Origin of the sequence: Streptomyces cinerochromogenes (assembly GCF_014648635.1) — a bacterium.
GTDB classification, from domain to species: domain Bacteria; phylum Actinomycetota; class Actinomycetes; order Streptomycetales; family Streptomycetaceae; genus Streptomyces; species Streptomyces cinerochromogenes.
On the sequence record NZ_BMRM01000022.1, the window covers coordinates 112,254 to 162,967 of the forward strand.

Annotated in this window: 44 protein-coding genes and 2 pseudogenes; 21 read left to right on the forward strand and 25 right to left on the reverse strand. The window is 73.4% G+C overall.

From position 1 onward, the window contains the following. Positions 1–51: 51 nt before the first annotated feature. The 5 genes from IEZ20_RS33595 to IEZ20_RS33615 are packed head-to-tail and all read right to left on the reverse strand — an operon-like array spanning position 52 to position 5,046. The gene (locus IEZ20_RS33595) at positions 52–450 is read right to left on the reverse strand and encodes a gas vesicle protein GvpO (RefSeq protein WP_189305746.1); all 399 of its coding nucleotides are present in this window, start codon (positions 448–450) and stop codon (positions 52–54) included. Between the two features lie 44 nt (positions 451–494). Further along, positions 495–1,430: a non-homologous end-joining DNA ligase gene (gene ligD, locus IEZ20_RS33600; protein ID WP_189305748.1), complete on the reverse strand. Its 936-nt coding sequence runs from the start codon at positions 1,428–1,430 to the stop codon at positions 495–497. Continuing rightward, positions 1,427–3,274: a transketolase gene (locus IEZ20_RS33605; protein ID WP_189305750.1), complete on the reverse strand. Its 1,848-nt coding sequence runs from the start codon at positions 3,272–3,274 to the stop codon at positions 1,427–1,429. The genes ligD and IEZ20_RS33605 overlap by 4 nt, the downstream gene beginning before the upstream one ends. Before the next feature lie 54 nt (positions 3,275–3,328). Continuing rightward, the gene (locus IEZ20_RS33610; protein ID WP_189305752.1) at positions 3,329–3,706 is read right to left on the reverse strand and encodes a hypothetical protein; all 378 of its coding nucleotides are present in this window, start codon (positions 3,704–3,706) and stop codon (positions 3,329–3,331) included. Beyond that, on the reverse strand, positions 3,703–5,046 hold the full coding sequence (locus tag IEZ20_RS33615; RefSeq protein ID WP_189305753.1) for an NAD(P)/FAD-dependent oxidoreductase: 1,344 nt from the start codon (positions 5,044–5,046) through the stop codon (positions 3,703–3,705). Before IEZ20_RS33615 ends, IEZ20_RS33610 begins: the two co-directional genes overlap by 4 nt. Positions 5,047–5,259: 213 nt before the next feature. Here IEZ20_RS33615 and IEZ20_RS33620 point away from each other — a divergent pair, with 213 nt between their 5' ends. Further along, positions 5,260–6,216 carry an LLM class F420-dependent oxidoreductase gene (locus tag IEZ20_RS33620; protein WP_189305755.1) on the forward strand — a complete coding sequence of 319 codons (957 nt, stop codon included), beginning with the start codon at positions 5,260–5,262 and terminating at the stop codon, positions 6,214–6,216. A gap of 86 nt (positions 6,217–6,302) precedes the next feature. Here the strand turns inward: IEZ20_RS33620 and IEZ20_RS33625 are convergent, their stop codons facing one another. Continuing rightward, positions 6,303–6,719: a phage holin family protein gene (locus tag IEZ20_RS33625; protein WP_189305757.1), complete on the reverse strand. Its 417-nt coding sequence runs from the start codon at positions 6,717–6,719 to the stop codon at positions 6,303–6,305. An 81-nt stretch (positions 6,720–6,800) separates the two neighbouring features. Here IEZ20_RS33625 and IEZ20_RS33630 point away from each other — a divergent pair, with 81 nt between their 5' ends. After that, a complete protein-coding gene (locus IEZ20_RS33630) occupies positions 6,801–7,148 on the forward strand; it encodes a VOC family protein (RefSeq protein ID WP_189305759.1) in 348 nt (115 codons plus the stop codon). Here IEZ20_RS33630 and IEZ20_RS33635 read toward each other — a convergent pair. The 9 genes from IEZ20_RS33635 to IEZ20_RS33675 all read right to left on the reverse strand — a co-directional run bounded on the left by IEZ20_RS33635 (position 7,136) and on the right by IEZ20_RS33675 (position 19,239). After that, on the reverse strand, positions 7,136–7,699 hold the full coding sequence (locus IEZ20_RS33635; RefSeq protein WP_189305761.1) for a GNAT family N-acetyltransferase: 564 nt from the start codon (positions 7,697–7,699) through the stop codon (positions 7,136–7,138). The two genes, IEZ20_RS33630 and IEZ20_RS33635, sit on opposite strands and share 13 nt — an antisense overlap. A gap of 17 nt (positions 7,700–7,716) precedes the next feature. Next, positions 7,717–8,640: a S66 peptidase family protein gene (locus IEZ20_RS33640; protein ID WP_189305763.1), complete on the reverse strand. Its 924-nt coding sequence runs from the start codon at positions 8,638–8,640 to the stop codon at positions 7,717–7,719. Further along, entirely contained in the window at positions 8,637–10,607 is a 1,971-nt protein-coding gene (locus IEZ20_RS33645; protein WP_189305765.1) for a S9 family peptidase, read from the reverse strand. Before IEZ20_RS33645 ends, IEZ20_RS33640 begins: the two co-directional genes overlap by 4 nt. 3 nt (positions 10,608–10,610) lie before the next feature. Further along, positions 10,611–11,927 carry a M20/M25/M40 family metallo-hydrolase gene (locus IEZ20_RS33650; protein ID WP_189305767.1) on the reverse strand — a complete coding sequence of 439 codons (1,317 nt, stop codon included), beginning with the start codon at positions 11,925–11,927 and terminating at the stop codon, positions 10,611–10,613. Next, positions 11,920–12,753: a M55 family metallopeptidase gene (locus IEZ20_RS33655; protein WP_189305769.1), complete on the reverse strand. Its 834-nt coding sequence runs from the start codon at positions 12,751–12,753 to the stop codon at positions 11,920–11,922. The genes IEZ20_RS33650 and IEZ20_RS33655 overlap by 8 nt, the downstream gene beginning before the upstream one ends. 71 nt (positions 12,754–12,824) lie before the next feature. Then, positions 12,825–13,544, reverse strand: coding sequence for a class I SAM-dependent methyltransferase (locus IEZ20_RS33660; protein WP_189305771.1), 720 nt, complete (start codon positions 13,542–13,544; stop codon positions 12,825–12,827). Positions 13,545–13,621: 77 nt separating this feature from the next. After that, the gene (locus tag IEZ20_RS33665) at positions 13,622–16,120 is read right to left on the reverse strand and encodes an ATP-binding SpoIIE family protein phosphatase (protein ID WP_189305773.1); all 2,499 of its coding nucleotides are present in this window, start codon (positions 16,118–16,120) and stop codon (positions 13,622–13,624) included. 142 nt (positions 16,121–16,262) lie between these two features. Beyond that, positions 16,263–18,647 (reverse strand): MFS transporter, encoded by a 2,385-nt coding sequence (locus IEZ20_RS33670; protein WP_189305775.1) that lies wholly within the window; start codon positions 18,645–18,647, stop codon positions 16,263–16,265. Between the two features lie 148 nt (positions 18,648–18,795). Next, positions 18,796–19,239, reverse strand: coding sequence for an SRPBCC family protein (locus tag IEZ20_RS33675; RefSeq protein ID WP_189305777.1), 444 nt, complete (start codon positions 19,237–19,239; stop codon positions 18,796–18,798). Positions 19,240–19,450: 211 nt separating this feature from the next. On the opposite strand from IEZ20_RS33675, the gene IEZ20_RS33680 reads away from it, so the two are divergent. From IEZ20_RS33680 to IEZ20_RS33695, 4 genes and pseudogenes are all read left to right on the forward strand, one after another. Continuing rightward, entirely contained in the window at positions 19,451–20,494 is a 1,044-nt protein-coding gene (locus tag IEZ20_RS33680) for an Rv2578c family radical SAM protein (RefSeq protein WP_189305779.1), read from the forward strand. 148 nt (positions 20,495–20,642) lie between these two features. Continuing rightward, complete coding sequence (locus tag IEZ20_RS33685) at positions 20,643–22,217, forward strand: alpha/beta hydrolase (RefSeq protein WP_189305781.1); 1,575 nt, start codon at positions 20,643–20,645, stop codon at positions 22,215–22,217. 113 nt (positions 22,218–22,330) lie between these two features. Then, positions 22,331–22,465 (forward strand): annotated as a pseudogene (locus tag IEZ20_RS33690) (RidA family protein); the annotation flags it as partial. A gap of 32 nt (positions 22,466–22,497) precedes the next feature. Next, on the forward strand, positions 22,498–23,019 hold the full coding sequence (locus IEZ20_RS33695; RefSeq protein WP_373304021.1) for a GNAT family N-acetyltransferase: 522 nt from the start codon (positions 22,498–22,500) through the stop codon (positions 23,017–23,019). Between the two features lie 7 nt (positions 23,020–23,026). Here IEZ20_RS33695 and IEZ20_RS33700 read toward each other — a convergent pair whose 3' ends face one another. Continuing rightward, on the reverse strand, positions 23,027–23,608 hold the full coding sequence (locus tag IEZ20_RS33700; protein WP_189305782.1) for an adenylosuccinate lyase: 582 nt from the start codon (positions 23,606–23,608) through the stop codon (positions 23,027–23,029). A 389-nt stretch (positions 23,609–23,997) separates the two neighbouring features. On the opposite strand from IEZ20_RS33700, the gene IEZ20_RS33705 reads away from it, so the two are divergent. The 9 genes from IEZ20_RS33705 to pssA all read left to right on the forward strand — a co-directional run bounded on the left by IEZ20_RS33705 (position 23,998) and on the right by pssA (position 34,935). Further along, positions 23,998–25,812, forward strand: coding sequence for a 3-hydroxyacyl-CoA dehydrogenase family protein (locus tag IEZ20_RS33705; RefSeq protein ID WP_189305784.1), 1,815 nt, complete (start codon positions 23,998–24,000; stop codon positions 25,810–25,812). Between the two features lie 160 nt (positions 25,813–25,972). Then, positions 25,973–26,785 carry a TetR family transcriptional regulator gene (locus tag IEZ20_RS33710; RefSeq protein WP_189305786.1) on the forward strand — a complete coding sequence of 271 codons (813 nt, stop codon included), beginning with the start codon at positions 25,973–25,975 and terminating at the stop codon, positions 26,783–26,785. Between the two features lie 413 nt (positions 26,786–27,198). Next, entirely contained in the window at positions 27,199–28,536 is a 1,338-nt protein-coding gene (gene ccrA / locus IEZ20_RS33715) for a crotonyl-CoA carboxylase/reductase (protein WP_189305831.1), read from the forward strand. Positions 28,537–28,553: 17 nt separating this feature from the next. Further along, positions 28,554–30,581 carry an ethylmalonyl-CoA mutase gene (locus IEZ20_RS33720; RefSeq protein ID WP_189305789.1) on the forward strand — a complete coding sequence of 676 codons (2,028 nt, stop codon included), beginning with the start codon at positions 28,554–28,556 and terminating at the stop codon, positions 30,579–30,581. Then, positions 30,578–31,543, forward strand: coding sequence for an HpcH/HpaI aldolase/citrate lyase family protein (locus IEZ20_RS33725; protein WP_189305791.1), 966 nt, complete (start codon positions 30,578–30,580; stop codon positions 31,541–31,543). The genes IEZ20_RS33720 and IEZ20_RS33725 overlap by 4 nt, the downstream gene beginning before the upstream one ends. Before the next feature lie 5 nt (positions 31,544–31,548). Then, the gene (locus IEZ20_RS33730) at positions 31,549–32,061 is read left to right on the forward strand and encodes a MaoC family dehydratase (RefSeq protein ID WP_189305793.1); all 513 of its coding nucleotides are present in this window, start codon (positions 31,549–31,551) and stop codon (positions 32,059–32,061) included. Further along, the gene (locus IEZ20_RS33735; RefSeq protein WP_189305795.1) at positions 32,061–33,266 is read left to right on the forward strand and encodes an acyl-CoA dehydrogenase family protein; all 1,206 of its coding nucleotides are present in this window, start codon (positions 32,061–32,063) and stop codon (positions 33,264–33,266) included. Before IEZ20_RS33730 ends, IEZ20_RS33735 begins: the two co-directional genes overlap by 1 nt. Positions 33,267–33,437: 171 nt before the next feature. Continuing rightward, positions 33,438–34,094: a phosphatidylserine decarboxylase gene (locus IEZ20_RS33740; protein WP_189305797.1), complete on the forward strand. Its 657-nt coding sequence runs from the start codon at positions 33,438–33,440 to the stop codon at positions 34,092–34,094. Between the two features lie 22 nt (positions 34,095–34,116). Then, on the forward strand, positions 34,117–34,935 hold the full coding sequence (gene pssA, locus IEZ20_RS33745; RefSeq protein ID WP_059254185.1) for a CDP-diacylglycerol--serine O-phosphatidyltransferase: 819 nt from the start codon (positions 34,117–34,119) through the stop codon (positions 34,933–34,935). Positions 34,936–35,011: 76 nt separating this feature from the next. Here the strand turns inward: pssA and IEZ20_RS33750 are convergent, their stop codons facing one another. After that, positions 35,012–36,148 (reverse strand): glycerate kinase, encoded by a 1,137-nt coding sequence (locus IEZ20_RS33750; RefSeq protein WP_189305799.1) that lies wholly within the window; start codon positions 36,146–36,148, stop codon positions 35,012–35,014. A 165-nt stretch (positions 36,149–36,313) separates the two neighbouring features. On the opposite strand from IEZ20_RS33750, the gene IEZ20_RS33755 reads away from it, so the two are divergent. The 3 genes from IEZ20_RS33755 (at position 36,314) to IEZ20_RS33765 (ending at position 38,743) form a co-directional block, all read left to right on the forward strand. Beyond that, on the forward strand, positions 36,314–37,387 hold the full coding sequence (locus tag IEZ20_RS33755) for an ADP-ribosylglycohydrolase family protein (protein WP_189305801.1): 1,074 nt from the start codon (positions 36,314–36,316) through the stop codon (positions 37,385–37,387). A 28-nt stretch (positions 37,388–37,415) separates the two neighbouring features. Then, positions 37,416–37,910, forward strand: coding sequence for an NUDIX domain-containing protein (locus IEZ20_RS33760; RefSeq protein ID WP_189305803.1), 495 nt, complete (start codon positions 37,416–37,418; stop codon positions 37,908–37,910). Between the two features lie 89 nt (positions 37,911–37,999). Then, positions 38,000–38,743, forward strand: a complete 744-nt coding sequence (locus IEZ20_RS33765; protein WP_189305805.1) for an SIR2 family NAD-dependent protein deacylase — start codon at positions 38,000–38,002, stop codon at positions 38,741–38,743. Positions 38,744–38,791: 48 nt separating this feature from the next. On the opposite strand, the gene IEZ20_RS33770 is transcribed toward IEZ20_RS33765, so the two are convergent. From IEZ20_RS33770 to IEZ20_RS33780, 3 genes are all read right to left on the reverse strand, one after another. Then, a complete protein-coding gene (locus IEZ20_RS33770) occupies positions 38,792–39,274 on the reverse strand; it encodes a methylated-DNA--[protein]-cysteine S-methyltransferase (protein ID WP_189305807.1) in 483 nt (160 codons plus the stop codon). 20 nt (positions 39,275–39,294) lie between these two features. Next, on the reverse strand, positions 39,295–40,761 hold the full coding sequence (locus IEZ20_RS33775; RefSeq protein WP_189305833.1) for an AlkA N-terminal domain-containing protein: 1,467 nt from the start codon (positions 40,759–40,761) through the stop codon (positions 39,295–39,297). Positions 40,762–40,850: 89 nt separating this feature from the next. Further along, the gene (locus tag IEZ20_RS33780; RefSeq protein ID WP_189305809.1) at positions 40,851–41,747 is read right to left on the reverse strand and encodes a methylenetetrahydrofolate reductase; all 897 of its coding nucleotides are present in this window, start codon (positions 41,745–41,747) and stop codon (positions 40,851–40,853) included. A gap of 166 nt (positions 41,748–41,913) precedes the next feature. Here IEZ20_RS33780 and IEZ20_RS33785 point away from each other — a divergent pair, with 166 nt between their 5' ends. Both IEZ20_RS33785 and IEZ20_RS40130 read left to right on the forward strand, forming a co-directional pair. Continuing rightward, positions 41,914–42,633, forward strand: coding sequence for a B3/B4 domain-containing protein (locus IEZ20_RS33785; protein ID WP_229896408.1), 720 nt, complete (start codon positions 41,914–41,916; stop codon positions 42,631–42,633). Between the two features lie 12 nt (positions 42,634–42,645). Further along, complete coding sequence (locus IEZ20_RS40130; RefSeq protein WP_229896409.1) at positions 42,646–44,760, forward strand: aminotransferase class I/II-fold pyridoxal phosphate-dependent enzyme; 2,115 nt, start codon at positions 42,646–42,648, stop codon at positions 44,758–44,760. Positions 44,761–44,776: 16 nt separating this feature from the next. On the opposite strand, the gene IEZ20_RS33800 is transcribed toward IEZ20_RS40130, so the two are convergent. The 5 genes from IEZ20_RS33800 to IEZ20_RS33820 all read right to left on the reverse strand — a co-directional run bounded on the left by IEZ20_RS33800 (position 44,777) and on the right by IEZ20_RS33820 (position 50,366). Further along, positions 44,777–45,229, reverse strand: coding sequence for a DUF7144 family membrane protein (locus tag IEZ20_RS33800; RefSeq protein ID WP_189305811.1), 453 nt, complete (start codon positions 45,227–45,229; stop codon positions 44,777–44,779). Positions 45,230–45,389: 160 nt separating this feature from the next. Continuing rightward, positions 45,390–45,899: an O-acetyl-ADP-ribose deacetylase gene (locus IEZ20_RS33805; RefSeq protein ID WP_189305813.1), complete on the reverse strand. Its 510-nt coding sequence runs from the start codon at positions 45,897–45,899 to the stop codon at positions 45,390–45,392. Beyond that, positions 45,896–47,314 (reverse strand): phytoene desaturase family protein, encoded by a 1,419-nt coding sequence (locus tag IEZ20_RS33810; protein WP_189305815.1) that lies wholly within the window; start codon positions 47,312–47,314, stop codon positions 45,896–45,898. Before IEZ20_RS33810 ends, IEZ20_RS33805 begins: the two co-directional genes overlap by 4 nt. An 89-nt stretch (positions 47,315–47,403) precedes the next feature. Beyond that, positions 47,404–48,249 carry an inositol monophosphatase family protein gene (locus IEZ20_RS33815; protein ID WP_189305817.1) on the reverse strand — a complete coding sequence of 282 codons (846 nt, stop codon included), beginning with the start codon at positions 48,247–48,249 and terminating at the stop codon, positions 47,404–47,406. Between the two features lie 296 nt (positions 48,250–48,545). Next, positions 48,546–50,366 carry a gamma-glutamyltransferase family protein gene (locus IEZ20_RS33820; RefSeq protein WP_189305819.1) on the reverse strand — a complete coding sequence of 607 codons (1,821 nt, stop codon included), beginning with the start codon at positions 50,364–50,366 and terminating at the stop codon, positions 48,546–48,548. Positions 50,367–50,502: 136 nt separating this feature from the next. Here IEZ20_RS33820 and IEZ20_RS40135 point away from each other — a divergent pair. Then, positions 50,503–50,714, forward strand: a pseudogene (locus IEZ20_RS40135) (hypothetical protein); the annotation flags it as partial.

Below are 50,714 nucleotides of genomic sequence, written 5' to 3' on the forward strand. Positions count from 1 at the left end.
TCCTGCGTAGTGGGTGCACGGTCCGCGCGGGCGGGAAGCACGCGCCGTGGCTCAGCGGCCGCGCGCGTCGGCCCTGCCGCGTTCGTAGCGGCGGACACGCCGGTAACCGGTCAGCTGGCCCTCCGGGTCCAGCTCGACCTGGTAGCTCGCCATCAGGCTCATCGTGTCCGGGACCCGGGCGAGTTCCAGGACCTCGACCTCCAGGGACCAGCCCTCCTCGGTCTCCTCGAAGGAGGACACCGACTCGGGAGCCAGTCCGGTCAGCTCGGCGAGTTGGCTGCGCGCCTGGCGCAGCACCTCGACGGGGGTCGGTCGCCGGCTGTTCGTCCCGGGGCGGCTACCGCCCTGCGTCTCGTGCGTGTGGTCGGAGTTCTGGGAGTGATCAGAGTGCTGAGAGTCCTGTGCTTTCCGTGAACTCTGTGAATCCGAAGTGCTGTTTGTGTTCGACATGGCCACCTCTCCCTGCGTGTGGCCGTTCCTCCCTTGGCCAAACCTCAGGAGCGCATGTCATCGAGACGGCGTCGGGCCGGGTCCAGGGAACGGCCACGGTCGGGCAGGTCGCCCCACGGCTCCGTCCGGGCCTGGTCCACGGCGTCGGCGATGCTCCACCGGCGGGCGTCCAGTGCCGGATCGTCCACCTGCTTCCAGGCTAGGGGCACGGCGACCGGGGCGCCCGGGCGGGCACGGACGCTGTAGGGGGCGACGGCGGTCTGGGCGTAGCCGTTGCGCTGCACGTCCAGGTAGAGGCGGTCCGCGCGGTCCTGCTTGCGGGCCTCGGTGGTGAGCCGGTCGGGGTGCCGGGAGGCGGCCAGCTCGGCGACGTCCTGGGCGAACCGCCGCACCTCGTCGAAGTCGTGGCGGCCGTCGAGCGGGACGACGAGGTGCAGGCCGCGCGAGCCGGTGGCCATGGGCGCCGCGGGCAGCCCCAGCTCGTCCAGCAGCTCCCGCACCCGGTGGGCCGCGTCCCGGACGGCGGCGAAGTCGTCGCCGGCCGGATCGAGGTCGAAGACCAGCCGGTCGGGATGGTCGGCGCCGCCGGCCCGGTCGGTGCGGGACAGCCAGCGGTGCAGGGTGAGGCAGGCCTGGTCGGCGAGGTACAGGAGGGTGGCGGTGTCGTCGCAGACGACGTGCGTGACGGTGCCGCCCTCCTTGGCCAGCTCGGCGCGGGTGATCCACTCCGGGTAGTGCTCCGGGGTGTTCTTCTGCAGGAAGCGCCGGCCGTCCAGGCCGTCCGGATACCGCTCCAGCATCAGCGGGCGGCCCCGCAGGTGCGGCAGCATGTACGGCGCGACGGACCGGTAGTAGTCGGCGAGGTCGCCCTTGGTGTACTCCTTCGCGCCCCCGCCGCCGGGGAAGAGCACCTTCCCCGGCCGCTGGATCGGCACCGTGCGGCGGCCGGCCCGCAGGGCCCGCGCGTCGCCGCGGCTCATCGCACGACCGCCTCCTCGACCAGCAGCCTGGCCGCCGCCGTGATGCCCACGGCGTCGATGCCGGCCGCGTGCAGCTGCTCGTCGGGCGCGGCGGAGCCCGGCATGGTGCGCACCGCGAGCCGGACCAGGCGGGGCGTCGGACGGCCGTCGCCGAACGCCTCCGCGACGGCGTCCCCGAGGCCGCCCTCCGGGTGGTGGTCCTCGACGGTGAGCAGGCAGCCGGTGTCCTCGGCGGCCCGGTGCAGGGTCCCGGCGTCGACGGGCTTGACCGAGTACAGGTCGATCACCCGCACCCGGATGCCGTCGGCGGCGAGCCGGTCGGCGGCGGCCAGCGCCTCGGGCACGGTCGCCCCGGCCGCGACGACCGTCAGCCGGTCCTCCTCGCTGGAGCGCAGCGTCTTGCTGCCGCCGACGGGGAACTCCTCGTCGGGGCCGTAGATCACCGGGGTCTTGCCGCGGGAGGTGCGCAGGTAGCGGATGCCGTCCAGGCCGGCCATGGCCGCGACCAGCCGGGCGGTCTGGTTGGCGTCGCAGGGGTAGAGCACGGTCGAGCCGTACACGGACCGGAACATCGCGAGGTCCTCCAGGCCCATCTGGGAGGGCCCGTCCTGCCCGATCGCGACACCGGCGTGCGAGCCGACCAGGTTGAGGCCGGAGCCGCTGACGGAGGCCATCCGCACGAAGTCGTGGGCGCGGGTGAGGAACGCGGCGAACGTCGAGGCGTACGGCACCCAGCCGCGCGCGGCCATGCCGACCGCCGTGGCGACGAGCTGCTGCTCGGCGATGTAGCACTCGAAGAACCGGTCGGGGTGCGCCTTGGCGAACTCCTCGGTGCGGGTGGAGTCGCCGACCTCGCCGTCCAGCGCGACGACGTCACCGCGGGCGGTGCCGAGCGCCGCGAGGGCCTTGCCGAAGGCGTCCCGCGTCGCGACCTCGTCGCCCAGGTCGTAGTGGGGCAGTCGGACGACCTCGGTGGTGAGGGAGCGCAGCGCGGCGGCGGCCTGCGGCTCGGAGACCCGCACGCGCAGGTCGCGCGGGCCGCCGAGTTCGGCGATGGCCTCCTCGGCCTCGGGCAGCGGCTTGCCGTGCAGGCCCTCGCGGTCCTCGACGGCGGCCACGCCCCTGCCCTTCAGGGTGCGGGCGAGGATCACGGTGGGCTGCCCGGTGGTGGACAGCGCCTCCCCGTAGGCCCGGTCGATGGCGTCGACGTCATGGCCGTCGATCTCGATGGTGTGCCAGTCGAAGGCCTGGAAGCGGCGGGCGTAGGCGTCCAGGTCGTGGCCGTGCCGGGTGGGGCCGCGCTGGCCGAGCCGGTTGACGTCCACGATGGCGATCAGGTTGTCGAGGTTCTCGTAGCCGGCGTGTTCGGCGGCCTCCCACACCGAGCCCTCCGCCAGCTCGCTGTCGCCGCACAGCACCCACACCCGGTAGCCGGTGCGGTCCAGCCGCTTCCCGGCGAGCGCGATGCCGACCCCGACGGGCAGGCCCTGGCCGAGCGAGCCGGTGGCCGTCTCCACCCACGGCAGGCGGCGGGGCGTCGGATGGCCCTCCAGCCGGCTGCCGATCTTGCGGAAGGTGACCAGTTCGCCGTCCTCGATCGCGCCGGCCGCCTTGTACGCGGCGTACAGCAGCGGCGAGGCGTGTCCCTTGGACAGCACGAACCGGTCGTTCGCGGGGTGTTCGGGGCGCTCGAAGTCGTAGCGGAGGTGGTGGGCGAGCAGGACGGCCATCAGGTCGGCGGCGGACATGGAGGACGTGGGGTGTCCGGATCCCGCGGCGGCGGACGCCCGCACGCTGTCCACACGCAGCTGCTGGCCCAGTTCGGCGAGTTCGTCGGTCTTCATGGATCTCCTCGGTCTCCTTGCGCTGTGTCGCGGCTCCGTGCGCTGTGTCGCGCCTCAGTCGCGGTCCGCGGGGTCGGGGGTGTCGGTGCGCTTGACGGGTCCGGGCGCCGGATGGTCCGCGCCGCCCGCGGCGGGCTCTCCGCCGGGCCGGTTCCGCGCGGGCTCTCCGCCCGGCTGGTTCTTCGCCGGCTCTCCGTCCGGTTGGTTCTTCGCCGGTTCACCGTCCGGTTGGTTCTTCGCCGGTTCACCGTCCGGTTGGTTCTTCGCCGGTTCACCGCCCGGCTGGTTCTTCGCCGGTTCACCGCCCGGCTGGTTCTTCGCCGGTTCACCGCCCGGCTGGTTCTTCGCCGGTTCACCGCCCGGCTGGTTCCTTCCGGGTTCGGCGGCCGTCCGCCGTCCCGGTTCCGGCCTGTGTGTCGACTCCTGGGTCATGGTTCGTCTCCTGCCTGGGCGGACGGCTGCGAACCGTCCGGTACCCGCGCCAGTTCCGGTGAGGCCGTGTCCAACGGCACCGACCAGGCCCGTACGAGGCCCAACTGGACGCCCTGGCGCGGGAGAAGGGCGTCCAGCAGCCAGTCGGCGGCGACCCGGACGCGGTTGCCGGGCAACGCGGCCAGGTGGTAGCCGCGGGTGACGGCACCGGCCGCCGGGCCCGACAGCGGAACGCCGAACGGGTTGGCCGCCGCCCGGACCCCGCCCAGATCGACGGCGAAGCCCAGGTCCCGGTGGCGGTACGGGCGCCGTCGCCGGCCGAGGCCGAGCGAGCCGGCCACGTTCTCCCCGGCCACCCGGCCCTGCCGCCAGGCGTGCTGGGCCGTCATGGGGGTGAACTCCCCGGGGCGCTCCAGGTCGGGCACGGCGGCCGCGTCCCCGCAGGCGAACACGTCTGTGCGGCCGGGCAGTTGCAGATACGGGTCGACGATCAGCCGCCCGCGTTCCAGCGGCTGCCCGACGGTCTCCACCAGCGGGTCCGGCCGTACGCCCACGCACCACACCAGGGTCCGGGAGGCGACGGACTCCCCGTCGGTGAGCAGCACCCCGTCCCGGGTGGCCTCCTTCACCGAGGTGCCCGTCCGCACCTCGACACCCCGCGCGCGCAGCACCCGGTCGGCGGTACGGGAGAGCCGCTCGTCCAGCTCGGGCAGCACGCGCGGTGCCACGTCCAGCAGCATCCAGCGGGGGCGCACGCCGCCGGGCAGCGGGTGCCGGCGGACCAGCCGGTCGGTGAGCATCTGCATCTGGGCGGCCACCTCGGTGCCGGTGTAGCCGGCGCCGACCACCACGAAGGTGCACCGGGCGGCACTTCTGCCCGGGTCGTCCTCGGCGGCCGCGAGTTCCACCTGGCGGGTCACGTGGTCGCGCAGGTACAGCGCCTCGGGCAGCCCGCGGAACCCGTGCGCGTGCTCGGCGACCCCCGGGACCGGCAGCAGCTTGTTGACGCTGCCGACGGCCAGCACCAGCCGGTCGTAGCCGAGGCTGCCGGCACCGCCCTCGGGGTCGGAGTAGTGGACGGTGCGCCCGTCCAGGTCGACCCCGTCCGCCCCGCCGAGCACCAGGCGCACTCCGCGCAGGGTGTCCGGCAGCGACACGGTGACCCGGCGGGCCTCCAGGACGCCGGCGGCGACCTGCGGCAGCAGCGGCAGGTACAGGAAGTAGTCGGTCGGGTTCAGCAGGGTGATGTCGGCCCGGTCCCGGGTGATCCGGGCCAGGGTGCGGGCGCACCGGTACCCGGCGAAACCGGCGCCGATGATCACCACGCGAGGTCGGCTCACAGTGCGCCTCCGGCGGTGTCGCTCGTCCGAGGTCTTCCGCGTAACCGTGGCCGGGGCACCCAAACGCCGGGCGGGTCACCCGTACGCCGGTCCGGGCACCGGACGCCCTGGCCGCCGGGCCCCGCCGTGCGGAGTTTCGCCCGGTCGCCGCCGGTTACCCGGGCCGGGACCGGATCGCACCCCCATGAGCTTCGCCCGCGCGGAGGTTTCCCCATGCCCGAGTACGGCTATTTCCTGGCGAGCGAGGAACACGGCCCCGCAGCCCTGATCGAGCAGGCCCGGATGGCCGAGCAGGCCGGCTTCCAGGCGCTGTGGATCTCCGACCACTTCCATCCGTGGAACGACGCGCAGGGGCAGAGCGCGTTCGTGTGGTCGGTGATCGGGGCGCTGTCGGAGGCGGTGTCGCTGCCCGTCGAGACGGCGGTGACCTGCCCGACCATCCGGACGCACCCGGCGGTCGTGGCCCAGGCCGCGGCGACCGGCGCGGTGATGACCGAGGGCCGCTTCCGGCTGGGCGTGGGCACCGGCGAGGCACTGAACGAGCACATCCTCGGCGACCGCTGGCCCCCGCTGCACGTCCGCCTGGAGATGCTGGAGGAGGCGGTCCAGGTGATGCGCCGGCTGTTCACCGGCGAGGAGGTCAACCACCACGGCACCCACTACACCGTGGAGAACGCCCGCCTCTACACCGTCCCCGACGAACCCGTCCCCATCGACATCTCCGGCTTCGGCCCCAAGGCGACGGCGCTCGCCGCCCGCGTGGGCGACGGCTACATCACGATGATGCCGGAGGAGGAGATGGTCACCCGGTTCCGCAAGGGCGGCGGCGGGGCCAAGCCGGTCAGCGGCGGTGTGAAGGTCTGCTACGGCGCCGACCGCGACGAGTGCGTCCGTACGGTGCACCGGCTCTGGTACAACGAGCTGCTGCCCGGCGAGATGGGGCAGGTGCTGCCCTCGCCCCGGCACTTCGAGCAGCTGCACGAGCTGGTCACCGAGGACATGGTCCGGGAGAAGACGGTGTGCGGGGACGACGTGGACGCGCATGTGGCGGCGCTGCGGGCGTTCGCCGACGCCGGGTTCGACCGGGTGTACGTGAACCAGATCGGGCCGGACCAGCGGGGTTTCTTCGACTTCTACCGGACGAAAGTGCTGCCGCAGCTCCAGGGATGAGTGAAGAGGGGCTGTGACGGAGAGGGCGGGGCCGCGGCCCCGCCCTCTCCGTCACAGCCCCTCTCTTTTTCTTTCGCGGTTCGGCGTCAGGCCCGGTGATGCGGCGTGTCCGGCGGGGTGTCCGGCATCGGGGGGTACGGCATGCCGAGGCCCGTCGGCGGGGTGGCCGGCGCGCTGCCGCCCAGCACGTGGTGCGGGGCGTGCCGGCGGTTCCCGGAGTGGGCCAGGCCGCGCAGGAAGTAGGCCACGGCCCCGAGGAGCGCGGCGGTGATCAGTGCGGCGGCCCAGCCGGGCAGGCCGGCCGCCAGGGCCAGGCCCACGGCGAGGGCCAGCGCGCCGCCCGCGTACAGCGCGACGGTGCCCGACGCGGCGTAGAGCACGGCCGTGCGGCGTCGCTTGCGGGACTGCTCGCGCAGTTCGTCGCGTACCGTCTCGCGTGCCACCTGAGCCAGCTCTTCGACGAGGTGCTTGTCCAGATGTTCCAGGTGATCAGAACGGTCCATACCATGCGGGTACCCGCCGGACACAGCCGGTAACGCCCGGGGGGCCTGCGCGCGGGCGGGGCGCCAACTAGGCTCGGACGCATGGAGATTCTGGGCGCCTCGCTGCGCATCTGCGTCGACGACCTCGAAGCCGCGATCCCCTTCTACGAGCGGCTGACCGGCGGCAGAGCCTCCCGCTTCGGGCGCGGCGACGTGGAGGTCGCCGCGGTCGGCTCCTTCCTGCTGATGAGCGGCCCGGAGTCGGAGCTGGAGATCCTGCGCAGGGTGGCGGCGACGATCGCCGTGAAGGACGTCGACGAGGCCGGTCGGCTGCTCGACGAGCTGGGCGCCAGGATCGTCGCGGGGCCGGTGCCGACGCCGGCGGGCCGCAATCTGCTGGCCGTCCACCCGGACGGGTCGGTCTTCGAGTACGTGGATCAGCGGGGCTGAGCCGCCCCGCCGCGCATCTCGGTGGTCAGGGCCCAGCGTTCGTGGTCGCGCCAGGCTCCGTCGACGTAGAGCATGTCCGGGGAGAAGCCCTCCAGGCGGAAGCCGGCACCCCGGGCGAGGGCGATGGAGGCGGCGTTGCCGGGCTGGACGTTGATCTCCAGCCGGTGCAGGCCGAGCGGCCCGAACGCGTACCCGATCACCAGCTCCAGGCCTTCGCGCATCAGGCCCCGCCCGGCCGCGTGCGCGAAGGCGCCGTAGCCGAGGGCGCCGCACTGGAAGCCGCCCCGCACGATGTTGTTGATGTTGATGAAGCCGGCGAGGGCGCCGCCGTCCTTCTCGCACACCAGGAAGCCGGCCCGGTCCGGGTCCGTGATGAGCCGGCCGGCGTAGTCGGCGTACGCCTCGTCGCTGTCCGGCGGGAACAGCCACGGCCGGTGCAGGTCCCTGCTCTCCCGGGCCCGCTCGGTGAACTCGGGTCCGTCCTGCGGGGTGAAGGGGCGCAGGGCGACGCGCGGGCCTTCGGCGAGGTACCGGGACTCAGGGTGCGGCATCCGGCCAGCCTACGGCGTCAGCGCAGGGCGGGCTCGTCGAGGGTCAGCGTGGCCGCGTCCGCGTCGAGTTCGGCCGCGAGCCCGAAGGGGATCGTGAGCGCGCCGTCGCAGTGGCCGAAACCGAAGTCCTCCACCACCGGGACGCCGAGCGGGGCCAGCCGGTCGGCGAGCAGGGACCGCACCTCGGCGTGGTCCGCGCAGCCCTGCCAGGAGCCGAGCAGCACCCCGCGCACGCCGTCCAGCCAGCCGGAGCGCAGGAGTTGGGTGAGGTACCGGTCCAGCCGGTACGTCTCCTCGCCCACGTCCTCCAGGCAGAGCAGTCCGCCCCGCGCGGAGGGCCGGGCGTGCGGGGTGCCGAGTTCCGCGGCGAGCAGGCAGAGGCAGCCGCCGAGAGTGGTGCCGCGGGCCCGGCCGGACACCAGGGGTGTGCCGCCGGAAGTGATCGTACGGACCGTCTCGGGGGCGAAGAGCGTGGCCCGCAGGTGGTCCTGGGCGCGGGCGTTCTTGACGAAGTCGATGCCGGCCGCCATCGGCCCGTGCAGCGTGGCCAGGCCCAGGCGGGTGGCGATGGCCTCGTGCAGCACGGTGAGGTCGCTGAACCCGACGAAGACCTTGGGCCCGGCGGCCCGCAGGGCGTCCCAGTCGAGCAGGTCGACGATGCGCTGGGCGCCGTAGCCGCCGCGGGCGCACAGCACGGCGTCCACGGCGGGGTCGCACCAGGCGTTCTGGAAGTCGGCGGCGCGGTCGGCGTCCGTGCCGGCGAGGTAGCCGAACCCGGGGTGGCGGTCCAGGACATGGGGGCCGGCCACCGGGTCGAGGTCCCAGCCGCGCAGCACGTCGAGTCCGGCCTGGAGCCGTTCCTCGGGCACCGGCCCGCTGGTGGCGACGACGGCGACCCGTGCGCCGGGGGCCAGCCGGCGCGGACGGACGAGTGGGTTCACGGGGTCAGCTCCACCTTCGGTACCGGGGGTTCCGGCTCCAGCCGGAAGACCTGGGCGTACAGGGACAGTTCGGCCTCCAGGGCGCGGGTCATCGTATCGGCCCGGCGGAAACCGTGCCCCTCGCCCTCGAAGGCGAGGTAGGCGTGCGGCACGCCGCGGCCGGCGATCCGGGCGAGGAAGCGGTGGCACTGGGCGGGCGGGCAGATGACGTCGTCCAGGCCCTGGAGCAGCAGGAAGGGCGCGGTGAGCCGGTGGGCGTGGGCGGTCGGGGAGCGTTCGGCGTACCGGTCGGGCACCTCGGCGAGCGGGCCGACCAGCGACTCCAGGTAGCGGGACTCGAAGTCGTGGGTCTCGTCGGGGCCCCAGGTGGTGAGGTCGAGCACCGGGTAGACGACGGTGCCGCAGGCGTAGACGTCGGTCGTGGTCAGGGAGGCGGCGGCGGTCCAGCCGCCGGCGCTGCCGCCGCGGATCGCCAGCCGGGCGGGGTCGGCGGTGCCCTCGTCGGCGAGGGCGCGGGCGACGGCCGCGCAGTCCTCGACGTCGACCACGCCCCACTGCTCGCGCAGCCGCTCCCGGTAGGCACGGCCGTATCCGGTGGAGCCGCCGTAGTTCACCTCGGCGACCCCGATGCCCCGCGAGGTGAAGTAGGCGATGGCCAGGTCCAGCACGAGCGGCGCCCGGCTGGTGGGGCCGCCGTGCGCCCAGACGACGTACGGCGGCAGCTCGCCGTCGGGCGCGGTGCGGGCGGGGTGGCGCGGCGGGTAGAGGTGGGCGTGCACCTCGCGGCCGTCCGGGCCGCGGAAGGTGCGGGTCAGCGGCTCCGGGTAGTAGGCCGGGTCGACGGGGTCCCGGTGCCGGGCGCCGACCACGCGGGTGCGGCCGGTGGCGGTGTCCAGTTCGACCACCTCGTGAGCGGTGCGCGGGCCGGCGCCGACCGCGACGACGCGTGCGCCGTGGGTGGCGAGGGTGGCGGTGAACTCCGTCCACGGGCCGGCGGCGTCGACGATCTCACCGGACTCCGGGTCGAGTATCCCGAGCACGGCCGGTCCGCGTCCGTGGACGACTGCGAGGAGTCCGTCGTCCAGCGGCGCGAACCAGCGCAGCCCGAGCTGCCACAGCGGCCCGCCGAACTCCTCCTCGCGCGGGCAGAGGGGGGTGCCGTCGCGGTAGAGGTTCCACCAGCCGCTGCGGTCGCCGGCGTACAGCAGACTGCCGTCCGCCGACCACTCGACCTGGGCGACGGCCTCCTCCGGTCCGCCGGCGACCGTCCGCGCGTCCTTCAGCAGGCCGTCCTCCGTCACCTCCGCGACGAGCAGCTCCGTCCCGTCCCACGGCATCCGCGGGTGGTCCCAGGCCAGCCAGGCGGCGCGCCGGCCGTCCGGGGAGAGCCGGGCGCCGGTGACGAACCGGTGGCCGGGCGGGAGCAGTTCCCGTACCGCGCCGCGGTCGCCGGCGGCCGAGCCGTCCAGCGGTACGGCGGCCAGGACCCGCCGGACCTCGCCCGGGCCGTCCCCGGTGAACTCCTCCAGCACGCACCACACCTCGCCGCGGGCGAGGTCCAGCCGGGGCTCCGCCCAGCGCAGGCCGCCGCCCACAGGGGAGAGAGGGGTGAGCGGGACGGGTTCGCCGCCGGGTTCGTACCGGTACAGCCGCTGGTCGGCGAAGTGCACGAAGACGACCAGCGGCCTGCCGTCGTGGATCTCCCCGGTCCAGGGCCGTCCGCCGTACTCGATGACCCGGCTGCGCACGTTCCACGGCGCGGGCAGCACCGTCTCCTCGCCCGCCTCCTGGTTCCGCCGCCGCACCAGCGCCCGCCGGCCGCCCTCGGACGGCCGGGGCTCGGTCCACCAGACCTCGTCCCCGACGAAGCCCACCCACTCCGGGCGCCCGTCGTGCGCAGCGGCGAGCGCCGCGTCGATCGGGGAGGGCCACGATCCGTACGGTGACGTCAGCACCTCGCCCGCCATCGGCTACGCCGTCCGCAGGAAGCGGTCGAGGACCCGGACCCCGAAGTGCAGCGCCTCCACGGGCACCCGTTCGTCCACGCCGTGGAAGAGCGCCTGGTAGTCGAGGTCCGGGGGCAGCTTCAGGGGGGTGAAGCCGTAGCCGGTGATGCCGAGCCGGGAGAACTGCTTGGCGTCGGTGCCGCCCGGCATGCAGTACGGCACCACGTACCCCTCGGGTGCGAACTCCTCGACGGCGGCCCGCATCCGCGCGAACAGGGGCGTGTCCACGGGTGCCTGGAGAGCCGTCTCGCGGTGCTCGAACTCCCACCGGACGTCCGGGCCCGTCAGCTCGTCCAGCGTGGCGGTGAACTCCTCCTCGCCGCCCGCGAGGTAGCGCCCGTCCACGTAGGCGACCGCCTCGCCGGGGATGACGTTGAGCTTGTAACCGGCCTGGAGCATCGTCGGGTTGGCGCTGTTGCGGACGGTCGCCTCGACCAGCCGGGCGGCCGGGCCGAGCTTCTCCAGCAGCCGGTCCACGTCGGTGAGGTCGGCGTCGATGCCGTACAGCGCGGCGAGCCGGGTGAGGGCGGCCCGCACGGTCGGGGTGAGGCGGAGCGGCCACTCGTGCTCACCGATGCGGGTGACGGCGGCGGCGAGCCGGGTCACCGCGTTCTCCTGGTTCACCCTGGAGCCGTGCCCGGCCCGGCCCCGCGCGGTGAGCTTCAGCCAGCCGGTGCCCCGCTCCCCCGCGGCGATCGGGTAGATCTCCCGGCCGGACCCGTCGTGGAAGGTGAAGGCGCCCGACTCGCTGACGCCCTGCGTGCAGCCCTCGAAGAGTTCGGGGTGCCGGTCGGCGAGGAACCCGGAGCCGTCCTCGGCACTGGCCTCCTCGTCGGCGGTGAACGCGATGACGAGGTCGCGGCGGGGCCGTACGCCCTGGCGGGCCCAGGACCGGACGACCGCCAGGATCATCGCGTCCATGTTCTTCATGTCGACGGCGCCGCGCCCCCACACCACACCGTCGCGGACCTCGCCGGAGAAGGGGTGGACCCGCCAGTCGGCGGCCTCCGCGGGCACGACGTCGAGATGGCCGTGGACCAGCAGCGCGTCGGCGGACGGGTCGGTGCCCTCGATCCGGGCCACCACGTTGGTGCGGCCCGGGGTGCGCTCCAGCATCAACGGCTCCAGGGCCGCCCCGGCCAGCCGCTCGGCCGCGTACTCGGCGGCGGGCCGCTCCCGGCAGTCGCCGCCGCCGCGGTTGGTGGTGTCGATGCGGATCAGGCCGGAGGTGAACTCCACGACCTCGGCCAGGGCCAGTTCGTCGGCCTGCTGGTCAGCCATACTGCTCCTCCACGGCGGCAGAGGCGATCGTGGTGACCGCCTTGAACGTCCTGATCCCCTCGTACATGGTGGCGCTGGTGTACGCCACCTTCCGCTCCCCGGTCCGCGCCACGCCGGGGACGACGGTGGCGGCCATCGCGAGGTGCTCGGCGTCGAACTCGACGGCCACCGTGAACGGCCCGGCCTCGACCGGCGCGTGACGGACCGCCAGCGGTGCCGCCTCCTTGGCCGCCGCACGGATGTCGGCCGCGGTCCTGGCCGGAGTCCGGCACACGGCCGCGTACCGCGACACATGGTCCTTGACGGCCACCTTCAGTGCCTCCGGCGCGTAGCCGAGGGCGTCCTCGCAGGCCACGTCGTCGCCGGTGACGAGGACGACCGGGACGCCGTACTCGGCGACGACGTGCGCGTTGAGCAGACCCTCGCTGGCCCGGACGTCGTTCAGCCACACACCGGTGATCTGGTTGGCGAGGTAGGTGTGGGCGAGGACGCCCTCCATGCCGGCGCCCGCGTGGTAGCCGACGAACGCGATGCCGTCGACGTCACCGTGCTGGACGCCCTCCACCATGGACAGCGCCTTGTGCCGGCCGGTGAGCATCTCGACCCGCTCGTCGAGCCGCTCCAGGAGCAGGTTGCGCATGGTCCAGTGGGCCTCGTTGACCAGGACCTGCTCCGCGCCTCCGTCGAAGAAGCCTTCCACGGCGGCGTTCACGTCCGAGGTGAACATCGACCGGCACCGCTCCCACTGCGGTGTCCCCGGCAGCACGTCGGCGGGCCAGGTGACGCCGGTGGCACCCTCCATGTCGGCACTGATGAGGATCTTCATGCTTCGTCACGTTACGCGCCGAGCGGCGGCCAGGCTACGACCGCGCCGGGAAGGAGCGGCCCCGGTTCCGGTCAGGCCCTGCCGAGGACGTACCAGTGGGCCGGCAGGTCGATCCGGGTGCCGTCCGCGAGGTGCTCGGTCTGCGGCACGGTGGTCTCGCCCTCGGCCAGGACGGTGAGGCCGGCCTCGGCGAGCAGGCGCGGGATCTCGTCGTCGGGGGCGTCGGCGGGCTTGAGTCCGTGGTGGAAGACGCGCCGGAGCTTGGGGCCCGGGCCGCCCGGCTCGGACGCGGCACGCTTCAGGACGTCCCGGGAGCCGGAGGTCAGTTCGACCACGAAGGCGCGTCCCTCGGTGCCGATCAGCTCGGCGACGGCGGCGGCCACGGCGGGGCGCGCGGCGGGTTCGCTCTGGTGGATCACGGCCCGCATGTAGACGTGGGCGTCGCCGAGCTTGTCGTGCAGGGTGCGTACGGCGTCGGTGTCGGTGAGGTCGAGCTGCTGGAACTCGACGGAGGCGCCGTTCGCGGCGCGGCGGGCGTGCTCGACGGCGGCGTGCGAGAGGTCGACGCCGACGGCGTGGGCGAACCGGGTGGCCAGGTAGCGGGTCTGGGTGCCGTTGCCGCAGCCGAGGTCGACGATGGTCCGGTCCGGGTCGGCGTGCGGCAGGAGCAGTTCGCTGTGCGGCGCGGCGCTCAGGGAGGGGTCGGAGTCCCATATCGCCTCGCCCCGGGCGTCGGAGGTCTCGCGCCAGTAACTCTCCCACGCGTTGCGGTAGTTCTCCGAGACGTTCATGCGATCTCCCCACGGTTCGGTTCCGTGATCGGGATATCGCGGTCCCGGGGCCCACGGCAAGAGCCGGGCGGCCGTGTTCACGAGATGTGAAGGGCCTGTTCGAACCAGACGGTCTTCCGGTGCCCGGTGGCGCTGGCACCCCACTCGCCGGCCAGCCGGCTCACCACGCGCAGTCCGCGGCCCGAGTCGTCGTAGGGGCCGGCGTTCAGCATGGCGGGCAGGGCGGGTTCGTCGTCGGTGACCTCGAACAGCAGCGCGTCGGTGCGGACCACCCGCAGCCCGATCCGGTCGCTCCCGGCATGCCGGACGGCGTTGGTGACGACCTCGCTGACCAGCAGTTCGGCGGTCTCCACGGCCTGCGGCAGACCCCAGTCGAGCAGGCGCTCGCGGACCAGCCGGCGGGCCCGGGCCACCTCGCGCGGGTCGGGGTCGAGCCACCACTCGGCGACGTGGTCGTCGGGGATGCCGTTGAGGCGGGCCATGAGGAGGGCGACGTCGTCCTTGCGTCCGCCGCGTGTGTTGAGGGCGCGGATGATGGTGTCGCAGGCGTCGTCCATGGAAGCCGCGGGGTGGGCGGCGGACTCGCAGAGGGCGGCGAGGCCCTCGCCGATGTCGGTGCCGCGCACCTCGACCAGGCCGTCGGTGCACAGCACCAGGCGGTCGCCGGGCCGGACCTTGATCCGGGTGGCCTCGAACGGCACCCCGCCGACGCCGATCGGCGCACCGGTGGGCAGGTCGAGGAGTTCGCTGCTGCCGTCCTCGGCGCGCACCAGCACGGGCGGGATGTGGCCGGCGTTGGCGAGGGTCAGGTCGCCGCGGATCGGGTCGTAGACCGCGTACAGGCAGGTGGCGAGGTAGCTGTCGCCGAGCCTGCGGGCCAGGTCGTCCAGGTTGCGCAGCAGCTGGGCGGGCGGGGTCTCCATGGTGGCCATGGTCTGCACGGCCGTGCGCAACTGGCCCATCATGGCGGCCGAGTTGAGGCCGTGCCCCATGACGTCGCCGACGACGAGGGCGGTGCGGGAGCCGGGCAGCTTGATGGTGTCGAACCAGTCGCCGCCGATCCGGCCGAGCCGGGCGCCGGGCAGGTAGCGGGTGGCGATGTCGCAGCCGGCCATCCGCGGGGCGACCCGGGGCAGCATGCTGTCCTGGAGGGTGTCGGCGACGTTCTCCTGGTAGGTGTACATGCGGGCGTTGTCGAGCACGAGGCCCGCGCGGGCGGCGAGTTCGGCGCCGGTGGTGCGGTCCATGTCGTCGAACTGCGGCCGGTCGGGGCGGCGCATGAGCACCATGAAGCCGAGGACGACGTTGCGTGCCTTGAGCGGGACGATCAGCAGGGACCGGCCGCCGATGAGCGGCCGGAGGTCGCGCTTCTCGAACTCGCCGGCGATGCGCTGGGACAGCTCCTCGGTGACCCGCGGGACGAGCACCGGCTCGCCGGTGACCATGCACTGGTAGAACGGGGTGTGCTCGGGGAAGGCGAAGGCCTCGCCGACGGGCACGGTGTCGTCCCAGCGGCCCGGTTCGTCGTTGTGCTCGACCCAGACCCGGAACATCACGGTGGTGGCGTCCGGCGGGCCGTCCGGGAAGCCCTCGCCGGCCAGCACCGCGGCCCGCAGGTGGGTGCCGGCGAAGTCCGCGAACCGGGGTACGGCGGCGCTGGTGACCTCGCGGATGGTCTCTCCGAGGTCCAGGGAGGAGCCGATGCGGGAGCTGACCTCGTTGAGGAACTCCAGCCGCTCGCGGACGGCGGCGTACTCCAGGTCCTGTTCGGCGCCGGCCGGGACCACGGCCGCCGCCCGCTGCCGGGGTACGACGGCTCCGGCGGGCCCGGCCGCCGCGGCGCGGCTGCGGCCCGGGCGGCGGGGCACGCCCCAGTACGGGCTCACGGGGACCCGCTCGGACTGGCTGAACTCCAGGACCGGGTAGCCGAGTTCGAGGACCTGGGAGACGATCCGGGCGCTGAGTCCGGGGCCCATGTTGGGCAGGATGTCGGGCAGGCGCCGTTCGAGTTCGTCGGAGGCGGGCAGTTCGGTGTGGCGGGCGAAGCCGGGCGAGATGCGCTCGGCGGTCTCGTCGTCGTAGCCGCGTTCGTCGCGCAGCCGGGTGGCGTCGGCGGCGAGCACGAGCAGCCGGGAGGGTCCGGGGCCGACCAGCGGGTAGGCCCACCACAGCACGTCGAGCCGCTCGTCGCCGCCGGACGGCTGCGCGGGCGGGCGGAGGCGGGCGCGGCCCGCGGTGGCGTAGCCGGTGGGCCCGCCGAGCGAGGCTTCCAGGTCGGGTCCGGGTCCGTCGTACGCCACGAGGTCGGCCGGCACCGTGTCGGCCGCCCTCGCGTCTTCGGGCACCGCGTCGGCCGGCGGGTCGTCCGGGAGGGTGCCGGCGACCGGCAGCAGGTCGGCCGCCATGCGGCCGACGGCGTCCTCCCGGCTCACGCCGAACATGCGCCGCGCGCCGCTGCTCCAGTGGGACACCAGCCCGGCGCGGTCGACGATGACCACGGCCAGCGGAATCCGGCCCGCCGCGATGTCGCCGGCGCCGCGCCCGGGAACTGTGTCCCGCTCGCTGCCACGGTCCATGGCCCAGGCCCTCTCTCCCCACGGCTGTCCGCAAACGATCTGTGCCGCCCGCCACTACGGTACGGCGGCGTCCGGTCGCGATGTGTGGCAATCCTGGAATTGCCCTCACCGGATCGCTCCGGCGCGCGGTGGCGCGCCCCGCTCAGTCCTCGTGGCCGAGTTGGAGATCGCGCTCCGTGCGGCCACCCCCCGCGACCTGCAGCACTGTGGCGACCGGCGGGTAACCTGCGGCGATGACGGTGTACTCGCCGGAGGACAGATCCACGAACCGGAACGTTCCGTCGGGTCCGGTGGTGAGGGTGTCGACGACGTTGCCGGCGGCGTCGAGGAGGGTCACGCGCGCGTCCTCCACCGGCCGTCCGCCGCTCGCCCGGACGGTGCCCCGCAGCACGGCGCCGCCCGCGAGTTCGATGTCCTGCCGGGTCTCCCGGGAGGCCTGCACGGTGACCGGGAGCGCGGCGGGCCGGAAGGCGGGGGCGCTGGCGGCGAGGGTGTACTCGCCGGCGACCAGTTCGGTGATGACGTAGCCGCCCTCGCGTCCGCTGCGGGTGCTGGCGACGACCTCGCCGTGCACGTTGGTGAGGGTGACGGTGGCGTCCCGGACGGGGCTGCCGTCGGCGGTGAGCACGCTGCCGGCGAGGCGTCCGGCGCCGCCGAGGACGACGTCGAGTTCGACGGGGCGTTCGCCGACGGTGACGGAGACGGCCTGCGGCTGGTGACCGCCGGCGGCGGCGATCAGCACGTACGCCCCGGAGCCGGGCGTGCTGAGCGCGTACCGTCCGTCCTCGCCGCTGGCGCCCCGGCCGATCTGCTGCCCGGCGACGTCGATGAGGGTGAGGGCCGCGCGGGGCACCACGGTGCCGTCGGGGTGCTGCACGGTGCCGCAGACGGGAATCCCGGCGGCGTGGGGCGCACGGGCGCCGGGGATCGGGGCGGTCACGGTCTGCGGCTCCGTTTCGGCGGTGTTGTGGGACACCAGTGGTTTCTCCTTGAGGAAGAAGGCGATGAGCAGGCCGAGGGCGAGCACCGGGACCAGGTAGAGGAAGATCCGGGGCATCGCGTCGGCGTAGGCGCGGATGTAGGCGTCGCGCAGGGCCGGGGGCAGCGCGTGGACGAGCTGCGGGGTGAGGGAGTCGGCGTCGGGCAGGCCGGTGCCCGCGCCCGCGGGCAGTTCCGCGCGCAGCGCGGAGGTGAGCCGGTCGGCGAAGAGGGTGCCGAAGACGGCGGCGCCGACGCTGCCGCCGATCTGCCGGAAGTAGTTGTTGGCGCTGGTGGCGCTGCCGAGGTCGGCGGGGCGCACGGAGTTCTGCACCGCGAGGACGAGGACGGGCATCACCAGGCCGATGCCTGCGCCGAGGACGGCCATCCAGACGCTGTAGTGCAGCCGGGGCGTGTCGGTCTCCAGCCGGGACAGCAGCCACATGCCGGCGGTGGCGACGGCGCCGCCGAGCAGCGGGAAGATCTTGTAGCGGCCGGTGTGGCTGATGAGCTGGCCGCCGATGACGGAGGCGCCGACGATCCCGGCCATCAGGGGCAGCATCAGCAGCCCGGACTCGGTGGCGCTGGCCCCGTCGACCATCTGCAGGAAGGTCGGCAGATAGCTGGCGGCGCCGAACAGGGCGACGCCGATCACCAGGCCGACCAGGCCGCTGACCACGAAGACGGAGTCGCGGAACAGCCTGAGCGGGATCAGGGGTTCGGCGGCGAAGCGCTCGGCGACGAGGAAGAGGGCGGTGGCGGCCAGGGCGCCGGCGCCGAGGCCGAGGATCTGCCGGGAGTCCCAGGCGTACTCGGTGCCGCCCCAGCTGGTGAGCAGGACCAGGCAGGTGGAGGCGGCGGCGAGGAGCAGCGCGCCGAGCACGTCGAGCCGGGCCCGGGCGCGGGGCCTGGGGAGCTTGAGGACGACGGCCACGACGGCGAGGGTGACCAGGCCGAAGGGGACGTTGATGTAGAAGCACCAGCGCCAGGAGAGGTGGTCGGTGAAGTAGCCGCCGAGCAACGGGCCTGCGACGGAGGCGAGGCCGAAGACGGCCCCGATCAGGCCCATGTACCGGCCGCGTTCCCGGGGCGGCACGATGTCGGCGATGATCGCCTGCACCCCGATCATGAGCCCGCCCGCGCCGACGCCCTGGACCGCGCGGAAGGCGATCAGCTGGTCCATGGTGCCGGCCCGGCCGGCGAGCGCGGAGCCGAGGACGAAGACGGCGATGGCGAACTGGAAGACGCCCTTGCGGCCGAGCAGGTCGCCGAGTTTGCCGTAGACCGGCAGGCCGACGGTGGAGGTGAGCAGGTAGGCGGTGATCGCCCAGGACATCCGGTCCAGGCCGTGCAGTTCGCCGACGACCTTCGGCAGGGCGGTGGCGACGATCATCTGGTCGAGGGCGGCCAGCAGCAGTGCCAGCATCAGCCCGAAGAAGACCAGCCGCACGCGGCGGGGGCTCGGTCCGACGGCCTCGGCGGGTACCGGGACGGGGAGGCCGGGTGGCGCGGTGACCGTTTCCGTCCGGTCCAGAGTGATCCCGCTCATGTAGCGCTCCCCTCGTCACACCTGCCACACGGTTCCCGCGCGATGCGACAACTCCGGGCAAGTGCGACGAGTTACGGCGCCGACCCGGTCGAGATGTGATTCCACTCGAACCGGTGAAGGGCCCCAACGGCCCTGGGGATCCGGGGACTTACTGCTCGACCTCGGTGGCGAGCCTGGCGAGCAGGGCGTCGTAGATACGGCCGAGGCCCTTGGGCGCGAAGGTCTTCTCGAAGAAGCCGCCGATGCCGCCGGCGCCCTGCCAGGTGGTGGTGACGACGACCCGCGACCTTCCCTCACCGGCGGGGGTGACGCGCCAGGTGGTGACCATGGAGGAGTTGCGGTCCTTCTCCACCAGCTCGCCGTCGGTGGGCTCGCTGACCTCCAGCAGGCAGTCGCGCACCCGCTTGCTGGTGGCCTGGAGCTTCCAGTGGACGAGGGTGCCCTCGCCGTCGCCGCCCTCGCGCACCTCGTACTCGCTGAAGTGCTCGGGCAGCAGCTTCTGCCGGGTGTCGCGGTAGTCGGCGAGGGCGTCGAACACCTTCTCCGCGTCCGCCGCGACGACCCGCTCCGTAGTGGCCTCGACCTGCGCCATTGCGTTCCTCCACGACCTGGTTCCTCGGGGTTGGGGCAAGCCAACCACCCCGGCGCCCGGCCGCCCAAATCGGGGTCCGGTACCGGGGGCCGTGACCGGGGCGGCGATCGGGGCCGCGATCAGGGGCGCGATCACGGGCGCGCCCGGGGTCCGCACGATCATGGGAACACATGTTCTATTCTGTGGGCCGGGGCGAGCACGAGGAGGCGTCATGCGCTGGGACAACCTCACGGACGAGAGCGAACACGGCCGGGCCGCCGACGCCGCGCTGTTCGGCGCGGACGCCGTGACCACCCGGACGTTCGACGGCCCCGAGTTCCGCGGGATCACCTTCCACGAGGTGCGGGCGCGTTCCGTGCTGAACCGGGTGCCGGGCGCCTCGCGCATGCCGTTCGAGTGGACGGTCAACCCCTACCGCGGCTGCACGCACGCGTGCGTCTACTGTTTCGCCCGCAAGACGCACGGCTACCTGGACCTGGACACGGGCATCGGCTTCGACACCCAGATCGTGGTCAAGGTGAACGCCCCGGAGGTGCTGCGCCGCCAGCTGGCCTCCCGCCGCTGGCAGGGCGACCACGTGGCGATGGGCACGAACGTCGACTGCTACCAGCGTGCCGAGGGCCGCTACCGGCTGATGCCGGGCATCATCTCCGCGCTCACCGACCACGCGAACCCGTTCTCGATCCTCACCAAGGGCACCCTGATCCTGCGCGACCTGGAGCTGCTGGTCCGGGCCGCCGAGGTGACGGACGTGGGCATCTCCGTCTCGGTCGGCTTCCTCGACGCCGAGCTGTGGCGCACGGTGGAGCCGGGCACACCCGCGCCGGAGCGCCGGCTGGACGTCGTACGCACCCTGGGCGAGCACGGGATCGGCTGCGGGGTGCTGATGGCGCCGGTGATCCCGTTCCTGAGCGACCACCCGGACCGGCTGCGGGAGACGGTACGGGCGATCGCGGCGGCCGGGGCCACCTCCGTCACCCCCTTGGTACTGCACCTGCGCCCGGGTGCCCGGGAGTGGTTCACGGCCTGGCTCGGCCGGCACCACCCCCACCTGGTGCGGCGGTACGAGCGGCTGTACGCGGAGGGCTCCTACGCGCCCCGGTGGTACCAGCGCCGGATCACCCGTCAGGTGCACGAGCTGGCGCGGGAGTACGGCATCGGGCCCGCGCGCGCGGGACTGGCCCGGCGGATCCGCCCGGCCGAGCCGGCACCGGCCCCGACCGGCTCCGAGGCGGTCCAGCTCAGCCTCATGTGAGCACGTCCGGGGCGTTAGGGGGCATCCCACGGCCCAATTGGGTCAAGTATCGACAGAACGGGTTCTTCAGGGCCCCGACTCCGGGACGATCCGCCGAGAACCGTGAGCCTCGCGGTTCTCCGCCCCCCTCCGTCCCGGGAGGACCCGTATGAGAACACGCGCAGCCGTGCTGGGCGCGGCCGCAGTCGCCGCCGTGCTGGCGGGCTCCGTCACCGCCGCTCCCGCACAGGCCGCCCGGCCCGACCGGCAGGAGCCCGCGCGGCTCAGCTGGAAGAAGTGCGGCATCAGCGACCAACCCCGGCTCCAGTGCGCGTCCCTGAAGGTGCCGCTGGACCACACGCACCCGTCGGGCCGGCAGATCACGCTCGCCCTGTCCCGCGTCCCGCACACCGCGCGGGCCTCGCTGGGCCCGCTGCTGGTCAACCCCGGGGGTCCCGGCGGCAGCGGCCTGACGCTCGCCGGGTTCGTCGCCTCGGCGCTGCCGAAGAGCGTCGCCTCCCGCTACGACGTCATCGGCTTCGACCCGCGCGGGGTCGGCCGGAGCACGCCCGCCCTGAACTGCGCGCCGGGCCACTTCGCACCGGTGCGCCCGGACTCCGTGCCGGGCACACCCGCGGTGGAGCGCGCGAACCTCGACCGCGCCCGGTCCTTCGCCGCCGCCTGCGGCCGCCGGTACGCCGACGTCCTGCCGTACCTGGACACCGTCAGCACCGCCCGGGACCTGGACGCCGTCCGCCGGGCCCTCGGCGCCCCGCGGATCAGCTACTTCGGCTACTCCTACGGCACCTACCTGGGCGCCGTCTACGCGAAGCTGTACCCGCAGCGGGTGCACCGCCTGGTGCTGGACTCGATCGTCGACCCGACCGGCGTCTGGTACGAGGACAACCTCGGCCAGGAGTACGCCTTCAACGACCGCCACCGCGCGCTGATGGCCTGGATCGCGAAGTACGACACGACCTACGGACTCGGCAAGGACCCGGCACGGATCGAGTCCCTCTGGTACGCGATGCGGTCGGCACTGGCGAAGAAGCCGGCCGGGGGCAGGGTCGGGGCCGCCGAGCTGGAGGACACCTTCATGTCCGGCGCCTACTACGACGGCTACTGGCCGCACCTCGCCGAGGCGTTCGCGGCCTACGTCCACCGCAAGGACACCGGGCCGCTGGTGAGGACGTACCGGAACGTCGCCGCGGTCGACGCCTCCGGCGAGAACGGCTACAGCGTCTACACGGCGGTGCAGTGCCGTGACGCGGCCTGGCCGCGCGGCTGGGACCGCTGGCGCGCGGACGGCTGGAAGGTGTACGCGAAGGCGCCGCTGCTGGCCTGGAACAACACGTGGTACAACGCGCCCTGCGCGTTCTGGCCGACGGCCTCGCGGAAGCCGGTGGACATCTCCAACCGCTCGCTGCCGCCGGCACTGCTGTTCCAGGCGACCGAGGACGCGGCGACCCCGTACGCCGGCGGGGTGACGGCCCACCGGCTGCTGGCCCGCTCCAGCCTGGTGGTCGAGCAGGGCGGCGGCAACCACGGCGTCACGCTGAGCGGGAACACCTGTCTGGACCGGCACCTGGCCGCGTACCTGGGCAGCGGCACGGTGCCGCGGGGCGCCGGCCCGGCCGACGCGGTCTGCGCGAAGTCGCCGGATCCGAAGCCGCTGAAGGGCAAGTCGGCGCCGACGGCGTCCCGCGGCTCGATGCTGCACGGCCTGCTGGGCATCCGTCGTTAGGCCCACGGCCCGCCGGGCTTCCGTCGTCAGGCCACGGCCTGCCGGGCTTGGGCCGACGGGCAAGGCGCAAGGCCCGTGGGGGCGTTGTCGGCGGGATGGTCCACCATGGCCCCATGAGCGAACCGACCCGCATCACCGCCCCCGACGGGGTGTTCCCCGCCGCGCGGTACGCGCATGTCGCGACCACCGATCCGACGGCCCGCCAGGTGTTCGAGAACCTGCGGCGCTGCCTGCCCGCCTCCTCCGCGGTACAGGGGGTTCCCCCGGCGGTGGTGGCCGCGTGAGCCCCCTGACGGTCCGCGAGATGCGGTTCGCCGACTGCGACCGCGTCTCCGCGATACGGATCCGGGGCTGGCAGCACGCCTACCGGGGCCTGATGCCCCAGGCGTACCTCGACGGGCTCAGCGTCGCCGCGGACGCCGAGCGGCGGCGGGCCCGGTTCGGGCAGGGCGGCGGCTCGGTGGTGAACCTGGTCGCCGAGCAGGGCGGCGAGGTCGTCGGGTGGGCGGCGTGCGGGCCCTACCGGGACGGCGGCGGCTCCCCCACCGGGGACGCCGAGCTGTACGCGGTCTACGTCGATCCGGACCACCTCGGCGGCGGCATCGGCCGGGCGTTGCTGGCCGCGGCGGTCGAGCGGTGCCGGGCGTATCCCCGGATGCTGCTGTGGGTCCTGAAGGGCAACACCCCCGCCCGCCGCTTCTACGAGCGCGCCGGTTTCCGGTCCGACGGCGCCGAGGAGCCCTTCGAGGTGGACGGCGTGCCCGTGCCGGAGGTGCGGTACGTGCGGACCCTGGGCGGCTGACCGGGTGTCAGCGGCGCTGCTGCTGCGGGATCCGGGCCAGCGCGTGCACCGCCGCCTCGGCGAGCGTGGGGTGCGCGAGGGCCTCGCTCAGCACCCGGCGGGCGCGGGCGTCGCCGAGCGCGCCCAGGCCCTCCACGCACGCCAGGGCCACCCGCCGGTAGGGGTCGTGCGGGCGCAGCCGCCGCTCCAGCGTGGTGATCAGCGCGGGTACGGACTCGGGGGCGCGCAGTTCGACCAGGAGCCGGACCGGGTGCAGGGCGTAGGCGACGCGGAGTTCGTTGGTGGCGAGGGCGGCGGCGGCCCGGGCGGTGCGGGGGTCGCCGAGCCGGGCGAGGGCGTGCGCGGCGGAGGCGCAGCGCGGCGGGTCGCGGTGGTTGAGCAGCAGCACGAGGGACTCGAAGGCGCGCCGGTCGCCCGCGCGGCCGAGGCGGAACGCGGCCAGCTCCCGGGCCCACAGGGGCTGTCCGGGCGCGGTGAGCACCTCCGCCAGTTCGTCGTGGTCCTCGGTGGCCAGCAGGCGGTCGAAGCCGGCCGTCCCGCCCGACTCCCGCCGTAAGCGCTCCGTGAGCGATCGCAACTCTTCGTCCACGAGGCCAGCGTAGGCGGGTCGTCGCCGGCGAGGGAGGTACATCACAAAGTCGGTTTCCCTCCGGGGGCTGGCGCGCTCGTTACCCGCCGGTTAAGCTCATACGAGCGAGTAACCCTCTCGCACTTCCGCTGGCGACGGTTTGGTGACGCGGCCGTCGCGAGCGAGTTCTGTCGGTTCGGTACACCGTCTGTACCGCAGTACGACCCGGCTTCGGGACAGAGCCGGTCGGACGCTTTGCCGCTGCCGGGCGTGTGCACGCCCGTGGCACCGGCGACACCGGGCGTGTGCGCTCGCAGCCCGGCAACACCCGCACTCTCCTCGCACCGTGGTGCGCCCTTCGGCGCACCCGGCGCGCTCCTCGTCGTCACCCTCATTCCTGGAGTCCCGCGATGGCCACTCCCCTGTCCCCCCAGTCCGGCAGCTCTCCGTCCCGGCTCACGACGATCGCCGTCGTCGGCCTCGGCACCATGGGCACCGGTATCACCGAGGTCCTCGCGAAGGCCGGCCGCGAGGTGATCGGCATCGACATCAGCGAGGACCGGACCGCCAAGGCGCTCGCCTCGCTGGAGGCCGCCACCGCCCGTGCCGTGGAGCGCGGCCGGCTCACCGAGGAGGAGCGCGCCGGGGCGCTGGCCCGGGTGCGCACCGCCACCGACCTCACCGCGGCGGCCGACGCCGACCTCGTCATCGAGGTGGCCCCGGAGTCGTACGAGATCAAGCACCAGATCTTCCGTGAGCTGGACGGCATCGTCCGCCCGGAGACGATCCTGGCGACCGGCACCAACGCGCTGTCCGTGACCCGGCTGGCCGCGGACTCGGCCCGGCCGGAGCGCGTGCTCGGCCTGCACTTCTTCAACCCCGCGCCGGCGATGAAGCTCGTCGAGGTCGTCTCCTCGGTGCTGACCGCGCCGGGGGCCGTCGCCGCCGTCACCGACCTCGCCTTCGAACTGGGCAAGGAGCCGGTCGCGGTCGGCGACCGGCCCGGGTTCGTCGCCGACGGACTGCTGTTCGGCTACCTCAACCAGGCCGCCGCGATGTACGAGGCCAGGTACGCCTCCCGCGAGGACATCGACGCCGCGATGCGGCTCGGCTGCGGCCTGCCGATGGGTCCGCTCGCCCTGCTGGACCTGATCGGCATCGACACCGCGCGGACCGTCCTGGAGGCGATGTACGCCGAGTCCCGGGACCGGCTGCACGCGCCCGCCCCGATCCTCAAGCAGCTCAGTGAGGCGGGCCTGACCGGCCGCAAGTCCGGGCGTGGTTTCTACACCTACGAGGCGCCGGGCAGCGCCACCGTGGTGCCGGACGCGCTGACCCCGGCGCCGGACGGCTCGCTCGGCGGGGGCCGTCAGGTCCGCTCGGTCGGTGTCGCCGGCTCCGGCACCATGGCCTCCGGCATCGCCGAGGTGTTCGCCAAGGCGGGCTACCAGGTGGTCCTGGCCGCCCGCAGCGAGGAGAAGGCCCAGGCGGCCCGGGCCAGGATCGGCAAGTCCCTCGCCCGGTCCGTCGACAAGGGCCGGCTGACCGCCGAGGCCGCCGCCGAGACCCTGGAGAGGATCGTCCCGGCGGGGTCCTACGACGCCTTCGCCGAGGTGGACCTGGCCGTCGAGGCGGTCGCGGAGGACCTGGAGGTCAAGCGGCAGCTGTTCGCCACGCTGGACAAGGTGTGCAAGCCGGGCGCGGTGCTGGCCACCACCACCTCCTCGCTGCCCGTCGTCGCCTGCGCCCGCGCCACCTCGCGCCCGCAGGACGTGATCGGCATGCACTTCTTCAACCCGGCGCCGGCCATGAAGCTGGTCGAGGTGGTCCGCACGGTGCTGACCGCCGACGACGTGCACGCGACGGTCCGCGAGGTCTGCGGGAGGATCAGGAAGCACGCCGTGGACTGCGGGGACCGGGCCGGCTTCATCGTGAACGCCCTGCTGTTCCCGTACCTGAACAACGCGATCAAGATGGTGCAGGACCACTACGCGTCCCTGGACGACATCGACGCGGCGATGAAGCTCGGCGGCGGCTACCCGATGGGCCCGTTCGAACTGCTGGACGTGGTCGGCCTGGACGTCTCGCTCGCCATCGAGCGGGTGCTGCACCGCGAGTTCCGCGACCCGGGCCTCGCCCCGGCGCCGCTGCTGGAGCACCTGGTGGCCGCGGGCTGCCTCGGCCGCAAGACCGGCCGCGGCTTCCGCGAGTATGCCCGCCGCTGACGGCGCCGGCGACTGGTTCCGGACGGAGGCGGACTGGGGCGGACTGCTCGACCCGGGCGGCCCTCCCCCGCCCGCCCGGTCCGGCGGTGCCCCGCCCCCCGGGGGCGGGGAACACCGCGGACCTGCGCAGAGAGCCGCGCGCATGCAGTACGTTCGGGTCATGTCCCAGCCCGCCAAGTCCTCACGTACACCAGCTACGCCCGACGCGCCGGAACGTGCCGCAGGCAGTCGCGCCGCCGCCCAGCGGCTCAAAATGCGCCGAGAACTGGCGGCAGCAGCCATGGAGCTGTTCGCGACCAAGGGGTACGAAGCCACCACCGTCGACGAGATCGCCGCCGCCGCCGGGGTCGCCCGGCGCACCTTCTTCCGCCACTTCCGCTCCAAGGAAGAGGCGATCTTCCCGGACCACGACGACACGCTGATCCGCGCCGAGGCGGTCCTCAACGCCGCCCCCGCGCACGAGCATCCGCTCGACACGGTGTGCCGGGGCATCAAGGAGGTCATGAAGATGTACGCGGCGCGGCCGGAGATCTCGGTCGCCCGCTACAAGCTCACCCGCGAGGTGCCCACGCTGCGCGAGGCCGAGATCGCCTCCGTGGCCCGCTACGAGCGCCTCTTCACCCGCTATCTGCTCGGTCACTTCGACGAGCACGCGCACGCCGACGACGCCAACGACGACCCGCTGCTGGCCGAGGTCGCCGCCTCGGCCGTGGTCACCGCGCACAACCACGTGCTCAGGCGCTGGCTGCGGGCGGGCGGCCAGGGGGACGTGGAGGCGCAGCTGGACCACGCCTTCGCGATCGTGCGCAAGACCTTCGGCACCGGCATCGGGGCCGGCCGCGAGAGCGCTCCGCGGACCCCGCCGGCCACCGCCGCCGCCCACGGGGAGGTGCTGGTGACGGTGGCCAGGACCGACGCTCCGCTGGACGAGGTGATGCGCACCATCGAGCAGGCGCTCAAAGAGCGGTCGTAACCGGTCGGACCGTGACAAACGGGCAGTGGGCGGCACTGGGTGCCGCCCACTGCCCGTTTCCTTTGCCCGATCGTTGATCGATCATCGCTCATTTGTTACGTAAAGATTTCATCTGAGAGCAAGTTCTGGCACTCAGTGCCTTGCCACCTGACACGCGGTGTCATACGTTGAGGGGGTCCGGGCGGCCGGCGAGCAGAGACCGTTCGCTCGCCGGCTGTCCCCGCAAGCCCACGGCCTGCGCGCCCGGACGCCTGCGTCACAGGCACCCTCCCGCGCCACAAAGCGCTGCCGAAGCACCACCGAGCCGAACCGACGGCACACCCCTCGAAAACCCTCAAGCGCACTCAGCAGCACCGACGATCCCCCAGCGCCCCTCCCTCAGGGCGCTCACCGCCGGAGGCAACACCGTGACCGTGAAGGACATCCTGGACGCGATCCAGTCGAAGGACGCCACGTCCGCCGACTTCGCCGCCCTGCAGCTCCCCGAGTCGTACCGTGCGATCACCGTGCACAAGGACGAGACGGAGATGTTCGCGGGTCTGGAGACCCGCGACAAGGACCCGCGCAAGTCGATCCACCTCGACGAGGTGCCCGTGCCCGAACTGGGCCCGGGCGAAGCCCTGGTGGCCGTCATGGCCTCCTCGGTCAACTACAACTCGGTGTGGACCTCGATCTTCGAGCCGGTGTCGACGTTCGCCTTCCTGGAGCGCTACGGCAGGCTGTCGCCGCTGACCAAGCGCCACGACCTGCCGTACCACATCATCGGCTCCGACCTCGCGGGCGTCGTCCTGCGCACCGGCCCCGGCGTCAACGCCTGGCAGCCCGGTGACGAGGTCGTCGCGCACTGCCTGAGCGTCGAGCTGGAGTCGCCCGACGGCCACGACGACACCATGCTCGACCCCGAGCAGCGCATCTGGGGCTTCGAGACCAACTTCGGCGGCCTCGCGGAGATCGCGCTGGTCAAGACGAACCAGCTGATGCCGAAGCCGAAGCACCTCACCTGGGAGGAGGCCGCGGCCCCGGGCCTGGTGAACTCCACCGCCTACCGCCAGCTGGTCTCCCGCAACGGCGCCGCCATGAAGCAGGGCGACAACGTCCTGATCTGGGGCGCGAGCGGCGGACTCGGCTCGTACGCCACGCAGTTCGCGCTCGCGGGCGGTGCCAACCCGATCTGTGTCGTCTCCTCGCCCCAGAAGGCGGAGATCTGCCGCTCGATGGGCGCCGAGGCGATCATCGACCGCAACGCCGAGGGCTACAAGTTCTGGAAGGACGAGCACACCCAGGACCCCAAGGAGTGGAAGCGCTTCGGCAAGCGCATCCGCGAGCTGACCGGCGGCGAGGACATCGACATCGTCTTCGAGCACCCCGGCCGCGAGACCTTCGGCGCCTCCGTCTACGTCACCCGCAAGGGCGGCACCATCACCACCTGCGCCTCGACCTCGGGCTACATGCACGAGTACGACAACCGGTACCTGTGGATGTCCCTGAAGCGGATCATCGGCTCGCACTTCGCCAACTACCGCGAGGCGTACGAGGCCAACCGCCTGATCGCCAAGGGCAAGATCCACCCGACGCTGTCGAAGACGTACTCCCTGGAGGAGACCGGCCAGGCGGCGTACGACGTCCACCGCAACCTGCACCAGGGCAAGGTCGGCGTCCTGTGCCTCGCGCCGGAGGAAGGCCTCGGCGTGCGCGACGCGGAGATGCGCGCCCAGCACATCGACGCCATCAACCGCTTCCGCAACGTCTGAGACACCCGAGGTCATAGATGACTGAGCGTCAGAAGGACCGGCCGTGGCTCATGCGCACGTACGCCGGTCACTCCACGGCCGAGGCGTCCAACGAGCTGTACCGGCGCAATCTCGCCAAGGGCCAGACAGGTCTGTCGGTGGCGTTCGACCTGCCGACGCAGACCGGCTACGACCCCGACCACATCCTCGCGCGCGGCGAGGTCGGCCGGGTGGGCGTGCCCGTCGCGCACCTCGGTGACATGCGCCGGCTGTTCCAGGACATCCCCCTGGAGCAGATGAACACCTCGATGACGATCAACGCCACGGCCATGTGGCTGCTGGCGCTCTACCAGGTCGTCGCGGAGGAGCAGGGCGCGGACATCACCAAGCTCCAGGGCACGACCCAGAACGACATCGTCAAGGAGTACCTGTCCCGCGGGACGCACGTCTTCCCGCCGGGGCCCTCGCTCCGCCTGACGACGGACATGATCGCGTACACGGTCTCCCACATCCCGAAGTGGAACCCGATCAACATCTGCAGCTACCACCTGCAGGAGGCCGGGGCCACACCGGTGCAGGAGATCGCGTACGCGATGTCCACCGCGATCGCCGTCCTCGACGCCGTCCGCGACAGCGGCCAGGTGCCGCAGGAGCGCATGGGGGACGTGGTCGCCCGCATCTCCTTCTTCGTGAACGCGGGCGTCCGCTTCATCGAGGAGATGTGCAAGATGCGGGCGTTCGGCCGCATCTGGGACAAGGTCACCCGTGAGCGGTACGGCATCGAGAACCCCAAGCAGCGCCGCTTCCGCTACGGCGTCCAGGTCAACTCCCTCGGCCTGACCGAGGCGCAGCCGGAGAACAACGTCCAGCGGATCGTGCTGGAGATGCTGGCGGTGACCCTGTCGAAGGACGCACGCGCGCGTGCCGTGCAGCTGCCCGCCTGGAACGAGGCGCTGGGCCTGCCCCGGCCCTGGGACCAGCAGTGGAGCCTGCGCATCCAGCAGGTGCTCGCCTACGAGAGCGACCTGCTGGAGTACGAGGACATCTTCGAGGGCTCGAAGGTGATCGAGGCGAAGGTGGACCAGCTGGTCACCGACGTCCTCGCGGAGATGGACCGGATCCAGGAGATGGGCGGCGCGATGGCCGCCGTGGAGTCCGGCTACCTGAAGTCGCAGCTGGTCGCCTCGCACGCGGAGCGCCGGGCCCGGATCGAGTCCGGGCAGGAGAAGATCGTCGGCGTCAACGTCTTCGAGGGCACCGAGCCGAACCCGCTCACGGCCGACCTGGACACCGCGATCCAGACGGTGGACCCGGCGGTCGAGAACCGGGTCGTCGAGTCCCTCAGGCACTGGCGGGACACCCGCTACCAGCCGCCCTTCAACCACCCGCGCCCCTGCAAGGCGCTGGAGCGGCTGAAGGAGGCCGCCAAGGGCACCGACAACCTGATGGAGGCCACCCTGGAGTGCGCCCGCGCCGGGGTCACCACCGGCGAGTGGGCGGGCGCCCTGCGCGAGGTGTTCGGCGAGTACCGGGCGCCCACCGGGGTCTCCTCCGCGCCGGTCGCCGTCGCCGCCGAGGCCGGCTCGGCCCTTGCGGAGGTCCGCGCGAAGGTGGACGCCACCGCCCGCGAGCTGGGCGTCGGCAAGCTCCGCTTCCTGGTCGGCAAGCCCGGCCTGGACGGGCACTCCAACGGCGCCGAGCAGATAGCGGTGCGCGCGCGGGACGCCGGCTTCGAGGTGGTCTACCAGGGCATCCGGCTCACCCCGGAGCAGATCGTGGACGCGGCCCTGGCCGAGGACGTCCACGCCGTGGGCCTGTCGATCCTCTCCGGCTCGCACGCCCGGCTGGTCCCGGACGTGCTCCAGCGGCTCCGTGTGGCCGGTGCCACAGATATACCGGTGATCGCAGGTGGCATCATCCCGAACGGTGACGCCGAGCAGCTGAAGGAAGCCGGAGTGGCCGCCGTCTTCACCCCGAAGGACTTCGACATCACCGGGATCATCGGCCGCATCGTCGACGAGATCCGGAAAGCGAACAAGCTCGACCCCCTGGAGGTCCCCGCATGACCACCCCCGTCAACCGCCTTCGCCCGCGGCGTTCCTGCCTGGCCGTACCGGGCAGCAACCCCCGCTTCCTGGAGAAGGCGCAGGGCCTCCCCGCGGACCAGGTCTTCCTGGACCTGGAGGACGCGTGCGCGCCGCTCGCGAAGCCGGAGGCCCGGCACACCATCGTCAAGTTCCTCAACGAGGGCGACTGGACGGGCAAGACCCGGGTGGTCCGCGTCAACGACTGGACGACCGAGTGGACGTACCGCGACGTCGTCACGGTGGTCGAGGGCGCCGGCCAGAACCTCGACTGCATCATGCTGCCGAAGGTGCAGAACGCCGAGCAGGTCGTCGCGCTGGACCTGCTGCTGACGCAGATCGAGAAGACCATGGGCTTCGAGGTCGGCAAGATCGGCATCGAGGCGCAGATCGAGAACGCGCAGGGCCTGAACAACGTCAACGCGATCGCCGAGGCCTCCCCGCGCCTGGAGACGATCATCTTCGGCCCGGCCGACTTCATGGCCTCCATCAACATGAAGTCCCTCGTCGTGGGCGAGCAGCCGCCCGGCTACCCGGCGGACGCCTACCACTACATCCTGATGAAGATCCTGATGGCCGCCCGCGCCAACAACCTCCAGGCGATCGACGGCCCCTACCTCCAGATCCGCAACGTCGACGGCTACCGCGAGGTCGCGCGGCGCGCCGCCGCGCTCGGCTTCGACGGCAAGTGGGTGCTGCACCCGGGCCAGGTCGAGGCGTCCAACGAGATCTTCTCGCCGTCCCAGGAGGACTACGACCACGCCGAGCTGATCCTGGACGCGTACGACTACTACACGTCCGAGGCGGGCGGCAAGAAGGGCTCCGCGATGCTCGGCGACGAGATGATCGACGAGGCCAGCCGCAAGATGGCCCTGGTCATCGCGGGCAAGGGCCGCGCCGCCGGCATGCGGCGCACCAGCACGTTCGAGATCCCGGAGGCCTGAGCGCGATGCAGTTCGGACGCACCTACGAGGAGTTCGAGGTCGGGGCGACGTACAAGCACTGGCCGGGCAAGACGGTCACGGAGTACGACGACCACCTGTTCTGTCTCCTCACCATGAACCACCACCCGCTCCACATGGACACGAACTATGCGGAGAAGACGACGGACTTCGGCAAGAACGTCGTCGTCGGGAACTACGTCTACTCGCTGCTGCTCGGCATGAGCGTCCCGGACATCTCCGGCAAGGCGATCGCCAACCTGGAGATCGAGTCGCTCAGGCACGTCGCGCCGACCTTCCACGGCGACACGATCTACGGCGAGACCACCGTCCTCGACAAGTGGCCGTCGAAGTCGAAGAACGACCGGGGGATCGTCTACGTCGAGACCAAGGGTTACAAGCAGGACGGCACCCTGGTGTGCGTCTTCCGCCGCAAGGTGATGGTGCCCACCGAGACGTACATCAAGGAGCGCGGCGGCGAGCAGCCGGGCCGCCCGGAGCTGAAGCAGCAGGAGAAGTGATGGCGCGCCTCGCCCAGACCGCCGGTCTGACCGACGTCCAGCAGGAGATCCTTTCGACGGTCCGTGACTTTGTCGACAAGGAGATCATCCCGGTCGCGACCGAGCTGGAGCACCGCGACGAGTACCCGCAGCAGATCGTGGACGGGCTCAAGGAGCTGGGTCTGTTCGGTCTGATGATCCCCGAGGAGTACGGGGGCCTGGGCGAGTCGCTCCTCACCTACGCGCTGTGCGTGGAGGAGATCGCCCGCGGCTGGATGTCGGTGTCCGGCATCATCAACACCCACTTCATCGTCGCGTACATGCTCAAGCAGCACGGCACGCAGGAGCAGAAGGACCACTTCCTGCCCAGGATGGCGGCCGGTGACATCCGGGGCGCCTTCTCCATGTCGGAGCCGGGCCTGGGCTCCGACGTGTCGGCGATCACGTCGAAGGCGGTCAGGGACGGCGACGAGTACGTCCTGAACGGCCAGAAGATGTGGCTGACGAACGGGGGTACGTCCTCGCTCGTGGCCGTGCTGGTCCGGAGTGACGAAGGACACCCCGAGGGCACGGCGCCGCACAAGTCGATGACGACCTTCCTGATCGAGAAGGAGCCGGGCTTCGGCGAGGTCCGCCCGGGCCTCACCATCCCCGGCAAGATCGAGAAGATGGGCTACAAGGGCGTCGACACCACCGAGCTGATCATGGACGGCCTGCGCGTCCCGGCCGACCGGGTGCTCGGCGGGGTCACCGGCCGAGGTTTTTACCAAATGATGGACGGCGTGGAGGTCGGCCGGGTGAACGTGGCGGCGCGCGGCTGCGGTGTCGCCCAGCGCGCCTTCGAGCTGGGCGTGCAGTACGCCCAGCAGCGGCACACCTTCGGCAAGCCGATCGCCCAGCACCAGGCCATCCAGTTCAAGCTCGCGGAGATGGCCACCAAGGTCGAGGCCGCGCATGCGATGATGGTGAACGCCGCACGTAAAAAGGACTCCGGGGAGCGAAACGACCTGGAGGCCGGCATGGCGAAGTACCTCGCCTCCGAGTACTGCAAGGAGGTCGTGGAGGACGCCTTCCGGATCCACGGCGGCTACGGCTTCTCCAAGGAGTACGAGATCGAGCGACTGTACCGCGAGGCCCCGATGCTGCTCATCGGTGAAGGCACCGCCGAGATCCAGAAAATGATCATCGGCCGCAGGCTGCTCGAAGAGTATCGATTCCAGGGCTGATTGTCCGGATACGGGGTGTTTTCTTCGAGAAGAAGATCACACCCCGTAGACACTCTTCGGCCGCCGACTCGGCTTCCTGGCTTGCCGAGTTGTGGCCCGCGACCGGTACGATCCCGGGAAAGCCGCCGTCCCCCGATCAGAGCGCGGCATCATCCGCTACGAAGGTCATCCATGCCCCACAGCCAAACCTCTGCACACCGCGACAGCCTGGTAGGCGCACGCCTCGCGCGCGGAGCATCGCCGTGGCTTCTCCCGACCGTCGCCACCGCAGCCCTCAGCCTGGCCCGCGCTCGCCGCTCGGGCGTCGCCAAGGCCGTCGCCGTGCCCGCCACCGCGCTCGCGGCGGGCATGCTGTGGTTCTTCCGCGACCCCGAGCGCGAGATCGCCGAGGGCCGGGTCATCTCCCCCGCCGACGGTGTGGTGCAGAGCATCATGCCGTGGAAGGACGGGCGGACCCGCGTCGCGATCTTCATGAGCCCGCTCAACGTCCACGTCAACCGCGCGCCCCTCGCGGGCACCGTGACGTCGGTCGAGCACATCCCCGGCGGCTTTGTTCCGGCTTTCAACAAGGAGAGCGAGAACAACGAGCGCGTAGTCTGGCATTTCGACACCGAACTCGGCGACATCGAGATGATCCAGATCGCCGGCGCGGTGGCCCGCCGCATCGTGCCGTACCTCCCCGAGGGCACGAAGGTCGAGCAGGGCGACCGTATCGGTCTGATCCGCTTCGGCTCGCGTGTCGACCTCTACCTGCCCGAGGGCGTGGAGGTCGCGGTCGAGGTCGGACAGAAGACCGTGGCTGGGGTGACTCGCATTGACCGTGATTGATCCGGAGACCCAGGCGGGCTGGGTGCCCGAGGCCGACGAGGTGGACGAAGAGGAGGAGATGCCTCTCTCGCTCCGCCTCTCGATAGCGGACACGCTCACCCTGGGCAACGCGACGTGCGGCTTCATGGCGGTGTACTTCACCACCACCGGCATCCTGATCCCGCACCTCACCGGCAGCCAGGAGTCCGGCATGGCCCGCCACAGCGCGGCCACGGCGGTCATCCTGATGCTCTGCGCGGCGGTCTTCGACCTGTTCGACGGCCTGGTGGCGCGCAAGCTGCGGTCCTCGCCGATGGGCGCGGAGCTGGACAACCTGTCCGACCTGATCAGCTTCGGGCTCGCCCCCGCGTACTTCGTGCTGGTCTACGGCATGGTCGCCGACGACGCGCACCAGCGGGTGGCGGCAGTGGGCGCGATCGTGGTGCTGCTGGCCGTGGTCCTCAGACTCGCCCGCTTCAGCTGCGTGACCATGAAGGACGGCATGTTCCAGGGCATGCCCTCGCCGTTCGGCGCGCTGACCGTCGTCTCGATCGTGCTGCTGGAGCTGCCGTTCGTGGCGACGCTGCTGGCGATCCTGGGGACGGCCTGGCTCATGGTCAGCCGGGTGGAGTACCCGAAGCCGCGGGGCCGTCTCGCCGGCGCGATGCTCTCCTGGATCGTGCTGTCGATGGGTCTGCTGGCGGCGTGGGCGTTCGACGCGCCCAGCGGTCAGCTGCTCCTCCAGACGGGCTGTGCGCTCCAGCTGGTCATGGGCGCGGTGATCCCCCTGTTCGCCACGGCCCGCCGGGTGAACAACTTCCGCGACAACCGCCGCGAGGCTCGGGCGGCGCAGCTGCCGTAGGGGTGCTTGTACGAGGGGCCCCGGACCGTTGACCGGTCCGGGGCCCTTGGCTTGTGCCGACGCCCCGGCGGGGGTGTCAGCTCAGGCGGTCCTCGGCGATCCGGGCGGCGACCCGTTCCAGGATCGGCCCGGCGTCCGCGATGCACTTCGCGACGTCCGGCTCGACGGATGTCAGGGGGTAGGCCTGGGCGATGCCGGCCCGGAGCAGTGCCTCCGTGGGGAGGGCAAGCCGACCGCAGACCGCCACGACCTGCTTGCCCGCGGCCCGCGCCGCCGCGGCCACGCCCGCCGGCGCCTTCCCGTGCAGGGTCTGTTCGTCCAGGGAGCCCTCCCCGGTGATGACGAGCGAGGCCCGCTCCAGGGCGGGCGCGAAGCCCAGGACGTCCAGCATGACCTCGATACCGGGCCGGAACCGCGCGCCGAGGAGCAGCGCGCCGTAGCCGATGCCGCCCGCCGCGCCCGCCCCCGGCGACGCCGCGTACGCGGCGGCCCGCGGACCGGCCTCCGCCTCCAGCACCTTCGCGAAGTGGGCCAGCGCCGCGTCCAGGGTCTCCACGTCGTCCGGAGTGGCGCCCTTCTGCGGCCCGTACACCGCCGGCGCGCCCTTCGGGCCGGTCAGCGGGTTGTCGACATCGCTCGCGAGCACCAGTTCCACCGAGGACAGCCGGGGGTCGAGGCCGGACAGGTCCGCCCGGGCCAGGTCGGCGAGGCCGCCGCCGCCCGGGGACACCGGGCCCCCCTCCTCGGTCAGGAACCGCGCGCCCAGCGCGGACAGCATGCCCGCGCCGCCGTCCGTCGTGGCGCTGCCGCCGACGCCGAACACGATCGTCCGCGCGCCCGCGTCCAGCGCGGCCCGCAGCAGTTCCCCGGAGCCGTACGTGGAGGCGGTCAGCGGGGCGAAGACCCCCGCCGGCAGGCGCTGCAGACCGCTCGCCTCCGCCATCTCCACCACGGCGGTGCCGTCGCGCAGCGCGAACGCGGCCGTGACCTCCTCGCCGAGCGGCCCGGCGACCCGCACCTCCCGGCGCTCGAAGCCCGCCGCGACCGCCGCGTCCACGGTCCCGTCGCCGCCGTCGGCCACGGGCAGCGCCTCGACCGTCAGGTCCGGCACGACCCGGCGCAGCCCGGCCGTCACCCGCTCGGCGACCTGTACGGCCGTCAGCGAGCCCTTGAACTTGTCCGCGGCGATGAGCACCCGACGGGTCTCGTTCACTGCAGCGTCCGCCACCTTGTCTTCCCCTTGCTCTCCGGGCCCCGCGCACGTCGGGGCCAGTCGCGCCGCTGTGACCATAACCGCAGGACACCCCTGCCGTCATGCCCCGCCCGAACCCTGGGAAGCCGCTGGGAGCCGGCTGAGGAATGCGGGTACACCCCTGCCATGGGCACCCAGCACACCGGACCGGACCTGGCCGACCGCATCCACGGCGGCTGGCTCGGCCGGATCGCGGGCAACATGCTCGGCAAGCCGGTCGAGCAGGGCGAGGTGTGGACCCGTGCGCGCATCGACCGCTATCTGCGCCGGGCCGCGGCCCTGCCGCTGACCGACTACCTGCCCGAGCCGGCCGACGCCGACGAGGCCGCCGTACTGCGCCCGGAGTGGCGCTGTTGCGTGCGCGGACGGATCCACGGCAGCTGCCGGGACGACGACGTGGACTACGCGATCCTCGGCCTGCACCTGCTGGAGACCCACGGCTTCGGTTTCAGCACCGAGCAGGTCGGCGACCTGTGGCTGCTCAGGCTGCCGTACCTGCAGACGTTCACGGCGGAACGGGCCGCGTACCGCAACCTCGCGAACGGGCTGAAGCCGCCGGTGACGGCGACGTACGACAACCCGTACCAGGAGTGGATCGGTGCGCTGATCCGCGCCGACGTCTACGGCTGGACCTGCCCGGGCGATCCGGTCCGGGCCGCCGGTCTGGCCCGCCGGGACGCGGTGCTGTCGCACACCGGCAACGGCGTCTACGGCGCGATGTGGGCCGCCGCGCTCATCTCGGCGGCGTTCACCGCCCCGACGGTCCGCGACGCCCTGGACACCGCGCTCACGGTCGTACCGGCGAGCAGCCGGCTGGCCCGGACCGTGCGGCGGGTCGCGTCCCTGCACGAGACGCGGCTGCCGTGGGAGGAGACCCTGGCCACGGTGTCCGAGGAGACCGCCGGGCTCGGCTGGATCCACACGGTCCCGAACGCCGCCGTCCTCGCCGCCGGGCTGCTGTACGGCGACGGCGACTTCACCCGGACCGTCGCCCTGACCGTGCGCGGCGGCCTGGACACCGACTCCAACGGGGCGACGGCCGGCTCGGTCGCCGGCGTCCTCACCGGGGCGGAGGCCATCCCGGCGCACTGGCGGGAGCCCCTGGAGGACACGGTGCGCAGCGCGGTGTTCGGGTTCGACGGCGTACGGATCAGTGCGCTGGCCGAACGCACCCTGCGCCTGGCGACGGGCGGGTCGTAGCCGCCGGCCGGCTGGTTACCCTTCCCCAATGACCACGACGCAAGACTTCGCCGCGTACATCGCGAGCCTGCCCCGTGTCCTCGCCGGCGCCGCCGTGCTCTTCCGGGACGAGGAGGGCCGGGTGCTGCTCGTCGAGCCCAACTACCGGGAGGGGTGGGCGCTTCCGGGCGGGACCATCGAGTCCGACGACGGGGAGACCCCGCGCCAGGGCGCCCGCCGGGAGACGCTGGAGGAGATCGGCCTCGACCGGGAACCCGGCCGGCTGCTCGCCGTGGACTGGGTGCACGGCGCGGGCCGGCCGCCCCTGGTGGCGTACCTGTACGACGGCGGTGTCCTGACCGAGTCCGACCTGAAGGCGATCCGCCTCCAGGAGGAGGAGCTGCTGTCCTGGCGCCTGGTCGCCCGCGAGGACCTCACCGCGCACCTGCCCGGCGCGCTGGGCCACCGGGTGCTGGTCGCCCTGGACGTCCTCGCGGCCGGCTCGGGCACGGCGGAGCTGGAGAACGGCCGGCGCGTGGCCTGACGGCCCCGCCTCCTTGCGGTGCCCGCGCGGAGGCGGGGCCGGGTTTATCCGCTCGCGGCCGCCCCGGTGCCCGCCCTACGCTCGGTGCCATGGCCAAGCCTCTCGTCGCGCTGCTCAGCGGAGCCGGTATCTCCACCGACTCCGGGATCCCCGACTACCGCGGGCCCAACGGGCTGTGGCGGCGCGATCCGGAGGCCGAGAAGCTCGTGACGTACGAGTACTACATGACGGACCCGGAGATCCGGCGGCGCTCCTGGCAGATGCGCCGCAAGAACCGCACGCTCCAGGCGGAGCCGAACGCCGCGCACCGGGCCGTCGCCGAGCTGGAGAGGTCCGGCGTCCCGGTCCGGGTCATCACCCAGAACGTGGACGGACTGCACCAGCTCGCCGGCATGCCCGCCCGCAAGGTGCTCGAACTGCACGGCACCGCCCGCAGTGTCGTCTGCACCCGGTGCCACGCGCGCGGCCCCATGGAGGACGCCCTCGCCCGGGTCGAGGCCGGCGAGGAGGACCCGCCCTGCCTGGAGTGCGGCGGCATCCTGAAGTCGGCGACGGTGATGTTCGGCGAGCGGCTCGACCCGGTGGTCCTCGGCCAGGCCGTGGCCGTCACCAAGGCCTGCCAGGTGTTCATCGCCGTCGGCAGCAGCCTCCAGGTGCAGCCCGCCGCCGGCCTCGCCGGGGTGGCCGCGGACCACGGCGCCCGGCTGGTCATCGTCAACGCGGAACCCACGCCGTACGACGACCGGGCCGACGAGATCATCCGCGAGCCGATCGGTACCGCGCTGCCCGCGCTGCTGCGCCGTCTGGCCGCGGACGCGGACGCGGACCGATAGCGGGCGCGCCGGGGAGCGGACGGGGACCCCGGGGCGGCGGGGACGGCGTCAGAACAGGGCCGTGCCCCGTTCGAAGTCCAGCAGGCGGCGCTTGCGGTCCAGGCCGCCGCCGTAGCCGGTGAGGTCGCCGCCGGCGCCGATGACGCGGTGGCAGGGGACGATGATGCCGAGCGGGTTCCGGCCGTTGGCGAGGCCGACCGCGCGGGACGCCTTGGGGTTGCCGAGGGCGTCGGCGAGCTGGCCGTAGGAGCGGGTCTCGCCGTACGGGATCCGCGTCAGCTGCTCCCAGACGCTGCGCTGGAACGGGGTGCCCTGGAGGCGGAACTGAAGGGTGAACTCCGTCAACTCGCCCGCGAAGTAGGCGGTGAGCTGCTCCTGGGCCTCGGCGAAGGGCGTGTCGTCGGGTGCGCCGAAGCTCTCCTCCGGCGGACGGTGGCGCTGGTCGGTCATGTAGAGGCCGCACAGGACGCCGTCGTCGGCGACGAGCGTGAGCGGGCCGTAGGGGCTGTCGATGACGGTGTGCTGCTTCATCGCGAAGTCCTTGCGAGTCCTTATACGGGCAGGAAGTTGATCGGGTGGCTGTCGGTCGCCCACAGGTACTGGACCGCGTAGGCCCGCCAGGGCCGCCAGGCCTCGGCGCGGGCGGTGAGCGCGGCCGGGGTGGCGGGCAGGCCCAGCTCCCCCGCGGCGCGCCGGATCCCGAGGTCGGTGGCGAGGAAGGCGTCGGGGTCGCCGAGGGCGCGCATGGCGATGACGTCGACCGTCCAGGGCCCGAAGCCGGGCAGGTCCAGGAGCCGGGCACGGGCTTCCGCCCAGTCCGACTCCATCCCCAGGCGCAGTTCGCCGTCGGCGAGCCGGCGGACGAGAGTGGTGAAGGTCGTACGCCGGGTGCGGGGCATGGCCAGGGTGTCGGGATCCACCGCGGCCAGGGCCTCGGGGGACGGGAAGAGGTGGGTGAGTCCGCCCTCGGGGTCGTCCAGGGGCTTGCCGTGGGCGGTGACCAGGCGGGCCGCGTGGGTGCGGGCGGCGGCCGTGGAGACCTGCTGGCCGAGGACGGCCCGGACGGCGAACTCGGCCTCGTCGACCGTGCGCGGCACCCGGCGGCCCGGCTCCTTGTCGACCAGGGGCGCGAGGAGGGGGTCCGTGCGCAGGTGGCCGTCGACCGCCACCGGGTCGGCGTCCAGGTCGAGCAGGCGCCGGCAGCGGTTGATGGCCACGGTCAGATCGCGCAGGTCGCTGAGGGTGAGGCGGCAGGCGATGTGGTCGGGGCGGGGTGCGAGGGCGACGATGCCGTGCCCGTACGGCAGACGCAGCGTGCGCCGGTAGGCGCCGTCGCGCCACTCCTCGACGCCGGGTACGGCGGTGGCGGCGAGGTGGCCGAAGAGGTTGGACGGGTTGAGCGGGGCGCGGAACGGCAGCCGCAGGGTGAGCGCGCCGGGGGTGCCGGACCCGCTCCGGGGCGCGCGGGCGCGCAGCTCGCCCGGGGGCAGGGCGAAGACTTCGCGGACGGTGTCGTTGAAGGTGCGGATGGAGGAGAAGCCGGCCGCGAACGCGATCTCCGCCATGGGCAGCGTGGTGGTCTCGACGAGCAGCCGCGCGGTCTGGGCGCGCTGAGCGCGGGCGAGCGCGAGGGGGCCGGCGCCCAGCTCGGCGAGGAGCTGCCGCTCCACCTGCCGGGTGCTGTAGCCGAGCCGGGCGGCGAGTCCGGGCACGCCCTCCCGGTCCACGACCCCGTCGGCGATCAGCCGCATGGCCCGGGCCACCAGGTCGGCGCGCCGGTTCCACTCCGGGGAGCCGGGGCTGGTGTCGGGGCGGCAGCGCTTGCAGGCCCGGAAGCCGGCCTGCTGGCAGGCGGCGGCGCTCGGGTGGAACGTCATGTTCTCCGGCTTGGGCGGTACGACCGGGCAGCTCGGCCGGCAGTAGATCCCGGTGGTCAGGACGGCCGTGAAGAACCATCCGTCGAACCGCGCGTCCTTGGACTGCACGGCACGCACGCAGTGCTCCCGGTCGAGGTGCATCCCTGTCTGCATGGGTCAAGCATCGGCCACCGCACCCCCCGGGCGCTGGCGGAAATCCGACACGTACGTGCGTCTGGCCAGGGACCCGGTCAGCCCCTGCTGACCGCGGGCACGTCCTGACCGACCGCGGGCACGTCCTGACCGACCGCGGGCACGTCCTGGCGGAACCGGGTGATCCACTCGGCGGTGGCCCGCAGTCCGCCGAAGGTGTAGAAGTGCACCTTCACGGAGCCGTGCCGGTCGGGGTCGTACCGCTCGGCGAGCGTGCGCAGGAACCGGTCCGGGCCGGTCGTGCCCATGAGGTTGGTCAGCGAGAACCCGTACTTGCGGGCCACGGAGGCGCTGGTGCCGACGCCGAACCGGGTGGCGTAGCCGAGCAGCCGGCGCACACCGGCCGGGCCGGGGACGCCGATGCGGACGGGCAGGTGCACGCCCCGCGCACGAAGGGCCTCCAGCCAGGTGAGGACGGGGTCGACGTCGAAACCGAACTGGGTGATGACGTCGCCGGTGAACCGTTCCGCCCCGATGGCCGCCGCCTTGTCGGTGAGCGAGGCCCACAGTGTCCGGTCGGCTATGCCGGGGTGGCCCTCGGGATAGCCGGTGATACCGACGTGCCGGACGCCGTGGCCGCGCAGCAGCCCGGTGCGCAGGACGGCGAGGGCGTCCTCGTAGGGACCCTCGGGCCGGGCGGGGTCGCCGCCGACGACGAACACGTTCTCGGCGGTGCCGTCGGCCGCCAGTCCGGCGAGGAACTCCTCCAGGGCGGACCGGGAGGGCAGCCGGCGCGCGGAGATGTGCGGTACGGGGACGAAACCGAGCCGCTTGACCGCGCGGGCGGCCCGCAGCCGGGTGCCGGTGTCCTCGCCGGCCAGGAAGGTGATGTTGATCCGGGTGCCGGGCGGGATGCTGTCGCGGGCCTCCTCGAGACCGGGCACGTCCTTGCCGGTCATCTCCAGGGAGAAGTCGTCCAGCAGAGCGGGGTTCATCGTGTCTGTCGTGCTCCTCGTGGGGCGGTCCCGGACCCGGCCGATGATGTCACGCCGACTTATGGACCTGTTGTCCGGGCCTTGTTTGGCCCTGGCCACCGGGCCAAGGGCCGGGCAGGGTGGGTGGTCCCTGGTCCCTGTCCCGTTCACCGAGGAGGACGTGGTTGTGAGCGTTTCGACGTGCGTGCGGTTCCGGCACGCGGAGGAGGTCCGGGCCGCGTTCCCCGAACTGTCGGCCGGCGTACTCCACGCCACCGGCGTCGACGCCCCCGCCGACACCCGGCACCGCGCCGCCGCGTACACCGACCGGGCCGCGGCCCGGCTGGCGCGGGCCGGTGAGGGCGAGTTCCCCGAGGTGCTGGCCTGGCGGCGGGCCTTCACCCGGATGGGGCTGCGGCCGACGCAGTACCGCTCCGCCTCGGAGTCGCTGCTGCGCCGGCTGCGGAAGGAGGGCGCGCTGCCGCGGATCCACCCGCTGGTGGACCTGTGCAACGCGGTCTCGGTGGCGTACGCGGTTCCGGTGGCGGTTCTCGACCTCGACCGGATCGCCGGGCCGCTGCTGGAGGTACGCCAGGCCCGCGGGGACGAGACGTACACGGCGTTCGGGGGTGGCGTCGAGCATCCCGCGCCCGGCGAGGTGACCTTCGTCGACTCCGCGGGCCGGGCACACGCGCGCCGCTGGACCCACCGGCAGAGCGGGCACTCGGCGGTCGGCGCGCACACCGGCCGGGTGCTGGTGGTGGCGGAGGCGATGCACGACGGGGGCGCGGAGGCGGTGGCCGAGGTGCTGAAGACGGTCGAGGAGGAGGTGGCGGCCCACTGGCAGGCCACCACGGCGGCGGCCGTCCTCACCGCCGGTGCGCCGGAGTTCGCCTTCGGGCAGTGACCGCGTGACAGCATGAGCCGGGTGGACGAGGGGCGGGACACGGCGGAGACGGCGGCGCGCGGCTCGGACTTCCTGCAACTGGCGGTCGCCGACGTGCCCGCCGGCGGGAAGGCGGAGTGGCTGGCCGGGCGGTTGCGGCAGGCGATGGCCGACGGCCGGCTGACGGTGGGCAGCAGGCTGCCGCCGACCCGTCTGCTCGCCGCGGAACTGCGCGTGTCCCGGGGCGTGGTGACCGAGGCGTACCGGCGCCTCGCCGAGGACGGCCAGGTGACGGGCCGCCGCCGCGGAGGCACGGTGGTGGTCGCGACCCCGTTCACCGCCTCGCCGCCGAGCGTTCCCGGCGCCGCTCCGGCGCAAGCCGCCATGTCCGGCGCGGGGCGGGCCGACGGGGAGGGCCCGCAGCACGCGGGTGCGACGTGCCGCGCCGCGGGCCTGGACGCCGACGACGACGCCGGTGCGGGCGGGCCCGGTGGTGAGTGCGGGCCCGGAGCCGACGGTGGCGCGGGGGGCCGGCGGGCTGACGGCGGGGGCGGCGACGAGCGCGGTGGGCAGGGCGGCAGCGGGGCCGGTGGGCCATGCGCCGGGCAGAGCGGCAACGGCCTTGGTGGGCCGGACGCCCGCCGACACCACGGCGAGACCGGTGGACCGCGCCCCCGGCGGGATGACAGCGAGCCGGAAGGGCCGGACACCCGCCGACACGACGGCGAGCCCGGTGGGCCGTACGCCGGGCAGAGCGGCAACGGCCCTGGTGGGCCGGACGCCCGCCGACACCACGGTGAGACCGGTGGACCGCGCCCCCGGCGGGATGACAGCGAGCCGGAAGGGCCGGACGCCCGCCGACACGACGGCGAGCCCGGTGGGCCGTGCGCCGGGCAGAGCGGCAACGGGCCTGGTGGGCCGGACGCCCGCCGGCACCACGGTGAGCCCGGTGGGCCGTGTGCCGGGCGGGGTGGTGGGGAGTCCGGGGGGTCTCTTGGCCCGGGGCCGGCCGGGATGTTCGGTGGGGTGCCGGCGGCCGAGGTCTTGGACGCGTTGCGGGACGCTCCCGCCGCCGTCGACTTCACCCCGGGGCGGCCCGATCTCACCACCTTTCCGCGGGCGGCCTGGCTGCGGGCCGAGCGCGCCGTGCTGGCGGAGCTGTCGGCCGAGCAGCTCGGGTACGGCGATCCGCGCGGAGCGCTCCCGTTGCGGCGGGCCGTCGCCGAGTGGCTCGCGCGGATGCGGGGGGTGCGGGTGGAGCCGGACGCGGTGCTGGTCGTGGCCGGCACCGCGCAGGCGCTGACGCTCCTGCACCCGGTGCTGCGCGCGGACGGCGTCGACGCGGTCGCGGTGGAGGATCCCGGTTCGCTCGGAGCCCGCCAGCACCTGGCGCACGGAGGTCTGGCCACCCCGCCGGTGCCGGTCGACGAGCAGGGCGTACGGGTGGACGCGCTGCGGGCGACCGGCGCCCGGGCCGTGCTGCTCACGCCCGCCCACCAGTTCCCCACGGGCGTGGTGACGAGCGGCGAGCGCCGGCGCGAGCTGCTGGAGTGGGCGGGCGGCGGCGGGCTGATCCTGGAGGACGACTACGACGCCGAGCACCGCTACGACCGGCCGCCGGTCCCGGCTCTGCGCGCCCTGCTGGCCGACCGGGTCTGCTACCTGGGCAGCGTGTCGAAGCTGCTCGCGCCGGCGCTGCGGATCGGCTGGCTGGTGGCCCCGGCCCGGTACCGTGGCGCTCTGGTCGACGCCAAGCGCTTCAACGACCTGGGCAACGCGGTGCTGCCGCAGTTGGTGCTGGCGCGGCTGATGGAGTCGGGTGACCTGGACCGGCACCTCAGGACGGTGCGCGGGCGCCACCGCAGGCGCCGGGACGCGATGATCGCCGCGCTCGCCGAGCACCTTCCGGGCGCGCGGGTGCACGGGGCGGCGGCCGGTCTGCATCTGACGGTGACGTACGCCGCGGACGTGCCCGACACGGTGTTCGCCGCGGCGGCGCTCGCGCGCGGTGTGAAGTGCCAGCCGCTCTCCTGGCACCGGCAGTCGCCCGGCCGGCCCGGTCTCGTCCTCGGCTACGCGGCCACCCCGCCGGGTGTCGTCGCGGAGGGTGTGGCGCTGCTCGGCCGGGCGCTGCGCGAACTGGGCTGAACCGGCCGCCCGGACCTCAGCTCACCGCTTCCTGACGGGACGCCAGCGCCCAGATCACGAAGACGTCGATCGCCATCATGACGAAGGACCAGACGGGCTGGTAGGGAAGGAAGAGGAACTGGGCGATCAGGCTGAGCGAGGCGAGGAACAGTCCGGCGAACCGGGCCCAGGCCATGTCCATGAGCAGGCCGATGCCGGTCAGCAGGACCAGGGCGCCGACGACGATGTGGATCGTGCCCCAGCCGGTGAGGTTCATCCGGTACACGTAGGAGCCGACGCGGAAGTAGACGTCGTCCCCGGCTATCGCGGCGATCCCCTGGAGGACGGCGAGGATGCCGCTGCACACCATCAGGACCCCGGCGAAGGTGACACCGCCGGTCACCCAGCCGCCGGCCCGGGACCCGGGCTGCCGCGGCGGCCACGAGCCGCCCGAGGAGGCGGGTCCGGTGGGCTGCGCTGCCTGGCTCATGAGCGTGTCCTTTCTGCCTCCCCCGTGCCGTCGGGGCCCGCCCGCTCGTGGGGAGCGGGCGGGCACTCCGAGCGTTGGCCAGGCAGCGGCCGGACGCATCGGGTGCTGCGCCGTTCGGGTGAGCCGCGGCGGCCCCGCGGCGCTCGGACCGTGACGCGCGTCAGCCGGTGTGCCGGGCGAACGCGTCGTACGCACGGTCGTCGAAGAGGACGAACCGGACCTCCTCGACCGCCGTCGGCGTGTTCCGTACCGTCTCCACCGCGATGCGGGCCGCGTCGTCCATCGGCCACCGGTACACACCGGTGGAGATCGCCGGGAAGGCGACCGTCCGGGCACCCAGCTCGTCGGCCACGCGGAGCGACTCCCGGTAGCAGGAGGCGAGCAGGGCGGGATCACCGCCCGACTCCTGGTAGACGGGGCCCACGGTGTGGATCACCCAGCGGGCGTCCAGCGCGCCCGCCGTGGTGGCGACCGCCTGACCGGTGGGCAGGCCCTTGCCGTACCGGGAGGCGCGCAGCGCGCGGCACTCCTCCAGGATGGCGGGGCCGCCGCGGCGGTGGATCGCGCCGTCCACGCCCCCGCCGCCGAGGAGCGAGGAGTTGGCCGCGTTGACGAGGGCGTCGGCGTGCTGCCGGGTGATGTCGCCCTGGACCAGGGTGATGGTGGTCATGTCTGCCTCAGTCTCCGCCAGACGGCCTTGGCCGCGTTGTGGCCCGACATGCCGTGCACACCGGGGCCGGGCGGGGTGGCCGAGGAGCAGATGAAGACGGCCGGGTGGGGGGTGTGGTACGGGAACAGGGACAGCCGGGGGCGCAGCAGCAGCTGGAGCCCGGAGGCCGCGCCGCAGGCGATGTCGCCGCCGACGTAGTTGGCGTTGCGGGCGGCCATCTCGGCGGGGCCGGCGGTGGCGCGGGCGAGCACGCGGTCGCGGAAGCCGGGGGCGAAGCGCTCCAGCTGGCGTTCTATGGCGTCGGTGAGGTCGCCCGACCAGCCGTTGGGGACATGGCCGTAGGTCCAGAAGACGTGCTTGCCCTCGGGGGCGCGGCCGGGGTCGGCCACGCTGGGCTGCACGGTGATCATGAACGGCTTGTCGGGGGCGCGGCCCTCCTTGGAGGCGGCGCGCAGGGCGGTGCCGATCTCGGCCATGCTCGCGCCGATCTGGACGGTGCCGGCGGTGCGGGCCTCCGGCGCGGTCCACGGCACCGGGCCGTCCAGCGCGTAGTCGATCTTGAAGACGCTGGGCCCGTAGCGGTAGTTCGCGTAGTAGTCGCCGAATCCGGCGATGCGGGCGAGCGCGGCGGGCGAGGTGTCGAAGACGTACGCGCGCGCGGGCGGCAGGTCGTCCAGCCGCTTGACCTCGTAGTCGGTGTGGACGGCGCCGCCGAGGTCGGTCAGGTAGGCGGCGAGGGCGTCGGAGATGGCCTGGGAGCCGCCGCGGGGCACCGGCCAGCCGCGGGCGTGCGCGGAGAGGGCGAAGACCAGTCCGATGGCGCTGGTGGCGAGGCCGCCCAGCGGTGCCATCACATGGGCGACCAGGCCGGCGAAGAGGGCCTTGAACCGCTCGTCGTGGAAGCGGTGCATCAGCCAGGTGGACGGCGGGAGGCCGGCCAGGCCGAAGCGGGCCAGGGTGACGGGGTCGCGCGGGAGCGCGGTCAGCGGCAGGGACATGAAGTCCCGGACGAGGGTGTCCCACCGGGCGAGCAGCGGCTCGACCAGTCTGCGGTACGGGCCCGCGTCGCGCGGTCCGAAGGAGGCGGCGGTCTCGGCCACCGAGCGGGACAGCACGGCCGCGGTGCCGTCCGGGAACGGGTGGGCCATCGGCAGCGGGGCGTGCAGCCACTCCAGGCCGTACCGGTCGAGGGGCATCGCGCGGAACGCCGGGGAGTTGATGCCGAGGGGGTGCGCGGCCGAGCACGGGTCGTGCCGGAAGCCGGGCAGGGTCAGCTCCTCGGTGCGGGCGCCGCCGCCCACGGTGGGCTTCGCCTCGAACAGGGCCACGGAGAAGCCGCGGCGGGCCAGCTCCACGGCTGCGGTCAGTCCGTTCGGTCCCGCACCCACCACGACCGCATCGAGCATCGACGGCACCTTCGGACCCCTTCGTCAGCCGACGGCCATTCGGGATCAGGATATGCCGGGGGACTGACACTCCCCCGGCCCGGGTGTGCCCGGAGGGCTCAGGAGGCCGTGCGCAGCAGGCCGGTGACCCGGCGTGCGGTGGCTTCGTCCCGGGCGGCGGTGAACGGCAGGGCGTTGCCTCCGGTGACGCGGAACGGCTCGCCGCTCAGCGTGAGGTGGGTGCCGCCCGCCTCCTCGACCAGGAGCAGGCCGGCCGCGTGGTCCCAGGCCGCCTCCCAGGAGAAGGCCACGGCGTCCAGCTCGCCCCGGGCGACGGCGAGGTACTCCAGGCCCGCGGAGCCGCAGGGGCGGGGGGCGAGGCCGTCGGTCCACAGGGGGCGCAGCGCGCGCTTCTGCTCGTCGGTGGTGTAGTCCGGGTGGGAGGTGGCGACGACGAGGTCGCGGCCGGGGGCCGGCGCGCCCGCGGACAGCCGCCGGCCGTCGAGGAACGCGCCCTGGCCGCGGACGGCGGTGGCGAACTGGTCACGCGCCGCCGCGTAGGTCCAGGAGGCGATCACGACGCCGCGGTGCGCGAGCGCCACCAGGGTGCAGAAGCCGTCGTCGCCGTGGACGAACTGGCGGGTGCCGTCCACCGGGTCGACGATCCAGACCGGGGTGTCGCCCTGGAGTGCCCCGTAGACCGCCGGGTCGGCGTGCACCGCTTCCTCGCCGACGACCAGGGAGCCGGGCAGCAGGGAGCCGAGGTCCTCGGTGAGCCGCAGCTCGGCGAGGCGGTCGGCGTCCGTCACCAGGTCGTGCGGGCCGCTCTTCCGGTCCACCTCGTGGGCGGCCAGGCGGCGGAAGCGGGGCAGGATCTCGGCCGCGGCGGCCTTGCGGACCGCCTCCTCCACGTCGGCCGAGCAGCGGGCGAGAAACTCCTCGATGGTTTCCGTCTCTTCGATCATGTGCTCCATGAGAGCACGCCCCACTGACACTCCCCGCCCCCGGCCGGTGGACGCGGGGTGGAATCGGGGTGAAGAGCGGGGGCGGCGGGGCCGTCGCGGGGCGCGACCCGGTCGTGCCCCTCGGACGAGGAGCGGCCGGGGCAGCGGGGCGCGCGGGAGCGGCCGGGGCAGCGGGGCGCGGGAGCGCTGTCGGCGGGGCGGGGAGCGCTGTCGGCGATGGGGGCCGCGGAGCCGGTCCGCCCACGTGCGGGCGGCGCGGGGTCGGCACGGCCGTCAGCCGGGCGCCGGCACCGCGGTCAGCGGCCGACGGCGTAGCCCTGCATTCCGCGCGGGTTGGCCGCCGCCGACAGGACGCCGGTCTCCGGGTCCCGGGCCACCACGCACAGCCGTCCCTCGGACCAGGCGGGGCCGACGGTGACGTCGTGGCCGCGCCGCCGCAGCTCCTCGATCACCGCGGGGTCGGTGCGGGACTCCAGGGTCACGCTGCCGGGACGGCGGCCGCGCGGGTGAAAGGAGCTGGGGAAGCTGTCGTTGTGCCAGTTCGGGGCGTCGACGGCGCCTTGCAGGTCGAGGCCGCCGCGGACGGGGGCGCGCAGGACCGCGGCGAGGAAGAAGTGCAGCTGCCACTGGTCCTGCTGGTCGCCGCCGGGCGTGCCGAACGCCATGACCGGTACGCCGTCGCGCAGCGCGAGGGACGGGGTGAGGGTGGTGCGGGGCCGTCGGCCGGGGGTGAGCGAGCCCGGCAGGCCCTCCTCCAGCCAGGTCATCTGCAGGCGGGTGCCGAGCGGGAAGCCCAGCTCGGGGACGACGGGGTTGGACTGGAGCCAGCCGCCGCTGGGCGTGGCGGCGATCATGTTGCCCCAGCGGTCGACGACGTCGAGGTGGCAGGTGTCGCCGCGGGTGGTTCCGTCGGCGGCGACCTCCGGCTCGCCGGGCAGCCCGGCGACGGTCGGCTCCCCGGCGCCCAGGGGGTCGAAGCCGGGTGCGCCGGCGGCCGGCACGCGTGCGCGTGCGTGTGCGGGCAGCCGGGGGACGCGCCCGCCGGGGCTGCCGGGGCGCAGCTCGTGGTCGGCCTTCTCGCCGATCAGGGCCCGCCGTACGGCGTTGTAGTCGTCCGACAGCAGGTCCGCGAGCGGCACCTCGGCGGCGTCGCCGTACCACGCCTCGCGGTCGGCCATGGCGAGTTTGCAGCCCTCGATCAGCAGGTGGACGTAGTCGGCGGAGCCGTGGGCGGGCAGCTCGGGCGGGAGCAGGGCGAGCTGCTGGAGCAGGACGGGGCCCTGGCTCCAGGGGCCGGCCTTGCACACGGTCCAGCCGTTCCAGTCGTACGTCACCGGGGTCTCGTAGGTCGCCGACCAGCCGGCGAGGTCGGCCTCGGTGAGCGTGCCGGTGTGCCGCTCGCCGCTGGTGTCCGTGGTGGGCCGCCGGGACTGCCGTACGAGGGCCTCGGCGATGAAGCCGGACCGCCACACCTCGCGCGCGGCGTCGATCCGCTCCTCCCGCCCGCCCGCACCGGCGGTCTCGGCCAGCAGCCGCTTCCAGGTGGCGGCGAGGGCGGGGTTGCGCAGCAGGGTGCCGGGGCGGGGTGCCCGGCCGCCCGGCAGGTACACCTCGGCCGAGGAGGTCCACTCGGTCTCGAACAACCGCCGTACGCTGTCGACGGTCAGACCGACGTTCTCCACGGGCGCGTGCCCGTGTTCCGCGTACCCGATGGCGTACTTCAGGACGTCGTCCAGGGATGCGGTGCCGTGGTCGCGCAGGAGCAGCAGCCAGGCGTCGAAGGCGCCGGGCACGGCGGCGGCGAGCGGTCCGGTGCCCGGTACGAGGTCGAGCCCGAGCCCCCGGTAGTGGGCCACCGTGGCGCCCGCCGGGGCCACGCCCTGCCCGCACAGCACGCGTAACTCGCCGCCGGCCGGGGCCAGCAGGATCGGCACCTCGCCGGCCGGCCCGTTGAGGTGCGGCTCGACGACGTGCAGCACGAACGCGCCGGCCACGGCGGCGTCGAAGGCGTTGCCGCCGCCCTCCAGGACCGCCATCGCCGACTGCGAGGCGAGCCAGTGGGTGGAGGACACCATGCCGAAGGTGCCTTGAAGGGTGGGGCGCGTCGTGAAATGCATCTCCGGCCTCGGTGGTTGTGTGCATCGGTGGTGGACCTTGATCCGAGGATGGGCCCCATCAGGCAGGAGAGAAAAGGCCGCGAACAGAAACGATCATTGCGTCCCGGAAGCCCCCGACGCCGTCTACGTTCGTCGCATGAGCGAAGAAACTCGGGTTTCGCCGGCCCGGACACTGCGTGACCTCGTCCCCGGCGAAGCGTGGGAGCAGTTGACGAGCGGCCGCCGCCGCACCCACCCGGCGGGCAGGACGCTGCTCCGCCAGGGCGATACCGGAACGCACGTACTGGCACTGAGGTCTTTCAGCGGGGCCACTGATCGAGTGACGGGATCGATGCGCGCAACGCACGA

Coding starts and splice junctions, on each gene's coding strand:
- IEZ20_RS33675 (WP_189305777.1), bottom strand. CDS start 19,239: ATGGCGCAGGTCGAGGCCACTACGGAGCGGGTCGTCGCGGCGGACGCG.
- IEZ20_RS33710 (WP_189305786.1), top strand. CDS start 25,973: ATGTCCCAGCCCGCCAAGTCCTCACGTACACCAGCTACGCCCGACGCG.
- IEZ20_RS33775 (WP_189305833.1), bottom strand. CDS start 40,761: ATGCACCTCGACCGGGAGCACTGCGTGCGTGCCGTGCAGTCCAAGGAC.
- IEZ20_RS33685 (WP_189305781.1), top strand. CDS start 20,643: ATGAGAACACGCGCAGCCGTGCTGGGCGCGGCCGCAGTCGCCGCCGTG.
- IEZ20_RS33725 (WP_189305791.1), top strand. CDS start 30,578: ATGACCACCCCCGTCAACCGCCTTCGCCCGCGGCGTTCCTGCCTGGCC.
- IEZ20_RS33770 (WP_189305807.1), bottom strand. CDS start 39,274: ATGAAGCAGCACACCGTCATCGACAGCCCCTACGGCCCGCTCACGCTC.
- IEZ20_RS33780 (WP_189305809.1), bottom strand. CDS start 41,747: ATGAACCCCGCTCTGCTGGACGACTTCTCCCTGGAGATGACCGGCAAG.
- IEZ20_RS33815 (WP_189305817.1), bottom strand. CDS start 48,249: ATGATCGAAGAGACGGAAACCATCGAGGAGTTTCTCGCCCGCTGCTCG.
- IEZ20_RS33610 (WP_189305752.1), bottom strand. CDS start 3,706: ATGACCCAGGAGTCGACACACAGGCCGGAACCGGGACGGCGGACGGCC.
- IEZ20_RS40130 (WP_229896409.1), top strand. CDS start 42,646: ATGAGCCGGGTGGACGAGGGGCGGGACACGGCGGAGACGGCGGCGCGC.
- IEZ20_RS33765 (WP_189305805.1), top strand. CDS start 38,000: ATGGCCAAGCCTCTCGTCGCGCTGCTCAGCGGAGCCGGTATCTCCACC.
- IEZ20_RS33660 (WP_189305771.1), bottom strand. CDS start 13,544: ATGAACGTCTCGGAGAACTACCGCAACGCGTGGGAGAGTTACTGGCGC.
- IEZ20_RS33655 (WP_189305769.1), bottom strand. CDS start 12,753: ATGAAGATCCTCATCAGTGCCGACATGGAGGGTGCCACCGGCGTCACC.
- ligD (WP_189305748.1), bottom strand. CDS start 1,430: ATGAGCCGCGGCGACGCGCGGGCCCTGCGGGCCGGCCGCCGCACGGTG.
- IEZ20_RS33680 (WP_189305779.1), top strand. CDS start 19,451: ATGCGCTGGGACAACCTCACGGACGAGAGCGAACACGGCCGGGCCGCC.
- IEZ20_RS33735 (WP_189305795.1), top strand. CDS start 32,061: ATGGCGCGCCTCGCCCAGACCGCCGGTCTGACCGACGTCCAGCAGGAG.
- IEZ20_RS33645 (WP_189305765.1), bottom strand. CDS start 10,607: ATGGCGGGCGAGGTGCTGACGTCACCGTACGGATCGTGGCCCTCCCCG.
- IEZ20_RS33820 (WP_189305819.1), bottom strand. CDS start 50,366: ATGCATTTCACGACGCGCCCCACCCTTCAAGGCACCTTCGGCATGGTG.
- IEZ20_RS33605 (WP_189305750.1), bottom strand. CDS start 3,274: ATGAAGACCGACGAACTCGCCGAACTGGGCCAGCAGCTGCGTGTGGAC.
- IEZ20_RS33625 (WP_189305757.1), bottom strand. CDS start 6,719: ATGGACCGTTCTGATCACCTGGAACATCTGGACAAGCACCTCGTCGAA.
- IEZ20_RS33800 (WP_189305811.1), bottom strand. CDS start 45,229: ATGAGCCAGGCAGCGCAGCCCACCGGACCCGCCTCCTCGGGCGGCTCG.
- IEZ20_RS33650 (WP_189305767.1), bottom strand. CDS start 11,927: ATGGCTGACCAGCAGGCCGACGAACTGGCCCTGGCCGAGGTCGTGGAG.
- IEZ20_RS33755 (WP_189305801.1), top strand. CDS start 36,314: ATGGGCACCCAGCACACCGGACCGGACCTGGCCGACCGCATCCACGGC.
- IEZ20_RS33720 (WP_189305789.1), top strand. CDS start 28,554: ATGACTGAGCGTCAGAAGGACCGGCCGTGGCTCATGCGCACGTACGCC.
- IEZ20_RS33805 (WP_189305813.1), bottom strand. CDS start 45,899: ATGACCACCATCACCCTGGTCCAGGGCGACATCACCCGGCAGCACGCC.
- IEZ20_RS33670 (WP_189305775.1), bottom strand. CDS start 18,647: ATGAGCGGGATCACTCTGGACCGGACGGAAACGGTCACCGCGCCACCC.
- IEZ20_RS33665 (WP_189305773.1), bottom strand. CDS start 16,120: ATGGACCGTGGCAGCGAGCGGGACACAGTTCCCGGGCGCGGCGCCGGC.
- IEZ20_RS33730 (WP_189305793.1), top strand. CDS start 31,549: ATGCAGTTCGGACGCACCTACGAGGAGTTCGAGGTCGGGGCGACGTAC.
- IEZ20_RS33595 (WP_189305746.1), bottom strand. CDS start 450: ATGTCGAACACAAACAGCACTTCGGATTCACAGAGTTCACGGAAAGCA.
- IEZ20_RS33620 (WP_189305755.1), top strand. CDS start 5,260: ATGCCCGAGTACGGCTATTTCCTGGCGAGCGAGGAACACGGCCCCGCA.
- IEZ20_RS33635 (WP_189305761.1), bottom strand. CDS start 7,699: ATGCCGCACCCTGAGTCCCGGTACCTCGCCGAAGGCCCGCGCGTCGCC.
- IEZ20_RS33630 (WP_189305759.1), top strand. CDS start 6,801: ATGGAGATTCTGGGCGCCTCGCTGCGCATCTGCGTCGACGACCTCGAA.
- IEZ20_RS33705 (WP_189305784.1), top strand. CDS start 23,998: ATGGCCACTCCCCTGTCCCCCCAGTCCGGCAGCTCTCCGTCCCGGCTC.
- IEZ20_RS33760 (WP_189305803.1), top strand. CDS start 37,416: ATGACCACGACGCAAGACTTCGCCGCGTACATCGCGAGCCTGCCCCGT.
- IEZ20_RS33740 (WP_189305797.1), top strand. CDS start 33,438: ATGCCCCACAGCCAAACCTCTGCACACCGCGACAGCCTGGTAGGCGCA.